49 protein-coding genes, 1 tRNA gene and 1 pseudogene (1 of these 51 running past the window's edge) are annotated in these 57,671 nt (G+C 41.6%); 8 read left to right on the top strand and 43 right to left on the bottom strand.

Going from position 1 to position 57,671, the window contains the following annotated elements; translation table 11 throughout:
- The 13 genes from E7303_RS07885 to E7303_RS07825 form a co-directional block, all read right to left on the bottom strand.
- Window positions 1–539 carry the 5' portion of a flagellar hook-basal body protein gene (locus E7303_RS07885; protein WP_022775427.1) on the bottom strand. 286 nt of this gene lie to the left of the window's left edge, so only the first 539 of its 825 coding nucleotides appear in the window; it begins with the start codon at window positions 537–539; the stop codon falls past the left edge of the window.
- Between the two features lie 117 nt (window positions 540–656).
- On the bottom strand, window positions 657–1,487 hold the full coding sequence (locus E7303_RS07880) for a flagellar hook-basal body protein (RefSeq protein ID WP_103869548.1): 831 nt from the start codon (window positions 1,485–1,487) through the stop codon (window positions 657–659).
- 62 nt (window positions 1,488–1,549) lie between these two features.
- Window positions 1,550–2,542 (bottom strand): rod shape-determining protein, encoded by a 993-nt coding sequence (locus tag E7303_RS07875; RefSeq protein WP_022775430.1) that lies wholly within the window; start codon window positions 2,540–2,542, stop codon window positions 1,550–1,552.
- Window positions 2,543–2,781: 239 nt separating this feature from the next.
- Complete coding sequence (uvrA, locus tag E7303_RS07870) at window positions 2,782–5,658, bottom strand: excinuclease ABC subunit UvrA (RefSeq protein ID WP_292144657.1); 2,877 nt, start codon at window positions 5,656–5,658, stop codon at window positions 2,782–2,784.
- A 47-nt stretch (window positions 5,659–5,705) separates the two neighbouring features.
- Entirely contained in the window at window positions 5,706–7,700 is a 1,995-nt protein-coding gene (uvrB, locus tag E7303_RS07865; protein WP_292144643.1) for an excinuclease ABC subunit UvrB, read from the bottom strand.
- A 96-nt stretch (window positions 7,701–7,796) separates the two neighbouring features.
- Window positions 7,797–8,039 carry a hypothetical protein gene (locus E7303_RS07860; RefSeq protein ID WP_292144641.1) on the bottom strand — a complete coding sequence of 81 codons (243 nt, stop codon included), beginning with the start codon at window positions 8,037–8,039 and terminating at the stop codon, window positions 7,797–7,799.
- On the bottom strand, window positions 8,036–9,046 hold the full coding sequence (locus E7303_RS07855) for a serine/threonine protein kinase (RefSeq protein ID WP_292144640.1): 1,011 nt from the start codon (window positions 9,044–9,046) through the stop codon (window positions 8,036–8,038). Before E7303_RS07855 ends, E7303_RS07860 begins: the two co-directional genes overlap by 4 nt.
- A 2-nt stretch (window positions 9,047–9,048) precedes the next feature.
- Entirely contained in the window at window positions 9,049–9,831 is a 783-nt protein-coding gene (locus tag E7303_RS07850) for a PP2C family protein-serine/threonine phosphatase (RefSeq protein WP_292144639.1), read from the bottom strand.
- A gap of 136 nt (window positions 9,832–9,967) precedes the next feature.
- Entirely contained in the window at window positions 9,968–11,236 is a 1,269-nt protein-coding gene (locus tag E7303_RS07845) for a S41 family peptidase (protein WP_292144638.1), read from the bottom strand.
- Window positions 11,237–11,260: 24 nt separating this feature from the next.
- The gene (locus E7303_RS07840; RefSeq protein WP_292144636.1) at window positions 11,261–12,484 is read right to left on the bottom strand and encodes a murein hydrolase activator EnvC family protein; all 1,224 of its coding nucleotides are present in this window, start codon (window positions 12,482–12,484) and stop codon (window positions 11,261–11,263) included.
- Between the two features lie 23 nt (window positions 12,485–12,507).
- Window positions 12,508–13,404, bottom strand: a complete 897-nt coding sequence (gene ftsX / locus E7303_RS07835) for a permease-like cell division protein FtsX (RefSeq protein ID WP_103869541.1) — start codon at window positions 13,402–13,404, stop codon at window positions 12,508–12,510.
- Window positions 13,394–14,134 (bottom strand): cell division ATP-binding protein FtsE, encoded by a 741-nt coding sequence (gene ftsE / locus E7303_RS07830; protein WP_022775443.1) that lies wholly within the window; start codon window positions 14,132–14,134, stop codon window positions 13,394–13,396. The genes ftsX and ftsE overlap by 11 nt, the downstream gene beginning before the upstream one ends.
- 49 nt (window positions 14,135–14,183) lie before the next feature.
- Entirely contained in the window at window positions 14,184–15,266 is a 1,083-nt protein-coding gene (locus tag E7303_RS07825) for a PucR family transcriptional regulator (protein ID WP_292144634.1), read from the bottom strand.
- Window positions 15,267–15,519: 253 nt separating this feature from the next.
- Between E7303_RS07825 and E7303_RS07820 the strand changes: the two genes are divergently transcribed.
- Window positions 15,520–15,708 (top strand): YjfB family protein, encoded by a 189-nt coding sequence (locus tag E7303_RS07820; RefSeq protein ID WP_022775446.1) that lies wholly within the window; start codon window positions 15,520–15,522, stop codon window positions 15,706–15,708.
- Between the two features lie 72 nt (window positions 15,709–15,780).
- On the opposite strand, the gene E7303_RS07815 is transcribed toward E7303_RS07820, so the two are convergent.
- The 13 genes from E7303_RS07815 to mtaB all read right to left on the bottom strand — a co-directional run bounded on the left by E7303_RS07815 (window position 15,781) and on the right by mtaB (window position 27,444).
- Entirely contained in the window at window positions 15,781–16,698 is a 918-nt protein-coding gene (locus tag E7303_RS07815; protein ID WP_292144633.1) for a CPBP family intramembrane glutamic endopeptidase, read from the bottom strand.
- A 12-nt stretch (window positions 16,699–16,710) separates the two neighbouring features.
- Window positions 16,711–17,544: a CvfB family protein gene (locus E7303_RS07810; protein ID WP_292144632.1), complete on the bottom strand. Its 834-nt coding sequence runs from the start codon at window positions 17,542–17,544 to the stop codon at window positions 16,711–16,713.
- A 23-nt stretch (window positions 17,545–17,567) separates the two neighbouring features.
- Window positions 17,568–18,296, bottom strand: a complete 729-nt coding sequence (locus E7303_RS07805; RefSeq protein ID WP_292144630.1) for an acyl-[acyl-carrier-protein] thioesterase — start codon at window positions 18,294–18,296, stop codon at window positions 17,568–17,570.
- 87 nt (window positions 18,297–18,383) lie between these two features.
- A tRNA-Gln gene (locus E7303_RS07800) sits at window positions 18,384–18,456 on the bottom strand.
- A 163-nt stretch (window positions 18,457–18,619) separates the two neighbouring features.
- On the bottom strand, window positions 18,620–20,731 hold the full coding sequence (locus E7303_RS07795) for a glutamine synthetase III family protein (protein WP_292144629.1): 2,112 nt from the start codon (window positions 20,729–20,731) through the stop codon (window positions 18,620–18,622).
- Window positions 20,732–20,861: 130 nt separating this feature from the next.
- A complete protein-coding gene (locus tag E7303_RS07790) occupies window positions 20,862–22,088 on the bottom strand; it encodes a peptidase U32 family protein (protein ID WP_292144628.1) in 1,227 nt (408 codons plus the stop codon).
- A gap of 45 nt (window positions 22,089–22,133) precedes the next feature.
- On the bottom strand, window positions 22,134–22,775 hold the full coding sequence (locus E7303_RS07785; protein ID WP_022775454.1) for an O-methyltransferase: 642 nt from the start codon (window positions 22,773–22,775) through the stop codon (window positions 22,134–22,136).
- The gene (locus tag E7303_RS07780; protein WP_292144626.1) at window positions 22,768–23,232 is read right to left on the bottom strand and encodes an endolytic transglycosylase MltG; all 465 of its coding nucleotides are present in this window, start codon (window positions 23,230–23,232) and stop codon (window positions 22,768–22,770) included. The genes E7303_RS07785 and E7303_RS07780 overlap by 8 nt, the downstream gene beginning before the upstream one ends.
- A 25-nt stretch (window positions 23,233–23,257) precedes the next feature.
- Window positions 23,258–24,889 (bottom strand): ribonuclease J, encoded by a 1,632-nt coding sequence (locus E7303_RS07775; protein ID WP_442861647.1) that lies wholly within the window; start codon window positions 24,887–24,889, stop codon window positions 23,258–23,260.
- A 107-nt stretch (window positions 24,890–24,996) separates the two neighbouring features.
- A complete protein-coding gene (locus tag E7303_RS07770) occupies window positions 24,997–25,260 on the bottom strand; it encodes a DUF1292 domain-containing protein (protein WP_022775458.1) in 264 nt (87 codons plus the stop codon).
- A 2-nt stretch (window positions 25,261–25,262) separates the two neighbouring features.
- Window positions 25,263–25,694: a Holliday junction resolvase RuvX gene (gene ruvX, locus E7303_RS07765; RefSeq protein WP_292144624.1), complete on the bottom strand. Its 432-nt coding sequence runs from the start codon at window positions 25,692–25,694 to the stop codon at window positions 25,263–25,265.
- A 19-nt stretch (window positions 25,695–25,713) separates the two neighbouring features.
- Window positions 25,714–25,989, bottom strand: coding sequence for an IreB family regulatory phosphoprotein (locus E7303_RS07760; protein ID WP_022775461.1), 276 nt, complete (start codon window positions 25,987–25,989; stop codon window positions 25,714–25,716).
- Window positions 25,990–26,091: 102 nt separating this feature from the next.
- Window positions 26,092–27,444, bottom strand: a complete 1,353-nt coding sequence (mtaB, locus tag E7303_RS07755) for a tRNA (N(6)-L-threonylcarbamoyladenosine(37)-C(2))-methylthiotransferase MtaB (RefSeq protein ID WP_292144621.1) — start codon at window positions 27,442–27,444, stop codon at window positions 26,092–26,094.
- Between the two features lie 92 nt (window positions 27,445–27,536).
- Here mtaB and E7303_RS07750 point away from each other — a divergent pair, with 92 nt between their 5' ends.
- Window positions 27,537–27,767, top strand: a complete 231-nt coding sequence (locus E7303_RS07750; protein WP_022775464.1) for an HPr family phosphocarrier protein — start codon at window positions 27,537–27,539, stop codon at window positions 27,765–27,767.
- A 162-nt stretch (window positions 27,768–27,929) separates the two neighbouring features.
- Here E7303_RS07750 and thiI read toward each other — a convergent pair whose 3' ends face one another.
- The 10 genes from thiI to E7303_RS07700 form a co-directional block, all read right to left on the bottom strand.
- Entirely contained in the window at window positions 27,930–29,132 is a 1,203-nt protein-coding gene (gene thiI / locus E7303_RS07745) for a tRNA uracil 4-sulfurtransferase ThiI (RefSeq protein WP_292144620.1), read from the bottom strand.
- Between the two features lie 15 nt (window positions 29,133–29,147).
- On the bottom strand, window positions 29,148–30,305 hold the full coding sequence (locus tag E7303_RS07740) for a cysteine desulfurase family protein (RefSeq protein WP_292144619.1): 1,158 nt from the start codon (window positions 30,303–30,305) through the stop codon (window positions 29,148–29,150).
- Window positions 30,306–30,318: 13 nt separating this feature from the next.
- Window positions 30,319–31,071, bottom strand: coding sequence for an RsmE family RNA methyltransferase (locus E7303_RS07735; RefSeq protein WP_292144618.1), 753 nt, complete (start codon window positions 31,069–31,071; stop codon window positions 30,319–30,321).
- Window positions 31,071–32,108 (bottom strand): 50S ribosomal protein L11 methyltransferase, encoded by a 1,038-nt coding sequence (gene prmA / locus E7303_RS07730; protein ID WP_292144616.1) that lies wholly within the window; start codon window positions 32,106–32,108, stop codon window positions 31,071–31,073. Before prmA ends, E7303_RS07735 begins: the two co-directional genes overlap by 1 nt.
- A 103-nt stretch (window positions 32,109–32,211) precedes the next feature.
- Window positions 32,212–33,393: a molecular chaperone DnaJ gene (gene dnaJ, locus E7303_RS07725; RefSeq protein ID WP_292144615.1), complete on the bottom strand. Its 1,182-nt coding sequence runs from the start codon at window positions 33,391–33,393 to the stop codon at window positions 32,212–32,214.
- Between the two features lie 87 nt (window positions 33,394–33,480).
- Window positions 33,481–35,364: a molecular chaperone DnaK gene (gene dnaK / locus E7303_RS07720; protein WP_292144614.1), complete on the bottom strand. Its 1,884-nt coding sequence runs from the start codon at window positions 35,362–35,364 to the stop codon at window positions 33,481–33,483.
- Window positions 35,365–35,441: 77 nt separating this feature from the next.
- Complete coding sequence (grpE, locus tag E7303_RS07715) at window positions 35,442–36,005, bottom strand: nucleotide exchange factor GrpE (protein WP_442861646.1); 564 nt, start codon at window positions 36,003–36,005, stop codon at window positions 35,442–35,444.
- Window positions 36,006–36,098: 93 nt separating this feature from the next.
- Window positions 36,099–37,130 (bottom strand): heat-inducible transcriptional repressor HrcA, encoded by a 1,032-nt coding sequence (gene hrcA / locus E7303_RS07710; RefSeq protein ID WP_292144612.1) that lies wholly within the window; start codon window positions 37,128–37,130, stop codon window positions 36,099–36,101.
- Window positions 37,131–37,328: 198 nt separating this feature from the next.
- Window positions 37,329–37,865, bottom strand: coding sequence for a DUF6465 family protein (locus E7303_RS07705; RefSeq protein WP_292144611.1), 537 nt, complete (start codon window positions 37,863–37,865; stop codon window positions 37,329–37,331).
- A gap of 137 nt (window positions 37,866–38,002) precedes the next feature.
- Window positions 38,003–39,193, bottom strand: a complete 1,191-nt coding sequence (locus E7303_RS07700) for a pyridoxal phosphate-dependent aminotransferase (protein ID WP_292144610.1) — start codon at window positions 39,191–39,193, stop codon at window positions 38,003–38,005.
- A gap of 150 nt (window positions 39,194–39,343) precedes the next feature.
- On the opposite strand from E7303_RS07700, the gene E7303_RS07695 reads away from it, so the two are divergent.
- Window positions 39,344–41,077, top strand: coding sequence for an ABC transporter ATP-binding protein (locus E7303_RS07695; protein ID WP_292144609.1), 1,734 nt, complete (start codon window positions 39,344–39,346; stop codon window positions 41,075–41,077).
- 464 nt (window positions 41,078–41,541) lie between these two features.
- On the top strand, window positions 41,542–42,426 hold the full coding sequence (locus E7303_RS07690) for a hypothetical protein (RefSeq protein WP_330601643.1): 885 nt from the start codon (window positions 41,542–41,544) through the stop codon (window positions 42,424–42,426).
- A gap of 1,501 nt (window positions 42,427–43,927) precedes the next feature.
- On the opposite strand, the gene mfd is transcribed toward E7303_RS07690, so the two are convergent.
- The 5 genes from mfd to E7303_RS07665 all read right to left on the bottom strand — a co-directional run bounded on the left by mfd (window position 43,928) and on the right by E7303_RS07665 (window position 50,956).
- Window positions 43,928–47,494 (bottom strand): transcription-repair coupling factor, encoded by a 3,567-nt coding sequence (gene mfd, locus E7303_RS07685; protein WP_292144607.1) that lies wholly within the window; start codon window positions 47,492–47,494, stop codon window positions 43,928–43,930.
- Complete coding sequence (gene pth / locus E7303_RS07680) at window positions 47,495–48,115, bottom strand: aminoacyl-tRNA hydrolase (protein ID WP_330601642.1); 621 nt, start codon at window positions 48,113–48,115, stop codon at window positions 47,495–47,497.
- 122 nt (window positions 48,116–48,237) lie between these two features.
- Complete coding sequence (spoVG, locus tag E7303_RS07675) at window positions 48,238–48,525, bottom strand: septation regulator SpoVG (RefSeq protein WP_022775219.1); 288 nt, start codon at window positions 48,523–48,525, stop codon at window positions 48,238–48,240.
- Window positions 48,526–48,567: 42 nt separating this feature from the next.
- Window positions 48,568–49,686 carry a glucose-1-phosphate adenylyltransferase subunit GlgD gene (glgD, locus tag E7303_RS07670; protein WP_074888405.1) on the bottom strand — a complete coding sequence of 373 codons (1,119 nt, stop codon included), beginning with the start codon at window positions 49,684–49,686 and terminating at the stop codon, window positions 48,568–48,570.
- Window position 49,687: 1 nt separating this feature from the next.
- Entirely contained in the window at window positions 49,688–50,956 is a 1,269-nt protein-coding gene (locus tag E7303_RS07665; protein ID WP_292144606.1) for a glucose-1-phosphate adenylyltransferase, read from the bottom strand.
- A 260-nt stretch (window positions 50,957–51,216) separates the two neighbouring features.
- Between E7303_RS07665 and murC the strand changes: the two genes are divergently transcribed.
- From murC to E7303_RS07645, 4 genes are all read left to right on the top strand, one after another.
- A complete protein-coding gene (gene murC, locus E7303_RS07660; RefSeq protein WP_292144605.1) occupies window positions 51,217–52,611 on the top strand; it encodes a UDP-N-acetylmuramate--L-alanine ligase in 1,395 nt (464 codons plus the stop codon).
- Between the two features lie 308 nt (window positions 52,612–52,919).
- The gene (locus tag E7303_RS07655) at window positions 52,920–54,047 is read left to right on the top strand and encodes a DnaD domain protein (protein WP_292144604.1); all 1,128 of its coding nucleotides are present in this window, start codon (window positions 52,920–52,922) and stop codon (window positions 54,045–54,047) included.
- 173 nt (window positions 54,048–54,220) lie between these two features.
- Entirely contained in the window at window positions 54,221–55,204 is a 984-nt protein-coding gene (locus tag E7303_RS07650; protein WP_022775226.1) for an ATP-binding protein, read from the top strand.
- Window positions 55,204–56,418, top strand: coding sequence for a ribose-phosphate pyrophosphokinase (locus E7303_RS07645; protein WP_022775227.1), 1,215 nt, complete (start codon window positions 55,204–55,206; stop codon window positions 56,416–56,418). The genes E7303_RS07650 and E7303_RS07645 overlap by 1 nt, the downstream gene beginning before the upstream one ends.
- Before the next feature lie 465 nt (window positions 56,419–56,883).
- Here the strand turns inward: E7303_RS07645 and E7303_RS07640 are convergent, their stop codons facing one another.
- Together E7303_RS07640 and E7303_RS18080 are read right to left on the bottom strand one after the other, a co-directional pair.
- Complete coding sequence (locus tag E7303_RS07640; RefSeq protein ID WP_292144603.1) at window positions 56,884–57,546, bottom strand: HAD family hydrolase; 663 nt, start codon at window positions 57,544–57,546, stop codon at window positions 56,884–56,886.
- Window positions 57,547–57,595: 49 nt separating this feature from the next.
- Window positions 57,596–57,671 (bottom strand): annotated as a pseudogene (locus E7303_RS18080) (lactate utilization protein); the annotation flags it as partial.

Below are 57,671 nucleotides of genomic sequence, written 5' to 3'. Positions count from 1 at the left end.
ATATCTGTAGGAACTCCCTGATCATCTGGGTAATAGATCTTGCCATCGCTGCTTATGGTGATCCTGCTTGCAATAGCTCCATCAAGAGTAATTGCGGCGCCGTCTATATCAAGAACAGGATTTCCTTCTGCTGTTGTGAGTTCAAGAGTAGTTCCGCCTTCTTCAGCAAGAGCCCATACGAAATTTCCGTTTCTTGTATAGTTGATGGTTTCGCCATCAGCTGCCATATATCCAAAGAAACCATCGCCACTTATTGCAAGTGCCGCTGGATTGTCACTGCTTTGAAATGAACCCTGGGAAAAGAACTGATTAATTGTTGAAGTACGCACACCAAGTCCCACCTGTGAATTGGTAGGTTTTGGATTGCCGTTTGAAGTGGTTGTAACAGTCTGTAATTCCTGGTACAAAAGAGATTTAAACTGCGCTCCCTGAGCCTTATAGCCAACTGTATTAACGTTCGCAAGATTGTTAGATATGGTATCTACGTTTGTCTGCTGAGCGTTCATTCCAGTTGCTGCTGACCATAGACTTCTTACCATAAGCCACCTCCGATTTAGATAAATGCAAACATCACCGTCATCCGTGACTGGTAATATCATCTTCTATACTCTTATCGGCTCATTACCAAAAATTATTTATAAAAATAATATTAATTTTTATGATAGACGTCCAAGCTGGTTAGCTGCAATATCAAGAGTGCCGTCAATAGTGGTTATCATTCGCTGATTAGTATCATAGTTCCTCTGAACAGCGATCATGTTAACCATTTCATCTACTACAGATACATTGGACTGCTCCAAAAAGCCGGCGTATATCGATGCTGTAGATGTAACCTGAGTTGCATCGTCTGTAGGAATATACATATTTTCACCGTAATGTTCCAATGTGTTGTAGGTAATTCTTCCATCAGGATAGGTCACCTTTTCAAAATCAAATCTTCCTACTGTGGCAACAACTTCACCATCCTGAATAATCTCGCCCAATGTATTTATCTCCACAGGAAGTGCCGGATCAATCTCAATATGACCTCCATCCTGTGACAAAACAAAGTCTCCATCCTGTGTTACCAGGACGCCTTCATTTGTAAGTGTAAAGTTTCCGTCCCTTGTGTACATGATATCGGTCTGACCTGCTATTTCTCTTTCGATGTTTACAGCTTTGTTGGTATACTCAATTCCAAAAAAGCCATAGCCGCCAAGAGCCAGATCAAAGGTGTTGCCTGTCTCTTTCATAGGTCCTTCCGACCAGTCCACGTACCCTTCGCCAATCTTTACACCGGGATTAATAATGCCCAGTCCACGGGCAGTGAACGGGGCATCAGTGTAGTCTTTAATTTTGAGCGCAAGCTGATCAGAAAAAGCCTGTGCAGTAGCGCCTTCTTTTTTATAACCGTTTGTATTGGCATTAGCAAGATTGTTGGTGAGCACGTCCATTCTGTGCTGCTCGTTGATCATTCCTGTGTAAGCAGTGTAAAGACCTTTTACCATACAATATTCCTCATGCCATCCTGGCTTTACTACTGTTCAGTCCATGAACAGTGCGCTGGACCTTAGTCCTGACGATAACCTGCAAGGAACTCTACATATCTTCCTGTTCCGATAGCAACTGCAGTCATAGGATCCTCAGCTGTCATAGTGTTGATACCAGTCTTAGAATAGATGAGATCTTCAAGTCCGCGAAGAAGTGCTCCGCCACCTGTAAGGACAATTCCTCTGTCTGCGATATCTGCAGCAAGTTCAGGAGGAGTGTTCTCCAGAACGCTGTGAATAGCCTCAATGATCTGTGATGTAGGTTCACGAAGAGCCTCTTCTGTTTCCTCAGAAGATACTCTTACAGTCTTAGGAAGACCTGTTACGAGGTTTCTTCCTCTTACATCAAGATAGTCGTTCTCAGCTCTTGGATATGCTGAACCGATCTTGATCTTGATATCTTCAGCTGTTCTGTCACCGATAAGAAGATTGTGTTTCTTTCTCATGTAACGAACAAGTGCTTCATCGAAGTCATCTCCGGCAACCTTAACAGATGTGCTTACAACTGTTCCGCCAAGTGAGATAACTGCTATATCTGATGTACCACCGCCTATATCAACGATCATGTTTCCACATGGTTTTGTAATGTCGATACCAGCTCCAATAGCTGCAGCGATAGGCTCTTCAATAGTCTTAACATCTCTTGCTCCGCAAAGTCTTGTTGCATCCTCTACGGCCTTTTTCTCAACTTCTGTAGCTCCACTTGGAACGCATACTGCGATGAATGGTTTTCTGTGGATTCTACGTCCAATAGCCTTCTTGATGAAATATCTCATCATCTGCTCAGTGATCTTATAGTTAGAGATAACTCCCTGACGAAGAGGACGAACAGCTACGATGTTACCAGGAGTACGACCAAGCATAAGTCTTGCATCCTCACCAATAGCCTTAATCTCCTCTGTATCTCTGTCATAAGCTACAACTGAAGGCTCTTTCAAAACAACGCCCTTTCCTCTGATATAAACAAGGACTGACGCTGTACCTAAATCAATTCCAATATCTGCATACTGCATATTACAATGCCCCTTTCAAAAACAACCAGCATATATCTAAGCGCATAAAAGCGGATAATACATTAGCCTATAATATCATTACGATTATAAACCAAATAAAAAATATTGAAAAGGGGCTATCCATCTTTTATATATATCGGATATCCCCTTCCAAATCTTTACCAAAATCTCAAACAAAATATTAACGTCGCTAATAGGAGCTCCCACTTAGGGACGCCTGCGCACAGATAGCCATTTGCCTATTTAAGCATTTTTTTGATGTAAGCTCCGGTGTAGGATTTCTTGCACTTGGCGACTTCTTCAGGGGTTCCTTTGGCAACGACTGTTCCGCCTTTTGAACCGCCTTCAGGTCCCATGTCGATGATGTAATCGCCGGTCTTGATAACATCAAGGTTGTGTTCGATAACTACAACTGTATTTCCCTGCTCAACAAGCTCATGCATGATCTTGACGAGCTTTTGAACATCTGCGAAGTGAAGACCGGTTGTTGGCTCGTCGAGGATGTAAACAGTCTTACCTGTTCCGACTTTGCTGAGCTCTGTGGCAAGCTTTATTCTCTGGGCCTCACCACCTGAAAGCTCGGTACTTGGCTGACCAAGTTTTACATAGCCAAGTCCTACATCATAGAGAGTCTGGATCTTTCTCTTTATGGTCTTTACATTTTCAAAGAATACAAGGGCCTCTTCTACAGTCATGTTAAGGACGTCATAGATGCTCTTTCCTTTGTACTTAACTTCAAGAGTCTCGTGATTGTATCTCTTACCGCCGCAGACTTCGCAAGGTACATAAACATCAGGGAGAAAGTGCATCTCGATCTTGATGATTCCATCACCGCCACAGGCTTCGCAGCGTCCGCCCTTGACATTGAATGAGAATCTGCCTTTCTGATAGCCCCTTGCCTTAGCATCAGGAGTTCCGGCAAAAAGATCTCTGATCATATCAAACACGCCTGTGTAGGTTGCAGGGTTAGACCTTGGAGTTCTTCCGATTGGAGACTGATCAATGGCAATGACCTTATCCACCTGCTCAAGTCCCTCAATGCCTTTGTGCTTACCTGGGATGACTCTTGCTCTGTTTAAGTCTCTTGCCAGATGTTTGTACAGTATCTCATTGACAAAAGAGCTCTTGCCTGAACCTGACACACCTGTAACTATTGTAAGTACCCCAAGTGGTACATCTATATCGATGTTCCTTAAGTTATTTTCCTGGGCTCCCAACACCTTAAGCCAGCCCTTAGGCTCTCTTCTGGTCTTTGGAACTTCTATCTTAAGTTTTCCTGACAGGTACTGTCCTGTAATAGATTCCTTGACCTGCATGATCTCCTCTGCAGTTCCGCAGGCAACTATTTTTCCACCTTTTGAGCCGGCTCCCGGTCCTACATCCACAATATAGTCCGCAGCTCTCATGGTATCTTCATCATGCTCTACAACAATAAGTGTGTTGCCAAGGTCTCGCAGGTTCTTAAGTGTATTAAGAAGCTTGTCATTATCCCTCTGGTGAAGTCCGATACTTGGCTCATCAAGGATATAGCAAACTCCGCAAAGTCCTGATCCAATCTGTGTTGCAAGCCTTATACGCTGTGCCTCACCACCGGAGAGTGTTCCTGTAGCTCTGGATAGTGACAGATAATCAAGTCCTACATCCACAAGGAATCCTACTCTGGCCCTGATCTCTTTAAGGAGCTGTGCTCCAACCATTTCCTGATAGCTGGAAAGCTTAAGCTGCTCAAGGTATTTTTGCAGTTCATCTATGGACATTGAAGTTATCTCATAGATATTTTTATCATCGATTGTTACTGCAAGAGACTCTTTTTTAAGTCTCTGTCCACCGCAGAGCTGACATGGGGTGATCCTCATAAACTCCTCATACTCAGCCTTTGCTGATTCTGAGAAAGTCTCTCTATATCTCTGCTCAACGTTCTTTATAAGGCCGTCAAAAAGAATAGGATAATCTCCCTCTCCTCTTGATCCCTTGTAATGGACATTTACAGTTTTATCTGCTCCGTAAACCAGCATATGTCTTACTTTCTCAGGAAGATCCTGGAAAGGAGTATCCATGCTGAACTTATAAGCCTTTGCAAGAGCCTTCAGTGTGGCATTGGAGAAGCTTCCCTCTTTATTGGATGACTGCCATCCCATTACGACGATACATCCATCATTCAAAGAAAGAGACTTATCAGGGATCATAAGATCCTCGTCAAACTCCATCTTATAACCAAGGCCTGCGCAATCAGGGCATGCGCCGAAAGGATTGTTGAAAGAAAAGCTTCTGGGCTCGATCTCAGATATGCTGATTCCACAGTCAGGACATGCAAAGTTCTGGCTAAAGCTCAGTTCCTCTCCGTCAATTACATCAACAAGTAGAAGTCCGTCAGCAAGTCCCAAAGCATTTTCAACAGAGTCCGTAAGTCGTCTTCTAAGGTTCTCATTGTCATCTCTTACTACGATTCTGTCCACAATGATCTCAATGTTATGCTTGATATTTTTATCAAGCTTTATCTCTTCTTCTGCGATCTCGTACTGGCTTCCGTCAATCCTTGCACGGACATAACCTGCACGAACCGCTCTCTCCAAGGTCTTGGCATGCTCACCCTTTTTACCTCTTACAACAGGAGCAAGGATCTGAAGCTTGGTCCCATCTCCAAGAGCCATGATCTGATTGCAGATCTCATCAACAGTCTGCCTTCTGATCTCACGTCCGCAGTTAGGGCAGTGAGGGATACCAATTCTTGCGTAAAGCATTCTGAAATAGTCGTAGATCTCTGTAACTGTTCCAACAGTTGACCTTGGGTTTTTATTGGTTGATTTCTGGTCAATGGAAATAGTGGGAGAAAGACCTTCTATTCTCTCAACGTTGGGCTTGTCCATCTGACCAAGGAACATTCTGGCATAGGATGATAAGGACTCCATGTACCTGCGCTGTCCCTCTGCAAAAATAGTGTCAAATGCAAGAGAAGACTTTCCTGAACCTGAAAGGCCCGTGAACACTGTAAGAGTATCTCTTGGAATCTTGACATTAACATGTTTAAGATTGTGTTCTGCTGCCCCTCTCACTCTGATGTAATCATGAATATCAGTGGGAAGGATTCTCTTGGTTGTAGTATTCTTTTTTGTCATTCTGTTTTCAGACATATATACATCTCCACTAAAACAAATCTCACCAGTTATTTACCTTCGGTAAGATCATTAAGAACTTTCTTAAGTTCTATCATCTTGTCACGCAGCATAGCGGCATTCTCGAAATCCAATTCCGCAGCAGCTTTTTTCATCTTCTTCTGAACCTGTCCAATGAGCTTTTCCAGTTCTTCCTGGTTCATTGACTCCGGCTCTTTTTCAAACTTAACTTCTTCCTTGGCAATAGCCTTAGTAACAGCGATAAGGTCTCTTACTGCCTTCTTGATGGTCTGAGGGGTTATGCCGTGCTCCTCATTGTATTTCTCCTGGATGGCACGTCTTCTCTTAGTCTCTTCTATAGCCTTCTTCATGGAATCTGTCATGTTATCAGCATACATGATAACGTGTCCCTCAGCGTTTCGGGCCGCTCTACCAATAGTCTGAATGAGCGAAGTCTCCGAACGAAGGAAGCCCTCTTTATCAGCATCGATGATAGCAACAAGAGAGATCTCCGGGATATCAAGTCCCTCTCTTAAGAGGTTGATACCTACAAGAACATCGAAAACATCAAGTCTCATATCTCTGATGATCTCTGCTCTCTCCAAAGTATCGATATCAGAGTGAAGGTATTTAACCCTGATGCCTGCCTCAGCAAGATATTCTGTAAGGTCCTCTGCCATGCGCTTTGTAAGGGTTGTAACAAGAACCTTATTCTTTTTATCTATTTCTTTTCTGATCTCAGAAATAAGATCATCAATCTGTCCCTCAACAGGCCTTACTGAAATCTCAGGATCAAGAAGCCCTGTGGGTCTTATTACCTGCTCTGTTCTGAGAAGTTCATGTTCCTCTTCATATTTACCCGGTGTTGCTGAGCAGAAAAGCATCTGGTCAATATGAGATTCAAACTCCTCAAAGTTAAGAGGTCTGTTATCAAGAGCAGATGGCAGTCTAAAGCCATAATCCACAAGGGTCAGTTTTCTGCTCCTATCACCATGATACATGGCTCCAACCTGCGGGATAGTCATATGGGACTCATCCACTATTATCAGAAAATCTCTGTCAAAGAAGTCAAGAAGTGTCAGTGGCGGCTCTCCCGGTGCCATGAAGTTGAGATGCCTTGAATAGTTCTCAATTCCGGAACAGAAGCCTGTTTCTCTCATCATCTCCACATCAAAGTTGGTACGTTCTGAAATTCTCTGAGCCTCAATAAGCCTGTCCTCTCCCTTGAAAAACTTCACCTGTTCCTCAAGCTCTTTTTCAATGTTGTCACAGGCCTTATTTATCTTCTCCTGAGGGACAACATAGTGAGAAGCCGGGTATATCATCACATGGGTGAGCTCGCTTCTAACCTTGGCAGTCACAGGTTCAACCTCTGTGATCCTGTCTATCTCATCTCCAAAGAACTCAACTCTTATAAGATAGTCATCGGCATTGGCAGGGAATATCTCAACTGTATCTCCCCTGACTCTGAAATTACACCTACCAAGTTCCATGTCATTTCTGGTGTACTGAATAGCCACCAGGTCTTTTATGATGTCGTCTCTGTCCTTCTGCATTCCGGGGCGAAGGGATATAGACATGCCCTTGAACTCTTCAGGGCTACCCAGGCCATAGATACAGGACACACTGGCAACTACTATTACATCCTTGCGCTCTGCAAGAGAGGCTGTTGCTGAGAGTCTTAGCTTATCTATCTCATCATTGATGGCTGAGTCCTTGGCTATGTAAGTATCTGTCTGTGGAACATATGCCTCGGGCTGATAATAGTCGTAATAAGAAACAAAGTACTCTACTGCATTCTCTGGAAAGAATTCCTTCATCTCGCCATAGAGCTGGCCTGCCAGAGTCTTGTTGTGACTGATGATAAGAGTTGGCTTATTTAAAGCCGCAATAACATTAGCCATGGTAAAAGTCTTACCAGAGCCTGTTACTCCAAGAAGTGTCTCGAACTGGTTGCCTTGTTTAAAGCCATCCACTAAAGCCTTAATAGCCTGTGGCTGATCACCTGTGGGCTCGTAGGGAGCCACTAACTTAAAATCGCCCATATTTTTCTCCAAAACAATTAAAGCGATACATCTGCTACTTCATGTATTGGAAGTATAGCACAAGCAACCAGCTAATGCAAACATTTGTTCTTCAGCTTAGAGATTAAAGGAATCGTAGGTATATACCATGTCCTGCTCGATTACAAAATCGTCCATTGTATTCCTTGAAAAGTCACCGCTGACCTCCAAAAGGTTGGTGGTACACATTGCCGCCGTGGCCTCTCCCTCGATCTCGCGATCCATATTCCTCTCGCCAAGGCCTGTCAATATCCCGCCTACGCCCAAAATTACAACAAGTGCCCCAAGCACCACAAAAAATGTATATAAAAAAATGATCATATATCTTCCTCTTTCATCAAAGTATCCGCAAGATCAGCTATTCTCTGCCTTGCAATGGACAATCTGTATCTGATTGCCGGAATCCTCACTTCCATATCATCTTTGATCACCTGAACAGCTCTTTCTTCATGCATGGCCCCAAAGGTAATCGCAGCCGAGGTCAAAAGAGCTACCACAACAATTAAAGCTGCTCTTAAAAACCTTATGACAATTATTTTTCCGGGTACCATCTTTATGCCTTTTTCTACTTCCTTTAAGCTTTTAAAACGGTTATCCCTGTCAGCTTTTATGCATCTTTCTATAACAGCCATCATCTGTGGAGATACATTTTTCAAGGCTCCGCTCCTTGCCATACTCAGCGCATCGGAGTCCTTGGCATTTATTCCTGTCAAAAGAGAAAGGATAGTCATTCCAAAGCAGTATATATCCGTCTGCTCATCACTCTGCCCAAGGTTTCCATACTGCTCAGGTGCCGCATAGCCTATGGTCCCCAGATTTATTGTATCATCTGTCTTTCTCTCCTTCTGATAGAATCTTGCTGCGCCAAAGTCAATAAGACATGCCTTTCCATCGCTGTTTACTATGATGTTTGCAGGCTTTAAATCTCTATAAACAATAGGAGTATCGCTTTCATGGAGCGTCCTTAATATGGTCAAAAGATCTTTCGCGATCCCTATCACCTGTTTCTCCTTAAGTTTTCTTTTCTTCTTGAGAATTTCCAGAAGGTTCTCTCCCGGCACATAAGTGACTGCAATATAGTCTCTTCCCAAGGCCACTAGGCAGGGAATTCTTCCTGCCTTTACAAGCTCTTTGTAATTTCTTTTATCAAATTCCTGTAGGATCGCCGCTTCCCCAACAAAAGGACCCGACTCGCCGTTGCCCACAGAAGCAGGTACCTTCGTTGCAAACTTTAAAGTCACAAGGTTTCCGCGCTTTTTGTCCCTTGCAAGAAAAGCCTCGCTGTTTCCGCCCTGCCCAAGCTTTTTTAGTATCTTGAATCTCTCCATTTTCAGTACTCCAGGCACATGGCGGCCACAGTGATATTATCCTGTTCCTTGCGGTCTATTGCTGTCATGGTCAGTTTTTTACATTCCTCCAGCATATCCTCAGAAGTTACGCACATCTGAGGACACAGGGCTCTAAACAGTTCTTTTTCCGATATGGTCTTCCAAAGACCATCACTGCAGGCGACAACTGTGGTGCTCATCCGTATGTCTCCTCTTATTATCTGAGGCTGCGGAACGCTCCCATGTCCAAGACACTGCAAGAGAACATTTCTTTCCTGGCTGTTTTGCACTTCATCTTCCAGCATGACCCCGCTGTCAATCTTACTCTGGACAAGGCTCTGGTCATGGGTTATCTTTTGCACGTCTTTTCTGCTCACCAGATATATTCTCGAGTCCCCTACATTCATGAGCATGTATTTTCTTCCAATCTGCAAAAGAGCTGTCAAAGTGGTCCCAAGCTTGATCCCCCTGTGTTTGCCGTAACGTCTTATATCCCTGTTTATGTCTGCAAGAAGCCTTCTCCAGGATATTTCAATAACGTCCCATATTTTATCTTCGTCGATTCCAAGCATCAAAGACAATTCTTCATGGAACCAGTTTTCAAGTGTTCTTATGGCTTTACAGCTGGCCACTTCTCCTTTTGAGAGTCCTCCCATGCCGTCGCAGACAGCAACAAAAGATATTCTTCCCATTTTCCCTGCACTGGCTACCTTGATAAGAGACGAGTCCTGATTAACAGCGCGTTTCTTACCGGCATCAGTGTAAATGCACGCTTTTACTTTCATGATATTCCTTTCAAAAAACACAACAAACTAACTTTCTAATATTGGAAAAAGCGCTCGAATGAGCAATTAAACCAAAAAGAAAAACTGTGCTAAGACGTAGCACAGTTTTGCATAATACTATTATTTTCTTTTATTGTCAACCTGCTTTTTCTTCCAGGTCCTCGATAGCTTCTTTTAAAACTTCAACAGCCTTATCAAGCTGATTGTCTGTCTTGTCCTCTGCATAAGCATCAGCATCAAACTCAATCTCTACATCAGGATCAATTCCAACTCCGTGGATATCGTTGCCATTTGGTGTGTAGTAATTGCTGACTGTAAGCTTAATAGCTGTGCCATCCTTGAGATCAAAAATTCTCTGAACAATTCCTTTGCCGTAAGTAGTTGTTCCAACAAGGGTTCCGATGCCGTAATCCTTGATAGCGCCTGAAAGAATTTCTGAAGCGCTGGCTGAATACTTGTTAACAAGTACTACTACAGGAATGTCGATCTCATGGGTTCCGTCGCAGGTGTAATCCTCTCTGTTTCCATCCCTGTCAACAGTATAAACAATAGTTCCCTCAGGTAAGAGCTGCCTTGCTATGTCGCATACTGCTGTGAGGCTTCCGCCGGGATTACTTCTAAGGTCAATAATAAGTCCTTTTATATCATTTGCTCTAAGTTCTGCCATGCCCTCAGTAAACTGGTCAGGAGTAACTTCATCAAACTCTGTGATCTGAAGGTATCCAACGCCGTCATCCATAACCTTTGTCTTTACTGTAGGAACTGAAACCTGAGCACGCATAACATCAACTTCTATCTCCTCAAGATCTGATCCTCTAAGGAGTGTCAGATGAACTGTGGTGCCCTCTTCACCTTTAATAAGAGATACCACTTCGCTCAGTTCAAGTCCCTGTGTGCTCTGCTTATCTACTTCATAGATAATATCATCTGTCTGGAGCCCTGCTTCCTCAGCAGGTGTTCCCTCGATAACTCCTGAAATGCGAGGAAGTGCTGTTGTCTGATCCATGCTCACATAGGCGCCTATGCCATAGTAGATACCTGCTGTATCATTCATAAGCTCTGTGAGTTCTTCCTCTGTGTAGTAAACAGAATAAGGATCGTCAAGGGATTCCATAAGCCCTTTATAGAGTCCGTTGGCCTTTGCTTCGCTAGAAACATCAGTTTTATAAAAGTTTGAATCAATAACAGACTCTATTTTATTAATCTTGGTAAGTGTCTCATCGTTTAAAACTGATTCTCCGCTGCCTGTCTGTACAGTTGCCGGATTTAATGTGAACAAATATGCCATTCCAACAGCTGCGCTTATAAACAGTGCAACAAAGCATCCTACTAATATACCGCTGATAAATCTTCTGTTTAATTTTCCTTGATACTGCTTTTCATCGAACTCTGTCTGATAATCCATCTTTCTCCTATCCCCGGGAGACTTTTATTTCAGGTAATTCCAAGGACTGACGTAAGCTCCATTTAATCGAACACCAAAATGCAAATGATTACCTGTTGATCTTCCGGTGGATCCTACTGCTGCAATTTTGGTTCCCGCAGTAACATCCGTACCTTTCGAGACATACAACTTCGAACAATGCATATAAATGGTATATAGGCCGCCACCATGGTTTATCATGATGTAATTACCCATGGAGGAATTGTAATCAGCAGCTACTACTGTTCCGTTGTAAGCAGCAAGTATTGCTGATCCTGCCGGTGCAGCAAGGTCTATACCGTTGTGCATTTTTTCTACCCCAAGAGTCGGGTGCATTCTCATACCAAAATTATCAGAAATTCTGGTATAGCTTGGACATGGCCATGTAAATACACCACCGTCATACATATATCTGCTGTAAAGAGCTGCTTTATCAGCAGCAACTTCTTTTTCCAGAGCTGCAATTGTTGCGTTCTCAGCCTTGATCTCGGCCTCATATTCAGCAATCGCTGCTTCTTTATTGGAAATATCAGCCTTAACTGCGGAAAGCTCACTACTCTTTGTCTGAAGAAGGGACTGGAGATTTGCTTCCTCCTGCTCTTTTTCCTCCATTGCAAGATCGAGAGTAGCCTTTTCTTCTTCAAGGGCCTGTTTTGTGACAGTAATAAGCTGAGTTGTAGCAATATACTCGTTTAATTTTTTCCTGTCATAGGATGAAAGCATCTCAATGTACTCAGCCTTATTGAGCATATCTCCAAAGCTTCCGGATTCAACCAGAAGCTCCATGTACATAGTGTCTCCACGCTCGTACATGAACTTGATACGCTTTTTCATAGCCTCATACTGCTCCTGCTGAATCCTTTCGGCTTCCTCAAGCTCTCTCGTGGTCTCTTCTATCTCAGCTTCCTTCTCAGTGATCTGATCAGTAAGCGCATCAATCTTGGTCTGAATATCAGTTAGTGACGCATCAAGTTCAGTAATATAGGCATTAAGATCGGATTTGCTCTTTTCCAGCTCTTTTTTTATCTTCTCAAGATTGGTCTTGGCTGTACTAAGTGAATCGCGTTCTTTTTTGGCGTCGCTGATCTGAGCTTCCTTGGCCTTGATACTCTCCTCAGTTACTTCTGCATACGAAGATATGCAGCTACCTGCAAATATAGCAATTGCTGTAGCTGCACATATTAACCCTTTAACTATTCTGTTTTTGTAAACTTTATTCAATAAACTCAATGTAAAAGGATGTCCTTCTTGTATTATACATGTAGGTGTTTTCTAACAGTTGTGAAACTACCAAAGAAACCAATACCAATTCCGATGGCCAGTGCGATTGGTACAAGCTTGTTGTATACCACCTGCACAGGAAGGAAGTTAAGCAATGTTGAAAGCATAGTAAATCTTGATGCTATGTATGTGATAGCATTGGTATAAACAAAATATATAATAACAAGTGGAATTATTGAACCAATGATTCCGATGATGATGCCTTCTACCACGAATGGTGCTCTTACGAAGAAGTCTGTTGCACCAATGTACTTCATGATATTGATCTCATCTTTTCTAACTGCGATACCCATGGTAACTGTATTGCTGATAAGGAATATTGATACCAAAAGCAGAATGATGATGATACCTGCTGAAATATATGCGATCAGCACGTTCAAACCGCTTAAGGTATTGGCTGTAACTTCAGAGCGGTTAACCTCTCTTACTACGTCGATAGACTCAATATAAGTTACAAGCGCTCCCTGCAAAGATACATCATTAAGGTATATCTGAAGGTTTGCTGAATCTGCCAGAGGATTCTCTGTAAATCCGTCTGCGTATTCGCCAAGGTAGTCCTCTTTAAACTCTTCCCAGGCATCATCTGCAGATACATAAACAATCTCCCTAACTTCAGGTCTCTTTTCAAGATCAGTCTTTACTGCAAGAATCTGTTCCTCTGTTGTTCCCTCGTTAAAGAAAACAGTTACAGAAACGCCTTCCTCGGCTGTCTTTACTACGTTTTCAAAGTTAGTGATTATAGAATAAAAAAGTCCGAACAAAAACAGGCAGGCACTGATGGTCGCAATAGAAGCAAGCGTATACCACTTGTTTCTGCCTAAATTTTTAAAACCCTGTCCGATGGTGTAAAAGAAACTACTAATCCTCATCGATGTACATACCCTCTTCCTCGTCTTCTATAATGACGCCTTTTTTCATGGTTATAACTCGCTTTTTCATGGCGTTGACGATTTCTCTGTTATGTGTAACCACGATAACTGTTGTGCCATTTTCATTGATCTGTTCCATGAGTTTCATTATTTCCCATGAATTGTTAGGATCAAGGTTTCCGGTAGGCTCATCTGCCAAAAGAATCGTAGGCTTATTTACAAGAGCTCTTGCAAGCGCAACTCTCTGCTGCTCACCACCTGACAGCTGATTTATTTTATTTTTGTATTTTCCTGCAAGGTTAACAGTTGCAAGAATTGATGGAACATTTCTTTTGATCTCTCGTGTAGGTGTCTGAACAATTCTCTGAGCAAAAGCAACGTTCTCGTATACGTTTCTGTCTTTTAAAAGTCTGAAATCCTGGAATACAATACCAAGATTACGTCTGAACTTAGGAATCTTGCTGTGCTTGATCTTCCTTAGATTATAGCCAAGAACTGTTATCTCACCGTCTGTTGGTACCAGCTCTCTTAAAAGGAGCTTGATAAGTGTAGACTTACCTGAACCGCTGTCTCCAACGATGAATACAAACTCTCCCTTTTTGATGTGAAGTGTGACGCCATTTAAAGCAGGTGCGCCTGTGGAATATGACTTGGTAACATTCTCAAGAGTTATTACCTCATCATCGGGTATCTGCCTGGTGCCCCTTTTTCTTCTATATCCTTTTTCCATAAATTTCTCCTGAAACAAAACTTTTTAGATCAAAAATTCACCTTTAGGATCAAGTGAACTTTTCCATGTACTTCATGTATCTTACAACCATAAGTGCAATTTTAAAAGTGATAGCATCGTCAAAAACTCGCAAATCTAATCCTGTACTCTTCTGAAGCTTATCCAGTCTGTACACAAGAGTATTTCTGTGGATAAAGAGCTGTCTTGATGTCTCGGAAACATTAAGGCTGTTCTCAAAGAATTTATCAATTGTTGTAAGTGTCTCCTGATCGAAATCGTCAGGGTTCTTGCCACCAAAGATCTCCTTAATGAACATCTTGCAAAGAGGAATAGGAAGCTGATAGATAAGTCTTCCAATACCAAGTTCGCTGTAGCAGATAACCTTTCTCTCATCAAAGAAGATCTTGCCTACATCAAGGGCCATCTTGGCTTCCTTATAGGATCTGCTGACTTCCTTGATCTCGCCAACTACTGTACCGTAAGCGATCCTTACGCCTGAAAGGCCTTCTTTTTCAAGACCTGCCTGCATCTCTTCTGCTGCCTTTGCAATCTCTCCCGGCTTATTGATATCTGTAACATCCTTAACGATTATGATATTGTCCTCATCAACCTCTGTTACAAAGTCAGTACCTGTACCAAAGTGAGTCCTTGCGATCTCAAGGGCATTATTGTCCCTGCCATTGATTGATTCGATGATCATGGCAACTCTCTTGGCATCAGTCTGGATATGAAGCTTTTTGGCTCTGCTGTAAATATCAACCAAAAGAAGGTTATCAAGAAGAAGGTTCTTGATAAAGTTATCCTTGTCGAATCTTTCCTTGTAAGCCACAAGAAGTGTCTGGATCTGATATGCGATCATCTTGCCAAGCATATAGATATTCTCACCGCTTCCTGTGCAGATAAGAATATACTCAAGACTCTGCTCATCGTATATTTTAAAGAACTGATATCCCTGAATTTCCTGAGAATCAGCCGGAGATTCCACAAAGTCCCTTGCAGCAGCTGAAACATTGACAACGTCACTGCTTGTGGAAGCAACCTCCTTGCCATCAATATCAAGCACAAAAAGATCTACATGTGCTATGTTTTTTAGTCCATCAATGGTATTCTGAAGAATTTGATTAGAAATCATTTCACACTCTTTCTGAAGAGCTTTTATGCTCTACTGAATTATATACATTAGCATTTTAATATAAATGTACAAAAAAATCCACCGATTAATAGTCCTTTTTTGTATATATTTTTAATTTCATAGTCAAAACTTACAAAAACGCCCCAGGGTTTTTGGTATTAACATTTTACGTTAAAGTGCCGATACAAACGATAGGATAAAGTATATTGCGCCTTCGGAGTACTTTCGGAGCGCAGTCGCACAGGAGGTGCCTATGGATATTCCTGCTTTATCGATGGCCCTTTCTCAGAACAAGATTCTGACAGATGTGGGAGTCGCCATGCTTTCAAAAAGCCTTGATGTCATGGAGGACACAGGCAGCTCTTTGGTCGCAGGCATTGATGCTGTATCAGAGTTGTCAGTAAATCCTGATATTGGCGGAAACATCGACATCCGCATCTGACAGCGAGCCATCAAAAAACGCCCTTGGCCATTCAAACAGCCAAGGGTGTTTCATTTTCTTTTACCTTATTGATCACAAAAAGGCCGCAACAAATATCATCCACGCTACTGCAATTACCATAGCAATGATAAGTGGTACAGTTATAAGCCTATAGCCTTGTCTTGGATACATGTGTATGCTATCCACAAAATCTTTTCTGTTTTCCATATCAGCGATCTTATAGACAACGCACAGAGCTATGGCAGTGAATATTACAGCGAGAACAAAGTAAATGCCTATCATCAGGTAGGTGCTCTCATTACCAATTCCGTAATCCGCAAGCACTTCGTCCGCCTCACTCACCACGTCAGGTACGGCATACATGTAGATAACTTCAATGGAATTAAACAAGGCATGGGCAAAAAATGATGACCAAATGCTGCCTGTTGCCTCAACAAGAAGGCAGAACATTATTCCCATTACAGTGCCATAGGCAAACTGGTTAAAATTCAAGTGCATCATTCCAAAAAGGATAGATGACAGAACGATAGAACCGATTATACGGCCTGTTCTCTGATAGCTCTGAAGAATATAACCTCTAAAGACAAATTCTTCCACAAAGGGACCCACAATACCGATTGACAAAAGCATTGACCACATCGGCATAGCAAGGACTTCATCGCTGATAGAGCTCACCATGTTTTCCACAAAAAGCATTGACACTGAATTTACAAAAGACACCAGTGGAAACAGTGTAATAACATAAATTGCTATCATAAACAGTGTCGATATCTTTATTTTCTTAAAAGGTATAACCTCTGTTATCTTTTCTCCACTATAGAGAATGGCTGCGATAGCCGGGATCAGCACCACCAGCTCTGAAAGAGCATTATTGGTAAATATTGAAAGGCTGCTTCCTGTAAGTATGATCCAATAGCTCATAAGCAGTGTAAACGCCAGTGTCGCCAGTATCATATACAGGAAAGACCTGTTGGCTCTCTTATAATTCACTTCCGTATCTCCTTACCTGATAACTATTGAATCTTCCTTTATAGTTATTTTTTCTTCCTTCAAAAGGCGTCCTACAGCTCTTTTGAACTCATTCTTACTCATATTTGTCTTTTCACGGATAAGTTCAGGTGAAGCCTTGTCAGTAAAAGGAATCCTTCCGCCTGCTGCCTCTATCATGGCATAAATCTTCTCTGCGTCTGTATCCATCTGAAGATATGCCTTTTCTCTAAGGCTTAAGTTAAGCCTTCCGTCTTCCTTTACGGAAGTAACTCGTGCAGATACGCTGTCTCCGATCTTTACATTTCCATAGAGCTCTTTTTTAGGGATCAGAGCTGAATATATGTCATCAACAGCTACAAAAGCTCCAAAGTTATCGCTGAGCTCGTATACAGTGCCCTGAACCTTGTCGTCCTTGCCGTATGGGCTCTCATTTAAAAGATATCTGTAAACATTCATGGTAACGCAGAGTCTTGAGCTCTTATCGATATAAAGAGCACAGAGCACGTCGTCGCCTTTTTTAACCTTGGCTGTCTGTTCCTTAAATGGTAAAAGAACATCCTTTTCAAGGCCCCAATCCATAAATGCTCCGATTCTGCCTGTATCTTTTACCTTGAGCCTCCTGACATCGCCAAGCATTATCTTGGGCTCATTGGTAGTTGCTATTGGTCTGTCATCAGAATCCTTGTAGATGAATACCTCGATCTTAGAACCGATATCTGTTCCTGCAGGTACCTGTTTTCCGGGCAAAAGAACTTTCTCTTCGCTTCCCATTTCTTCTGCAAGATAAACTCCAAAGTCTACCTTCTTGATAACTACAAGTGTCTGTTTTTCTCCTAATCTTAACATGTGTCCTCCGTCCTATCGTATGATTACTTAACAATTAGTTCCACTACACATACTGCCTGGCCGTCTGTATTATTCAGACTAACAGTATATATACTATTATCACTGGTTTTATTTTCTATGACAACAGGTTTTAAAATATCACCCAGATGGGCCTGCCTTTTGTATTCAGCCCTCATGGAAGTGATCTTCCCTGCTTTGTCCTTAACAAGGTCCATGGCCATCCTTACATATTGGCCATTATTTACATGGTTATTTGTATCGAGGTTGTGCTTTCTTACAACAATATCCTCGCAGGAGTGGACCTGGCCTGTTTCAGGCACTTTTATCTTCCTGTCTCCATAATTCATATCAAGCTTATCACTAAGTGGATATGCCTCGATTATAATAGGCGTTACCCTTGCCGGTAAATTCTTCTCAAAGTTAAAAAGAGTCCATACAGAGTTTGCTACAGCAAGTCTCTCACCCTCTTTTGTATCCATAAAGAAATTTCTAAGTCCAAGAGCCCCCTTTAGCTCATAGGGGATCGTCCCTATAACAACTTCCTCACAGAGTTTTGGGTATCTTTTTATTTCAATCTGCCAGGAGTTAAGAACCCATGCAAGGTTAAGGCTCCTAAGGTATTCCATTGTAGCCGGCCCATCCTGAGTCTGAAAAGTTGAGCAATCCTGAAAATAGTCAATGAGAGATTCCAGTGTAAGAATTCCTTCACTATCAACTTCACTGTATCTGATCCTGGAATTAAAGGTATACATGAGACACCTCCGCAAAAGCAATAAAGAAAAGTTTTCCTATGATGCAAAAAAAGCGAGATTGTTGCCAATCTCGCTTCACTATGTAAACTGGGCTAGTAGGATTCGAACCTACGTAATGACGGAGTCAGAGTCCGTTGCCTTACCGCTTGGCGATAGCCCATCGACAAGAAATGATTATACGTGAGGTTCCATAAAAAAGCAAGTACTTTTTTAAAAAAATTTATATTTTTTTCTTGGAACCTCACAATCACTTATTTTATCTAGGTTTCACGAGACCTAAATCATTTTCTCACGCAGCGCTGACTACTTTATAGCGACCTGAATCATCCCTCAAAGAGGAGATCTGCGTATGTTGGGAATGGCCAGTCGTTTTTATCAACAAGCATTTCAAGGGCATCTGCAGGTGCTCTAAGTGCATCCATGATAGGTCTGACCTCATCCTTATAGAAGAATGCAAGTTCTCTCTGATCTGAAATTGCAGCAGCTTTTCCTTCATAAGTCTTGAGCTTATCAAGAGCTTTCTTCATCTTTGAAAGATTATCCTGGATCTCTTTGAGCTCATCCATCTGAGGCTTTGCATCTACTCCTGCATTTTTGATCTCATTGACATCTCTTGCAAGTCTTCCTGCGTACTTCATAACTGCAGGAATGATCTGCTTTGAAGCCATATCGATCATAGTAAGGGCCTCGATATTGATTGTCTTTGCATAAGTCTCAAAGATGATCTCTTTTCTTGACTCAAGCTCTGTCTTTGTGTAAACACCGAACTTCTCAAAGAGTTCAATAGCTTTCTTTGTAGTAAGTGTATCAGCAGCTTCAATAGTAGAGGCAATGTTAGGAAGTCCTCTTCTCTTAGCTTCTTTTACCCATGCATCTGAGTATCCGTCGCCATTGAAGATAATGCACTGATGCTCTGTAAGGTACTCTTTAATAATGTCATGAACTTCTGTGTCGAAGTTCTTAGCTTTTTCAAGTCTGTCTGCTGCTTCGCAGAAAGCTTCAGCAACAATTGTATTAAGTGTAGTATTTGAGCTGGCCATTGAATCTGATGAGCCAACCATTCTGAACTCGAATTTATTTCCTGTAAATGCAAATGGTGATGTACGGTTTCTGTCTGTAGCATCTTTCTCAAACTGAGGAAGTGTGGAAACACCTGTCTTAAGCTTTCCACCGCGCTTACTGGACTTAGCTTCACCAGTCTCGATAAGCTGTCTTACAACGTCCTCAAGCTGCTCACCAAGGAATACTGAAATAATAGCTGGCGGAGCCTCATTGGCACCAAGTCTGTGGTCGTTACCAACGTCTGATGCACTCTGTCTCAAAAGATCAGAATGCTTGTCAACAGCCTTAAGAACGCAGGCTAAAACAAAGAGGAACTGAATGTTTTTATTTGGTGTATCGCCCGGATCAAGAAGGTTAATTCCATCATCAGTGCAAAGTGACCAGTTGTCGTGCTTACCTGATCCATTTACTCCTGCAAATGGCTTCTCGTGTAAAAGACATCTCATATGGTGATGCTCTGCTACACGCTTCATTGTCTCCATGATGATCTGGTTGTGGTCTACTGCGATATTTGCAGTCTCATAGATAGGTGCAAGTTCATGCTGACCAGGTGCAACCTCGTTGTGCTGTGTCTTATCAGGCACACCGAGTTTCCAGAGTTCTTCGTTGAGGTCTTTCATGTACTCACCAACTCTTTCTCTGATAACACCAAAGTAATGGTCTTCCATTTCCTGTCCCTTTGGTGGCTGAGCTCCAAAGAGAGTTCTTCCTGTAAAGATAAGGTCTTCACGTTTCATTGACTTATCCCAGTCAACAAGGAAGTATTCCTGTTCCGGTCCAACTGAAACATTGACCTTAGTAGCTGTATCATTTCCGAATAATTTTACGATTCTGAGGGCCTGCTTGTTAATAGCCTCCATTGATCTAAGGAGCGGAGTCTTTTTATCAAGTGCCTCACCTGTATATGAGCAGAATGCAGTAGGTATGCAAAGAGTAACGCCTGCACCTGACTCCTTTAAGAATGCGGGAGAAGTGATATCCCATGTTGTATATCCTCTTGCCTCAAAAGTAGCACGAAGACCGCCAGATGGGAATGAAGAAGCGTCAGGCTCTCCTTTAATAAGTTCCTTGCCGGAGAATGATGTGATCATCCTTCCATCTTTATCAGCGCTTCCTACAAAAGAATCGTGCTTCTCAGCAGTTATTCCTGTAAGAGGCTGGAACCAGTGTGTGTAATGAGTTGCGCCATTTTCCATAGCCCACTCTTTCATTGCATTTGCAACAACATCAGCAGATTCCTTGGAAAGCTCACCGCCGTGCTCTGTCACACTAACAACTTCCTTGTAAACATTCTTTGGAAGTCTCTCTCTCATTTTAGCGAGAGTAAAGACGTTCTGACCAAAGATTTCTTCAACATTTACCCTATCACTCATCAATGCATCCCCTTTGGTTAAATTTTTTCTGCCCTATATCTTACAACATGCTTTCCTTTTTTGCTACAAAAAAATATACTTTCCTGCGAGTGGCATTAAATCCATAGGTGCCACTCGCAGGAAAGTATAATTAGTTGTTAGCAATTCTAAGAATATCGTACTTGGATGGAATCTCAGAAAGCTCAAGGTCAATTATCTGCTGAGGATGTGGACATGAGTCGACACTTTCTCCATCTTCTGTGTACATAGCCTTTACAGTGGCCTTTACATCAGTTCCATCCGGTTTCATTATCTCGATCTCATCACCGACAGAGAACTTGTTTCTCTGCTCGATGCGGGCAAGTCCCTTATCATTGACATCGTTAACAATTCCAAGATAGATATACTCGTTAACATAAGTATTGCTGTCGTAAATCTGAGCTTCATCACTTGGCTTTCCAAAATAGAAGCCTGTAGTGAACTGTCTGTAAGTACATCTTGAGATCTGATCAAGGTACCATGGCATGTTAGCTCTGTATTTTTCTTCTGACTCAAAATAGTCATCAATAGCTTTTCTATAGGTTCTGGCAACAGTAGCAACATAGAGGGCTGTCTTCATACGGCCTTCAATCTTGCAGCTGTCAACTCTTGCGTCAACCAGCTCAGGAATATGCTCGATCATGCACAGATCCTTTGAGTTAAAGATATATGTACCTCGCTCATTTTCATAGACAGGAAGGTACTCGCCGGGTCTTTTTTCCTCGACAACTGCGTATTTCCATCTGCATGGGTGAGTGCATGCACCCTTGTTGGCATCTCTTCCTGTGAAATAGTTAGACAAAAGACATCTGCCTGAATAGGAAATGCACATAGCGCCGTGGATAAAGCACTCCATCTCAAGATCTTCAGGAATCTTTTCTGTTATCTCTTTTATCTCTCTAAGTGAAAGCTCTCTTGCAGCAACTACTCTCTTTGCTCCAAGATCATGCCAGAAATTATAAGTCTCATAGTTTGTGTTATTTGCCTGTGTAGATACATGGATATCTATTTCAGGGCAGATCTTTCTGGCCTTCATGAAAATTCCGGGATCAGCAATGATAAGAGCATCAGGTCCTATTTCTTTTAACTCGTGAAGGTACTTGTCCACACCGTCAAGGTCATAGTTGTGTGCAAGGATATTAACTGTTACGTGAACCTTTACACCGTGGGCATGGGCAAATTCAATTCCCTCTTTCATCTCTTCTGGGCTGAAATTTTTAGCCTTTGCTCTAAGGCCAAAGGCGTCTCCTCCGATGTATACAGCATCTGCGCCAAACATAACAGCTGTTTTTAATACTTCAAGGCTACTTGCCGGAATAAGCAGTTCTGGTTTCTTCATAATTCTTTCTCCTAAACTAACTTGGGGTTTACAGTTGGCTCTTTATCAGAGCTTAACAGAAAGTGTCATTCCATCTCCAACTGTAAGTATAACTGTGTTTAACATATCATTGTGTTTTAGTTCATAAAGGTACTCACGCATTCGTGCATGAATGGTTCTGTCCCTTCTTGTCACTGCAAATCTGGACTCTATCACATCTCCGTCCTGAAGGCAGTTATCTGACACCAAGAGGCCTCCCTTATTAAGGATTCTCAGGCAGTCCGGTAAAAAGTTTATATACTGGCCTTTTGCCGCATCCATAAAAATAAAATCATACCCTGGTTGGAGAGCTTTTAATATTTCTGTCGCATCACCTTCCAAAAGTGTGATTTTATTATCTCTGTCGTACTTTATAAAGTTTTCTCTGGCAACAGGTATTCTCTTTTCGTATTTCTCAATTGTTGTTATCTTCGTCTCAGGGCTACTGTACTCAGCCATCAAAAGAGCTGAGAAACCGGTAGCAGCTCCCACTTCCAAAATATTTAAGGGCTTTGACTGAACCATTAAAAATTTCAGAAGGGCCTGTGTATCTTTTCGAATGATAGGTACATCCTGCTGCTTGGCAATTATTTCAAGTTCATCAAGATAGGGCTCATTTCCCCTGTCCAAAGAATTGATAAATGCTTTAATCCTGTCCTGTTCAACCACCGTTTACATCCTCTGAATTCTCTTCTGTTGCCTCTGAAGTCTCTTCCTCAGATGTCTCTCCAGATGTTTCTTCTGTTGAAGTTTCACCGCTCTTTTCTCCGCCGGACATTACAGCCAGCATCTCTTCGGGAGTCATGGTAGTGCTAAGCTCATAGGTACCTGCTTTTTCCATACCATGATACTCAGAAAACATTTCCTGAAGTTTGAAAAGTGTCTTATCTGTTATAAGGCCTACTCCAAAAAGTTTCTCACCTATTTCTTTTGCTGTATCACCATCTTTAATGGTAACTGAAACAGTTCTTCCTGTTCCGGATGAAACCGCTGTCTGGTTAAAAATGTGATATCCGTAGTCATATGCAACCTTTGCATATTTTATAATGAGCATTGCGACAAATATTATGAAAACGACTTTCACAACAGTGTCGAGCAGCCCTAAAAACATCTTTTTAGCATTCATAAAAAGCATTCCCCTTTAAAAGGCATCAGTCATTTGTAGACATGATAATTGGCAATATCATAGGTCTTCTCTTTGTCTTCTTCCAAATATAATCACTTAAAACGTCTTTGACAATATTTTTAAGTTTATTCCAATCATAAATGCCTTTATCAAGTGCACTTATAAGCTCGTCATATACAAGGTCTGTAGCATCATCAATGAGCTTATCTGACTCTCTGACGTAAACAAAACCTCTTGATACAATGCTTGGTCCTGATGTGAGCTGACCGCTTTCCTGATCGATTCCAAATACAACGACGACAATACCGTCTTCTGCAAGATGCTGTCTGTCTCTAAGAACTACATTTCCAACGTCTCCAACTCCGAGTCCGTCAACAAGAATAGCTCCAACAGGAACTTTTCCTTTTACCTTAGCGCTGTTCTCATCAAGTTCAAGCACATCTCCGGAAGTTAAGATAAATACGTTTTCCTTTGGAATTCCAAGGTCCTTGGCAATGTTGCTCTGGGCAATGAGATGTCTGTACTCACCATGAACAGGAATAGCATATTTAGGCTTAACAAGTGTGTAAATAAGCTTAATGTCTTCCTGGCAGGCGTGTCCTGAAACATGAACATCCTGGAAGATAACATCCGCGCCCTTCATCTGAAGTTCGTTGATAATGTTGGTAACTGCCTTCTCATTACCAGGAATCGGGTGAGATGAGAAAATAACTGTATCGCCCTTGCCAATTGTTATCTTGCGGTGCTGGTTGCTGGCCATTCTGCTAAGCGCAGCCATACTTTCACCCTGGCTACCTGTAGTAATGATAACAGTCTTGTTTTCAGGATAGTTTTTAAGCTGATCAATATCAATAAGAGTATTCTCAGGAATCTTGATGCACTCAAGCTTCTGGGCAATATCAATTATGCTGACCATGCTTCGGCCTTCAACCACAACTTTTCTGCCGCATTTATGGGCTGTATTTATGATCTGCTGAACTCTGTCAACATTGGAAGCAAAAGTAGCTACTATAATTCTGGAATTCTCATGCTCCTCAAAGAGAGAATCAAGAGCTCTTCCTACAGTCTTTTCTGATGCAGTAAAGCCTGGTCTCTCAGCGTTTGTTGAATCGCACATAAGTGCCAAAACGCCTTTTTTACCAATCTCTGCAAATCTCTGAAGATCGATAGGATCTCCAAACACTGGTGTATAGTCTACCTTGAAGTCTCCTGTATGAACCACGGTTCCTGCAGGTGAATAGATTGCAAGAGCAGCTGCATCAACGATAGAATGGTTAGTTCTTATAAATTCAACTCTGAACTGTCCAAGATTTATGGACTGTCCAAATTTGACAACTTTTCTTCTGGTCTTTTTAAGGAGACCGTGTTCCTCAAGCTTATGCTCAATGATGCCCATTGTAAGGCGTGTTGCATAGATTGGAACATTAAGCTCATGTAAAACATAAGGAAGCGCACCAATGTGGTCCTCATGTCCGTGAGTTATCACAAATCCTTTTACCTTGTCGATATTTTCCTGCAAATATGTAATATCAGGTATTACAAGGTCGATTCCGAGCATGTCATCATCAGGAAAAGACAAACCGCAATCCACTACAATAATACTGTCTTCATACCTGAAGGCAGTGATGTTCATTCCAATCTGCTCGAGACCACCCATAGGGATGATCTGCAGCTTGGACGCATTTTCAATTTTCTTTTTACTCAAATTAAATCCTCCATTTATATTGGCGGACAAATAGAACCTGCTATCAACTATGCTCCCCGTTAGATATCAAGATCTATTCCATCCTCAGAAAGCAGCTTACGAAAAACACCTGCAACTGCATCCAGCTCCAGATCGTCGTCCACTATTACATAAACCGCTTCTTCATCTTTAATATCGGAGTCGTCGCGTAAAATAAGCGCCTCTCCGTCACCATCTTCTTCATCTGTTACAAGCAGGTAGGTCTTTCCACCAAGGCTTGTCTGTTCAAGGCAGTAGAACTCTACTGCTTCTTCCCCATCGGGACTAAAAATTATTTTTTCCAATATTATTCACCATTTGTTTTGCTGTTATCCAGATAATCCTGAAGGATTACCTGAGCTGCTATCATATCTACGTACTCTTTGCGCTCACGGCCTTTTATCCCGGCTTCATCCATTATTTCATCAGCCTCAACAGTCGTAAGTCTCTCATCCCACATAATAACAGGGATTCCGCATCTTCTCTCTATTTTGTCTTTGAATTCAAGACATAACTCAGAGCGCACAGAGGGAGTCTGATCCATGTTAACCGGAAGTCCAAGGACTATTTTCTCCACCTTAAACTCCTCAATAAGCTCCTCAATGCGCGCTAGCGTTCTTCTTAATTTGTTTTCTTCTTTTCTACGGATGATCTCCTTGGCACCTGCAGTCAATAAAAGCTCATCGCTGAGCGCTACACCAACAGTCTTGGAACCGTAGTCAAGACCCATAATTCGCATATGTTACTTCCAATAAAAATTATTTGCTTGCCCAGTTATTACTCTTGATATACTCAGTAAGCATCTCTTCAACAAGCTCATCACGCTCAACCTTCATGATGAGACTTCTTGCCCCCTTATGGCTGGTAATGTAGGTAGGATCACCAGACATAATGTATCCTACAATCTGGTTAACCGGATTGTATCCCTTTTCGAGGAGAGCATCATAAACAACAGAAAGAACTTTCTTAACCCCTGTTTCAGGCTCAACTTCTACTTTAAAAAATTGGGTGTTTCCTAAATCCTGATCTGCCATAAACTTTCTCCGTTCCTGGAATAATAGGATATTCCTCATATTTGCAAAGGTCTTAAAAGAATAATAAGACACTTATACAGTATTAATATTACACTAACAAAATCAAATAAGCAATGTATCCGCATTTATAAAGGCTGAAGGAGAAACTGTAGTTATCTCCCCTGAATGTGCTCCGTACTTATCTATCTGATTTTCCGGAACCGCAACGCGCACATATCTGTCGGTATGACCTATCATGTAACGCTTTCCCTTTATCTCTTCTTCATCTTCCCAAAGAACACGAAGTTTTTCTCCGATAAAGAGGTTACGATAACATTCTGCCTGCTTTCTTGTCAAGTGAAGAAGGACTTCGCTTCTTGCAGTCTTTTCTTTATCTGTGAGCTGATCCTTCATTCCGGCAGCAACTGTGCCTTTTCTTGGAGAATACTTAAATACGTGCATCTCATAGAAGTCTATATCCGTCACAAACTTTCTGCACTCTTCAAACTCTTCCTCAGTTTCGCCAGGGAATCCAACGATAACATCAGTTGTAATAGCTGGTCTGTCAAAAACCTCCCTGAGTATCCTTACACTTTCTTTAAAGTCTGCAGCAGTATAATGTCTGTTCATGCGCTTAAGCACTGAATCACATCCACTCTGAAGTGAAAGGTGGAAATGCGGACAAAGCTTAGGAATAGCTGCAAGTCTCTTGGCATTTTCTTCGGTGATGATCCTTGGCTCAAGGGAGCTCAAACGGATTCTTTCTATGCCTGCAATATCAGCAATCTGCTCTACAAGATCTATAAGCTGAGGCTGGCCAAAATCCACGCCGTATGAACTAGTGTGGATACCTGTAAGAACCACCTCCTTACAGCCTGCTGCCACAAGTCCCTTGATCTCAGCAAGAATATCCTTCATCTCACGACTTCTTACTCTTCCTCTTGCATAAGGAATAACGCAATATGAACAGAACTGATTACATCCATCCTGAATCTTGATATAAGCTCTTGTATGCTCAGGCATCTGTGTAAGAGTCATGTTTTCATATTCATTAGTATGATTAATATCAATGACAGAATGACCGTTTAATGTCTTGTCATATACATCATTCTTTGCTTCAAGGAATTCGTTAAGAATATCCACGATCTCTGATTTTTTGTTATTTCCAATTGCCAGGTCGATGCACTCATCTTTTTTAACGCCATCAATTCCTGTCTCAACATAGCAGCCGACAGCAACAACAGTAGCCTCAGGATTTTCTTTTTTGGCTCTGTGAAGCATCTGCCTTGACTTTCTGTCTGCAATATTAGTAACCGTGCAGGTGTTGATGATATAGACATCTGCCTTCTCATCAAAAGGCACGATCTCAGCGCCATTTTCCTTGAGTTTCTGGCTCATTACGTCCATTTCATAGCTATTTACTTTACATCCAAGATTGTGAAGTGCAATCTTTAATCCGTTTACGTTATTTTGCATATTAAAATTTCTTTCTAATTTTGTTTTTGTCAAGTCATTGACTTTTGCCGTTACTGCGTTTACTATAAAGAAAAGAAGGAGGTATTTGCGCAATGAAGACCGTAAAAATTTCTTTAAATTCTATCGATAAGGTAAAATCTTTCGTAAACGATATTACGAAGTTCGATTATGACTTCGACCTCGTTTCAGGAAGATACGTTATCGATGCAAAGTCTATTATGGGTATTTTCTCACTCGATCTTTCAAAGCCTATCGATCTTAATATCCATGCAGAAGACGGCGCAGATGAGGTTCTCGAAGTATTGAAGCCTTACATGATCTAATCTTTCCGGATTAGATCTCTTAAAAAAAGTTTATTCAAGACCATCTTAAACTTCGGTTTAAGATGGTCTTTTTGCTGTGAGAATTTAGCGAGGTATTTTCGAGCTTAATTCGAACGCGTTCTGTCGAAGCGAAGCGGAGAACAGAACTTCCTTGAACAAAGATCACTTACTTACCACAATAACTTCATCAGTCTCAAGTGCTACTTTTACAAGTTCATCTATCTTTTCATTCAAAAGCTCTTCATGTCTTCTGATGATATCAGCTCTTGGCTTTGTTACAGGGTGCTTGGCAACAAAGATAGTACAGCAGTCCTCATAAGGAAGGATAGAAGTCTCATATGCATCAATCTTATAAGAGATATCCACAATATCCTGTTTGTCAAATGCGATAAGTGGTCTGTAAACAGGAATATCTGTTACAACTTCGCCAGTGCAGATAAGGCTCTGCATTGTCTGTGAAGCTACCTGGCCAATACTCTCACCTGTTATAAGTCCCATACATCCAGACTCACCTGCAAGCATATCAGCAATTCTCATCATGTATCTGCGCATGATGATAGTGAGCTCTTCGTGAGGGCATTTCTCATAAATATACATCTGAATATCTGTAAAGTTGATAACATGAAGCTTAACCTTGCCTGTGTACTTGGCAATAACTCCTGCAAGATCAACAACCTTCTGTTTAGCCTTCTCACTTGTATATGGAGGCGCATTGAAGTAAACTGCCTCAATTTCAACACCTCTTTTAGCAACCATGTAACCTGCAACCGGTGAATCAATTCCGCCGGACAAAAGAAGCATTGCTTTTCCTGCAGTTCCAATAGGCATTCCACCAGGTCCCGGTATTACCTCTGAATAAATGTTGAGCTTTTCTCTGAGCTCTACATTTATAAGGATCTCAGGATCATGAACATCTACCTTCATCTCATCATAGGCATCAAGAATTCTGGCTCCAAGCTCTGCAGCCATAGCCATTGAATCCATAGGATAGCTCTTATCAACTCTTCTAACCTTTACCTTGAAGGTCTTGTTTTTGTCAGGGTAAACTCCGTCGATGAAGTCAATAACTGCCTTGGCAACGCCATCAACATCAGGAAGACGATTCTCGCTGTCTCTCGCAATAGATACAGCAGGGCAGATTCCTGTAATACCAAAAACAGTCTTCAAGCTGTCAACTGTTTCATTAAAGTCAAAATCCTGAGCGTCGATGTACATTCTTCCTGCAACACGGGTAACATTAAATTTTCCGTCGCATTTTGAAAGAACTCTTCTTATCTGTTTAACTAAAGCTTCCTCGAAAACGTATCTGTTCTTACCTTTAACACCAATTTCCGCGTACTTGATCACAAAAGCATGATACTGCATAAATACCTCTTTCTTTTAATGCCTGTAAAACTTTCTCATGTTAGAAACCTGAGAACAAAGTGTATCCAAAAAATAATCCATTTCTTCTTTGGTAGTCATAAATGACATACTAATACGAATTGTTGATTCAAGCAAATCTTTTTCAAGACCTATTGCCTGGAGCGTGTCTGACACATGTGGATTGTTAGATGTGCAGGCGCTTCCCGCAGATACATAAATATTTTTACTGCTGAGCATGTTAAGCACTGTCTCTGCTGCAAGTCCCCTTATAGAAACACTGATAATGTGCGGTGCACCTTCATTTACTTTTTGGCCGTTTATCTTAATATCAGGAATGCGCTCAAGAAGTGAATCAACTGTGTACTGCTTCAGGTCATAGAGCTTCTTTATCTTTGCATCAAAATCCTCGTAACATTTCTTAGCTGCAAGAGCAAGGCCTGCAATTCCCGGAACATTCTCAGTTCCTGATCTCATTCCCTTTTGCTGTCCGCCGCCATAGCATATAGGAACGATCTTTGTTCCTTTTTTGATATATAAAAAACCAACTCCCTTTGGTCCGTGAATCTTGTGTCCGCTTACAGACAAAAGATCTATATTCATAGTTCTAGGTCTGATCAGGACTTTACCATAGGCCTGAACCGCATCCACGTGGAAGTATGTATCCTTATTAACGCTCTTTATGAGCTCTCCGGCTTTCTGGATCGGCATAAGTGTTCCAATCTCATTATTAACAAACATGATTGAAACAAGTATTGTCTCTTTTCTGATGGCGTTTTTCAACTCATCAAGATCAATAGTTCCTGTCTCGTCTACAGAAAGGTAGGTTATCTCAAAGCCTTCTTTTTCAAGAAAAGCCATTGTCTCGAGTATGGCAGGATGCTCAATCTTAGTTGTAATGATGTGATTACCGCGCCATTTATTGGCCCTTGCCACACCTATAAGAGCCAGGTTATCAGACTCTGTTCCACCGGAAGTAAAAACAATTTCCTGCGGATCAACCTTAAGACTTGCGGCAATTGTCTCTCTTGCCTGTGAAAGTCTCTCGCCGGAAACCATTCCCATGTGATGAACACTGGAGGGGTTTCCAAATTCTTCTTTCATTATCTTTGCAACCAGATCTGCCACTTCATCGTAAGCTCTTGTGGTTGCGGAATTATCTAAATATGCTTCCATTTTTTATGTCCTATTATCCTTCAAGATGATACATTAACCAGGATATGATAGTAAATCCTGCTGTTTCTGTTCTGAGAATTCTTTTTCCCAAAGTAATTGGCTTTATATCGCTCGCCTTGCAAAACTCGATCTCTTCCTCGGAAAAGCCGCCTTCAGGTCCGATAAATACAGCAACGCTCTCTCCCGGCTTTATTCCTTCTATGAGCTTTTTAGTCTCGTCCATATGCTCAGCATTCTCATATGGAATAAGCTTAACATCCATATCTTTTGCGTACTGAACTGCCTCTTTCATGGTCATTGGCATGTGAACATTTGGAATGATGGCTCTTTTGCTCTGTTTAGCAGCAGCTTCCGCTATAGCCTGCCATCTCTTTATCTTGGACTGAGATTTCTTTTCATCAAGCTTTACTACACATCTCTTTGTGGCCATCGGAACTATCTCAAAAGCGCCAAGTTCAACAGCTTTCTGAATTATAAGCTCCATCTTATCGACTTTTGGAAGTCCCTGAAAAAGATATATCTTTGAAGGAAGTTCCTGTGAACCCTCTTCTATAAAGCACAGTTTTCCAATAACGCTGCTGGAGTTTATGCTCTCAATCTCGTAAAAGATTTCTTTTCCGTCCTCATCACCGCGAATGCTGACAGAGAACTGCTCGCCAACCTTCATTCTGAGAACGTTAGCTATATGGTTAAAATCATTTCCGGTGATCTCAACGTTTTTATAATCAGGAGTAATCTGATTACTCTCCACAAAAAAATGATACATCAGTTTTTCCTCGAAGTAATTGAAACCCAGTCTCCCTGATGATGGATCTCAAGTATCTCAAGTCCCGCATCAAGATGTGCCTTCTTTACCTCTTCTTCCTTGGTATTGATAATACCTGAAGTAATATATATTCCGCCCTTCTTTAACTGACCAAGTATTACAGGAGTAAGCGGAACAAGCACGTTGGCTAAAATGTTTGCAACAACTATATCGTATTTATCATAACCAACAGCATCCTGAACTGACTTGTCATCAATGATATTTCCGATCATCATCTCGAACTTGTCATCAGCGATGCCATTATTTTCCATATTCTCTTTAACTGCCGGAACTGCGCACTTATCGAGATCCGTGCCAACGGCATGTTTTGCTCCGAACATAAGGGCAAGAATGGACAGTACTCCGCTTCCTGTTCCTACATCTAAAAGTTCTGTATCTTTAGTAACATACTTTCTGAGCATGCGGATACACAGCTGAGTTGTCTCGTGCATACCGGTACCAAAAGCTGTGCCAGGATCTATATGAAGCACCATGCTGGCCTTCTTGTCATCTTCTGTAGTCTCTTTTTCCCAGGATGGAATAACTAAAACGTCATCGATATAAAACTTATGGAAATACTGCTTCCAGTTATTGATCCAGTCAATATCCTCTGTAACTGATATGGAAATTGTTCCATCTCCAATATCAGAGAAAGTTCTAAGTTCATCGAGCTGCTCCCTGATCTGGCTCTCGATCTCTTCAGGTGTCTTCTTAACTTTGACGTATTCACCGTTTTCATCCTGAAGTTCAACAGTGAGCATATTGTCATCATCTATTTCCAAAAAGAAATTAAGATAAGCTGCACCTGCTTCAATTCCGTTATCTTTCTCATCAGGTTCAAGCTCAGGAGCATCAATAAACATCTGCTCCTTATCTGCAGCTGAAAGTGGAGCATTATCTTCTATCTGTGCCCCTTCAAGTCCAATATCCTCTAAGTAGCTTATAATTATATCTTCTGATTCTTCATTAGTACGAACTCTAAAGCGCATCCACTTCATAGAAAAACCTCCACAAAAAAAACAAAATACAGTAAAAAACGTGAAGCAGATTTTTACTTCCGCTTCACGCGTATAATAACACAAAATATTTAAAATGCCAAAATTACTTAAAGAAACCTTTTTTCTTCTTGCCACCTGAGCCGTCACCACTTGGGTCTTTATCTCCTGCTCCCATCATACGTTCAGCAGCAGTTAAAGAATCTCCGGTCTTCTCATCGAATTTCTTAAGAAGATCCTTAGCTTCCTTTGAAAGCTTCTCAGGTACCTGAACAACCAGTGTTACATAGTGGTCGCCTCTTGTATCTCTGTCCCTAAGTGAAGGAACACCCTTTGAACGAAGTCTTACTCTTGTATCAGTCTGTGTTCCGGGCTTAACATCGTAAGCAACCTTTCCATCAACTGTATCAATAAGAACTGTTCCACCAAGAGCTGCAACCGCAAATGAAACAGGAACCATAGAATAGATATCATATCCTTCTCTCTGGAAAATAGGATGATCAGATACGATAACCTCTACTAAAAGATCTCCTCTAGGTCCGCCGTTAACTCCCGGCTCACCTTTTTCACGGATCCTTACACTCTGACCATTGTCGATACCTGCTGGTATTGTGACTTTGATCTTCTTTCTGCTGGCAATATATCCTGTTCCATGGCAGTCTGTACACTTATCCTTGATAACCTTACCTGTTCCGCCACATTCAGGACATGTCTGAACGTTACGAACAGTTCCAAAGAATGACTGCTGTGTATATACTATCTGGCCTTTACCTCCGCACTTGGAACATGTCTGAGCTGATGTTCCAGGCTTAGCACCTGTTCCATGACAGGTTGGGCAGGAATCTTTAATTGTAAGTTCAAGCTCTTTCTCACATCCAAATACTGCCTCAAGGAATGTGATCCTTACACTTGCTCTTAAGTTAGCACCCTTTGAAGGGCCTGTTCTTGCTCCCTGACGTGACCTTCCGCCGCCAAAGAAATCGCCAAATATATCACCGAATATATCACCAAAGTCAGCACCGTTAAAGTCGAAGCCGCCGTATCCACCGGCACCTCCGTCAAACGCAGCATGTCCAAACTGATCGTACTGGCGCTTCTTTTCAGGGTCACTAAGAACAGCATATGCTTCAGATGCCTCTTTGAATTTTTCAGCTGCCGAAGCATCACCTGGGTTCATATCCGGATGATACTTCTTGGCAAGTACTCTGTATGCTTTTTTTATTTCTTCCTCAGAGGCGTTCTTACTAACGCCAAGGACTTCATAATAGTCGCGCTTTTGCTCTGCCATATATATTCCTCAAATCTTTTTGGTATTCATGGTCATAGGCTGCAATGTGCAAGCACAGCAGCCTAAGACTATGTATCCCTATATCAATTAAACTTCTCTGTAATCTCCATCAACTACGTTGTCATCTGCTGATGAAGCGTTATTTGAAGCACCACTCATATCAGGGCCTGCGCCTGCTCCCATGTTAGGACCTGCGCCTGCTGCTCCCTGTGCATTCTCATACATCTTAGCAAAGAGTGCCTGAGCATCGTTCATAAGCTTTTCTTTCTGGCTCTTAAGAGAATCGATCTCGCTGTCAGAAAGTTCCTTATCCTTTGTCTGCTCAAGTGTTTCCTTGAGAGCCTTGATATCGTCTTCTACAAGCTGCTTCTGAGAAGCGTCGATCTTGTCGCCAACATCCTGAAGAGCTTTCTCTGTCTGGAATACGAATGAATCAGCATCGTTACGAGCATCGATTCCTTCTTTACGCTTCTTATCCTGAGCTTCATATTCCTGAGCTTCCTTAACAGCCTTATCGATATCTTCATCAGACATGTTAGAACCAGCTGTGATTGTGATATGCTGCTCTTTACCTGTTCCAAGGTCCTTAGCAGATACGTTAACGATACCGTTAGCATCAATATCAAATGTAACTTCGATCTGTGGAACACCTCTCATTGCTGGTGGGATTCCATCAAGTCTGAACTGTCCAAGTGACTTGTTGTCCTTCGCGAACTGTCTCTCACCCTGAAGAACGTTGATATCTACTGCTGTCTGGTTATCTGCAGCTGTTGAGAATACCTGGCTCTTCTTTGTAGGGATTGTTGTGTTACGCTCGATAAGTCTTGTAGCAACACCACCCATTGTCTCGATAGAAAGTGAAAGTGGAGTAACATCAAGAAGAAGGATGTCACCAGCACCTGCATCTCCGGCAAGCTTACCACCCTGGATAGAAGCACCGATTGCTACGCACTCATCAGGGTTAAGGTTCTTACTAGGTTCCTGACCTGTAAGCTGTTTAACTTTCTCTACTACGCAAGGAACACGAGTTGATCCACCAACAAGAAGTACCTTTCCGATATCTGCGTTAGTAAGACCTGCATCCTTCATAGCGTTCTGAACAGGAATAGCTGTTCTCTCAACAAGGTCGTGGATAAGTTCTTCGAATTTAGCTCTTGTAAGATCTACATCGAAGTGCTTAGGGCCATCAGCGCCTGCTGAAATGAAAGGAAGGTTGATGTTTGTTGTTGTTGAAGAAGAAAGTTCCTTCTTTGCCTTCTCTGCAGCTTCCTTAAGTCTCTGCATAGCCATCTTATCGCCTGAAAGGTCTACGCCTTCTTTATTCTTGAAATCCTGGATCATCCAGTTGATGATTGCCTGGTCAAAGTCATCACCACCGAGGTGTGTATCACCGTTTGTTGAAAGAACTTCGATAACGCCATCACCAATCTCAATGATAGATACATCGAATGTACCACCACCAAGGTCATAAACCATGATCTTCTGCTCTTTTTCATTGTCAAGACCATAAGCAAGAGCTGCTGCTGTAGGCTCGTTGATAATTCTCTTTACTTCAAGACCTGCAATCTTACCAGCATCCTTTGTTGCCTGACGCTGAGCATCATTGAAATATGCAGGAACTGTGATTACTGCTTCTGTAACTTTTTCGCCGAGATACTGTTCTGCATCAGCTTTCAGCTTCTGAAGGATCATGGCTGAAATCTGCTGTGGTGAATACTTTTTGCCATCAATTGTACGACCATTGTCTGTACCCATGTCTCTCTTAATTGATGAAATTGTGTTTTCAGCGTTTGTTACAGCCTGACGCTTTGCAGGTTCACCAACAATTCTCTCACCATTCTTTGTAAATGCAACGATTGAAGGAGTTGTTCTAGCACCTTCTGCATTTGCTATAACAGTTGGCTTTCCGCCTTCCATAACTGCTACGCAGCTATTAGTTGTACCAAGATCGATACCGATAATCTTACTCATTTCTTTGTCCTCCATAATTTAAATTCGATCATTTGCACGCTTAAAAAACGCTGTGCATTTGTAATCATCTATATAACTTATTTGCTAACACCAACCATGCTGTGTCTGAGCACGGTGTCGTGGAACTTATATCCCTTTTGAAGTTCCTGTGCTACAATACCTGATTCATACTCTTCACTTTCAACCTGCATTACAGCGTTGTGGAGATTTGGATCAAATTCCTTTCCCACGGCTTCAATAGGGGTTACTCCAAGATCTTCAAGCTGCTTGGTAAGCTGCTTATAAATCTTGTTCATACCATCTGCGAAGGCTCCGTCTTTTTCGTCTTCCGGAACTGCTGCAAGTCCTCGCTCGAAATTATCTACGATAGGGAGAAGCTTTTCTAATACACTGCCCTGTCCCTGTTCAAACATCTGAGCTTTTTCTCTGTCAGTTCTTTTTCTGAAATTATCAAACTCAGCAACCTGTCTTATAAGTCTGTCATTGAGTTCATCAAGCTTCTCTTTTAAAGGATCTTTCTTCTCTTTTTTGGAAGGCTCTTTTTCTTCAGATTTCTCAGCTTCTTCCTTTACTTCTTCTGAAGCTGATTCCTTATTTTCAGCAGCCTCTTTTTCTTTGGCTTCTTTTTCAAGGTCTTCCATGATATTTTCAAGAACTTCTTTTTCCTGTTCGCTTACATGCTTCTTTTTATTGCTCAATTCATTGCCTCCTAACACTTGTCTATATTAGCTGCGCTAATCCTTTTTATACAGATCATCAAGCGCATGTCTCATATTCTTTAATGTTGAAATAACTTTATCGTAATCCATTCTCTTGGGACCTATGATACCAACAGTTCCCTTCATTCCATCCCCAAGCTCATAGGTTGCTGTTACAACACTGCAATCCTTCATAGCCTGAACCGGTGTCTCATTACCTATATATACCTGAATACCTGTCTCATCAGAATCGGAGGAAAGTGTATCCTCTACGATACTTGAAAGATCCTTGGTATCCTCAAAGGTACTGATAAGTTCACTGGCCTTGGTGGAATCTGTAAGTTCCGGGTACTTGAAGATGTTCATGGTACCACTTGTATATATCTGAAGGTCCTCATCAGCTGTAATAGATTCGGCAGCCGCATCAATAACGTTGCCTATTATCTCGCTGTGGATTCCAGCTTCCTGCTTAACTGCAGCTATAAGGCCAAGATTTATATCCTCTACAGCAAGTCCGTCAAGCCTTGTGTTCATAAGGATGTTCAGCTTAAGCATTGTTGCATCGTCTAAGACTTCTTCAACCGGAATGATCTTATTTTTGATGACATTTCCTTCTATAACTATTGTCGCCAGAAGATGTCCTTCATCAACCTTACTTATCTGTATGAACTTAAGTTTATTTTTTCTGATCTGCGGAGCAGATATCATTGTTGCATAATTGGTATCTACCGCCAGTGTCTTGGCAACCTGCTTAAGCAGATTCTCAAGCTTCTCCTCTTTGTCGAGGAGCATTTCCTTCATGTTCTCAACTTCCTGTTCCTTGTCACGGAGCATCTCATCAACATATACTCGATAACCCTGATCAGAAGGAATACGGCCTGCTGATGTATGAGGCTGTAAGATAAGTCCCATCTCTTCAAGGTCAGCCATTTCATTTCTGATTGTTGCAGAGCTAAGATTAAGATCCGTGTACTTGGAAATAGTACGGCTACCAACTGGTTCTCCTGTTTCAAGGTAGTTCTTAACTATTGCATGAAGTATTTTTCTTTTTCTCTCATCTAATTCCATATTGCCCTTCCTATGCATTCACCGGTTAAATTCATCGGAATGGTTTAGATGTTAGCACTCACTCGATTCGAGTGCTAATATCTTCTGTAACTTAAAATAGCACTATGAGAGTGTAATGTCAACAGCGCTTTTTATAAAATAAATATTAAGAAAAAAACGCTCCCTACTTTCGTAGAGAGCGTTATATACGCGCCAGAATTATAAGCCGATTCTTCCCTGAACCTTATCATTTACTACATAATAAGCAGCGTCTTCATCAGGCTTTACATAAATGCTGAGTTTCTTGATCTCATCAACATTTCCACCCATTTCATACTGGAAGTTATTCTTGGAGTTCTGAATAAGATCTTCATATGGAATATGCTTGTATGAATACTGAAGCTCGATGCTAACCTTGATCTCTTCTGCCTTTGCAGGAGCAGCTTTCTTAGTAGCAGCTTTCTTTACAGGAGCAGCCTTCTTTGCAGTTGTAGCTTTCTTTGCTACAGGCTTCTTCTCAGCCTTTGCTTCTGCTTTCTTAGGCTCAGCTTTCTTTGCAGGAGCAGCTTTCTTTTCAGCTGGCTTTTTAGCAGCGGCCTTCTTTGCAGCAGGCTTCTTAGCAGCTTCTTTTTTAGCTTCTTCCTTGATGATAGCTTCAGTAAGTTCTTTAACTTCAGATTTTTTTACTTCTGTTACAGGAGCTTTTGTTGCTGTCGCTGGCTTAACAGAAGAAGTTGTCTTCTTTACTTCAGGCATTTTTGTCCCCTCCTCAAAATCACACTTGATTTATGTAACTCTTTAAAACAGTGAAGTCATTTACGAAATAGAGTTTACTCTGTTTAAACCGCATTGTCAACGCATTTATGAAATAAAAATTATCACCTATGCCCATATTATGCGGAGTAATTGTCTTTGACAAACTCGCGAAGGCGTACCATGGCTCTTTCAACCTTCTCAGTATCAATACAGTAAGCCATTCTGAAGAATCCCGGAGCACCAAAGCCGTCAGCAGGCACAAATATCAAATCATAGTCCATGGCCTTCTTGCAAAAGCTGATGGAATCTTCTTCTAAAGCCTTTGGCATGATATAAAATGTTCCGTCAGGCTTGACCACAGTAAATCCAAGTTCTTTAAGTGTCTTGTAGATTATGTTCATATTGGTCTCGTACACGGAAAGATCTGCTGTAAGTGAGCATACTTTTGCAACTGCCTGCTGGATTATTGATGGAGGGCAGTTGTGGCCTGTGCCTCTTGATATCTGTCCGCACATTGGAACGATATACTCTGCGCCCTCGCAGGCTGGATTTACTGCAACATATCCGATTCTTTCTCCCGGAAGAGAAAGAGACTTTGAAAATGAATAGCAGCTAAGTGTGTTGTCATAGAACTTTGAAACATATGGAGTATCAGCGCCTTCAAAAACTATCTCTCTGTATGGTTCATCAGAAATAAGGAAGATAGTGTGTCCGTACTGAGCTGATTTCTTCTTTAATATATCTGCAAGTTTGGTAAGTGTTGCAGTACCATAGGCAACGCCTGAAGGGTTGTTCGGAGTATTGATAAGAACCGCCATAACTTTATCGCCAAGCAGTTCCTCAAACTTGTCAAAGTTGATCTGGAATGTGTCTGTATCTGCAGGAACAACTTTAAGCTCTACACCTGCGCCCTTAATATATGGAAAATACTCAGGAAAAAATGGAGCAAATGTGATCATCTCATCCCCGGGCTCAGTGACAGCTCTTACAGCATGAGCTATTGCGCCTGCAGCTCCGGTAGTAGGGAAAATGTGCTCCGGACCATAATTCATTCCAAAGCGCTCATTTAAAGACTCAGCTATCTTTTCCTTATAAAGAGGGTTTCCAAGACTTGGAGTATATCCGTGGAGAGTCATTGTATCCTCATTCTGCAAAAGACGTATCATTTCCTCTGTAAACTCTTTTGGAACTTCTACACTTGGATTTCCCAGGCTGAAATCAAAAACATTCTCATATCCGATTTCTTTTCCCCTGGCTGTTGCATATTCTGAAAGCTCTCTGATAACAGATTTAGCCCCAAGCATTTCTTTGTACTGCTGATTGATCATATCTGCCTCCTGACAAAATCATTTTAAACTGACTCACATTATACCACATAGTTTTAACCATTTACAGCGCTAAAGTTTACTATTCAAGTGCTTGATAATAAATAGCGCACAATGTAAAATTATCCATAACACTATTTTGAGGAGCATATTATGAAGCTTATTAAAAAATTTATCCCCTACTACAAACCATATATTGGCGTTTTTATATTTGATCTTGTATGCGCGTCGATTCTTTCTGTGATAGATCTGGCTTTTCCTCAGTTTTTGAGGATCTTAAGAAGCACTCTTTTCCTTGAAGAGCCAAAAGTCATCTTGAGTCGTTTGGGGCTTGTTGCGCTTGGCCTTGTCATCATGTACATAGTCAGATCACTTTGCAAATACTATGTTACTTATCAGGGTCACATGATGGGCGCCAGGATGGAATCAGGAATGAGGCATGATCTGTTTGAGAGATTTGAAGCATTTTCTTTTTCCTACTATGACACCCACAACACCGGCGAAATGATGAGTAAGCTCGTGTCCGACTTGTTCGATATTTCCGAACTTGCCCACCACGGCCCGGAGAACATCTTTATTTCAGTAGTAAAAATAGTTGGCTCTTTCATTCTTCTTATGAGAATAAATGTGCCTATGACTCTGTGCCTTGTGGCCGTTGTATTATGCATGGCTGTTTTCTCAGTTAGTCAGAACCGTAAAATGCGCGCGACTTTCTCTGACAACAGAAGAAAGATTGCAGGTATCAACTCATCTCTCCAGGACACATTAGGTGGAATAAGAGTCGTTAAATCTTTTACCGGTGAGGAAATTGAGGAAAAGAAATTTGATGAATCCAACATCGCATTCCTTGACTCCAAGCAGGCAAATTACCGTCAGATGGCCAAATTCCATTCCGGAAATAATCTGTTCGAAGGCCTTATGTTCGTGACAGTGCTTGTGGCAGGCGGCTTCTTTATAGCCAAGGGCCAGCTCACCGGCGAAGACCTTGCTATCTACGCTCTTTACATTAATATTTTCATCAATCCGGTAAATGTTCTTGTTGAATTTACGGAGCAGCTCCAGAAGGGGCTTGCCGGCTTTGAAAGATTCCGCGAGGTTATGGATACCATGCCTGAGATCGTGGACAAAGAAAATGCGGGAGAACTTAAGGACGTTAAGGGCGTTATCGATTATAAGAACGTAAGCTTTTCATATGAAGAAGATGAAGCAGTGTTAAAAGATATAAACTTACATGTGGAAGCTGGAAAATCAGTTGCCATAGTTGGGCCTTCAGGCGGCGGAAAGACAACGCTTTGCTCCCTTCTTCCAAGATTCTACGATGTCACAGAAGGCTCTGTCCTTATTGACGGTACTGACATTAGAGACGTGACTCAGAAGTCTCTTCGCTCCTTCATCGGAATCGTTCAGCAGGATGTATATCTTTTTAATGGAACGGTAAAAGAAAATATTGCATACGGTAAGCAGGATGCCACAATGGAAGAAATTGTGGATGCTGCAAAAAATGCTGATCTCTTAGATTTCATTGAAAGCCTTCCAAATGGCTTTGATACTGAGGTTGGAGAAAGAGGCGCAAGGCTCTCCGGAGGTCAGAAACAGCGTATCGCCATTGCAAGAGTGTTCCTTAAGAACCCGCCAATCCTGATCCTTGATGAGGCAACCAGCGCTCTCGACAACGAAAGCGAAAGATACATTCAGGAAAGTCTTGATAAACTCTCGGTTGGAAGGACCACCATTACAATTGCCCACAGGCTTTCAACAATCCTTGGCGCCGACGAGATCATCGTCCTTGACGAAGACGGCATCAAAGAGCGGGGCACTCACAAAGAGCTCATCAAAAAAGGTGGTCTCTACGAAAAGTACTACCGCATGCAGCTCGGAAAAGTCTGAATCAACACTTTCTTGCGAGTGGCATAAAATCCAGAAGTGCCCATACCTTCGGATAGATCTCGGAGTATTCACAAAGAGACAGTAAATTCACAATAATTCGCCTCATTTCCTTTCATGCTTATTCAAAACAGGAAATGAGGCTCTTATTATTTATTAACTGTCTCTATTGCTCATACTAAATCGCTCTATCCGAAGGTATGGGCACTTTTGGATTTATGCTTTACTACACATATAAAGAAAAATTTTTTTGCAAGAACAGCAGACGAACTGAAAGTGTTAGGCATAGTGATGTGAACGATTTTGAAAAATAGTGGTTCTATAGCAATATGTGATTGGCGGGGGCGACTGAAAATGGGTAAAGTTATGATATAAGTTTTTTCGCGAGGTGTATAGTTATGGGGAATGTTCGTTTTCACTTGCCGGGGCTGAGGTATAATTATCCGCTAAATATGTTTTGGATAAGTATGATGAAACAGTACCCGCATTATTTTAGAGAAGGTGTTGAGATTGCATCATTTTTTGGCTCTTTTCCATTTTCACTTTGGAATGGAGGAAGGCTGATAGCTGATGATCAGTGCGACAGAGCTTTTGTTCAGAATGTAATAAAGAGCATAAATGCCAATCACATACCTGTGCGATTCACATTTACTAATCCACTTATTACTGAGGAAGATTTAAGGGATCCATTCTGTAATTTCTGCATGGAAGCAGGAAACAATGGCATGAATGAAGTGTTGGTGTTCTCGCCGCTTCTTGAAGAGTTCATAAGGGCAAAATATCCTTCATATAAGATTGATTCTACAACCTGCAAGGAAATAAAAGATTTAGACAGCCTGAACGCAGAGCTTGATAAGGATTATAAATACGTAGTTCTTGATTACAACATGAACAACAAGTGGGATCTTATTGAGCAGATTCATCATAAAGAAAAACTTGAAGTGCTGGTAAACGCCCTTTGTGTTCCCGATTGCAAAAGAAGAGGCGATCACTACAAGAACATTGCGCTCAACCAGGAGATAGTAAAAGAAAACCGTCTTCTTCCGAAGGATAAACAAAAGCCGCTGATTCCCTGGAAATGTGAGTATGGTGACAAAAACTGCATCTATACAATTCAGGATTACTCTACATATGTTTCTCCTGAGCTTATATGGGAAAAATATGTACCAATGGGAATCAACAACTTCAAGATTGAGGGTAGAACCGCTAATCTCTTTTCTCTAATCGAGACGTACTGTCACTACATGATTAAGCCCGAGTACATCGGAGAGGCAAGGCTCCTTCTCATGAGAAATCTTGAAGCTTCCAAGATAATCCAGGTCAACAGGCCAAGACCTGCAGCATTTAAATAAAAAAGAATCAATTCTTTACAGTTCTTTTCTACACTGTATATTAAAGAGAGGATACTTGCCAACCAGATTGGTTGGACAAGTATCCTCTTTATTTGTATATACGTAAGTAATGGCTCCGTACGCCACCATTGACTGAACCTGAGGAAAACGCCTTTATCTGCGAGCCGACGGTGAGAATGATGGGAACAGTAGCTTCATTCATGCACCGTCGGATTCAGCATTGTAGCGTTTTCCTCAGACCCCGTCAATGGCAAGCACCTTGCGGTGTGGCTGCATTAAAGTGCCTCAGGCTCCAAATCCAGGAACAGTAGGGGCGGCTACTTTAAGGTGCCTCGGGCTCTGAATCCAGAAACATCAGAAGTGGCCACTTTCAAGAATGCGTAGTGCTATATGCTCGCGACTCCCCATGTAATGAGAGCGAAAATGCTGTTTTGGGTATATAGCTTGATTTTGAGATTACAGCATCACTCACCAAGATTTCTGACTTGTGATTTTGGGTATATACGGACTTTTTGAAGTTCACACACCCTTTTATAGGTGGTTGATCGTCTCATATCACTCATTCAATGGATGTGTAGTTCTATTTTTTCTCGTATATACCCATTTTCCCTTACCGAGAATTCTCCCGATGGATGTCGTAACTTAAAAAGTATAGCTATATACCCATTTCACTGTGACAATCCAGAGTTAGGAGAAGATTTTTGAGTGATGTATGAAAGATGTATGCGATGATGTGGGATAACTCCGATAGAATTTCATGTTTTATCCCACAGCTCTGGAAATCGGCTTGGATAGAGTGGAATAAGTATTACAAATCTTTTGCTGTTATCCTACATCGCAGCATGATCGCTATGACATAATAGGATAAACGTTACAGTTTTTTTGATCTTATCCCACATCTCAATTAATCCCACATTTATCCAATTTGAATCGCCAACCAATAGAAATTGCTTTGGGCATATAGCGCTTTGTAAAGCTTCCAGCCACCTACGATTCTTTACTATTTTGGGTATATAGCAGCTTTTTGCGAAGCCAGCCACCCCTCACGAACTTCAAATGGGCTTATAGGCCGATTTCAAGCTGCGGGCCACCCGTTAAAAGGGTGGCTGCGGACGGATAATTACCGTATATGCCCAATCGCCTGTGATAAAAGCCATGGTGAGGGGTGGCTGCAAGCCTGATATCCGGCTATGAGCCCAAAAACGGTTTTATTTTGGGTGGCCGAGCTATTAAAAACTAGCTATATGCCCATGATTCCTTGAAACTAGCCACTTCTACTGTTCTCGGATTCAGAGCCTGAGGCACCTTAAACCAGACACACCGCAAGGTGCTTGCCATTGACGGGTTCTGAGGAAAACGCTACAATGCTGGATCCGACGGTGCATGAATCTGACTACTGTTCCCATCATCCTCACCGTCGGCTCGCAGACAAAGGCGTTTTCCTCAGGTTCAGTCAATGGTGGCGTACGAAGCCACCATCTATACTTCAAAAATGAAAGTATTATTCCCTGACGAGTGCTCTCATCTTTTCCACAATCTCCTCGGCATCTTCGAGGAGTTTTTGTCCGGCTTTGGTTGGATTGCCGTCCTTTTGGTACTTGTAGACAAACACTGGTATTCCGGCGCTGTGGAAAGCCATATTTCCTTTGTAGGAAGCTATGAAGCCCGGTATCTTGCCGGCGTCAATCTTGGCGTTTGGATTGATCTTAAACTCTATGGTTCCGTTTCCACCTTTGATTTCCGGAATGTAGAGTGAATGGGCCTTGGAGCGCAAAAGAGATATCCTAAGAAGGTTATCTGCTGCCTGAGGCACTTCTCCGAATCTGTCTATGAGCTCATCTCTCATATCATCGCATTCCTGCTGGTTTTCCAGTGTTGCTATTCGCTTATATATTTCGAGCTTCTGCTCTTCGTTCATGATATATTCATTAGGAATGAAAGCATCCACATCAAGATCAATGCTGGTGTTGATAGCATTAAGAAGCTCATCGTCTGTGCTGTCGCCTTTCTTGATCCTGACTGCTTCTCCAAGCATCTTGCAATACAGGTCATATCCTACTGCCTGCATGTGGCCTGACTGCTTTCTTCCAAGAAGGCTTCCAGCTCCTCTGATCTCAAGGTCACGCATGGCAATCTTGAATCCGCTTCCAAGATCAGTGAACTCTCTGATGGCGGAAAGTCGCTTTTCAGCTACTTCTTTTAGCATCTTATCTCTCTTATACATAAGGAATGCATAAGCTGTCCTGTTGGAACGACCAACTCTTCCTCTTAACTGATAGAGCTGTGAAAGTCCCATCTTATCAGAGTCGTGGATTATCATTGTATTAACATTAGGGATATCAAGTCCCGTCTCAATGATAGTTGTTGAAACAAGCACATCGATGGTTCCATCAATGAAGTCGTACATGATTCTTTCAAGTTCAGACTCTTTCATCTGTCCATGGGCAAAAGCAACATTGGCCTCCGGTACAAGCTTTTGTATCTGAGCCGCCATATCAGCAATGGTATTTACTCTGTTGTAAACATAGTAAACCTGACCATTCCTTGAAAGCTCTCGGACAATGGCCTCTCTTACAAGCTCGTCATTGTACTCCATAACATAGGTCTGAATTGGCATTCTGTCATTTGGAGCTTCCTCAAGGACGCTCATCTCTCTGATACCCACAAGTGACATATGAAGGGTACGAGGAATAGGTGTCGCTGACAAAGTGAGAACATCAATATTCTCTTTTAGTGTCTTTAGCTTTTCTTTGTGGGTAACGCCAAAACGCTGCTCCTCATCCACAATAAGCAGTCCCAAATCCTTGTACTTCACATCTTTTGACAAAAGTCTGTGGGTTCCAATGACAATATCCACAAGTCCCTTTTGCAGGTCCTGAACGGTTTTCTTTTGCTCCGCTGCAGTCCTGAATCTGGACATAAGGTCCACTCTTACAGGGAAATCACGCATTCTTTCTGAAAATGTATTGTAATGCTGCTGCGCGAGAATAGTAGTAGGAACAAGGACTGCAACCTGTTTGCCGTCCTGAACCGCCTTAAAGGCAGCCCTTATGGCAATCTCTGTCTTTCCAAAGCCAACGTCTCCGCAGATAAGTCTGTCCATGGTCTTGGTGGACTCCATATCCCTCTTTGTATCCTCTATGGCCGTAAGCTGATCATCTGTCTCCTGATAAGGGAAAGCATCCTCAAACTCCTGCTGCCACACAGTGTCTTTTCCAAACTGATATCCAACAGCCTGCTGGCGCTTTGCATAAAGCTCAACAAGGTCCTGAGCCACTTCCTCAACTGCTGCCTTGACCTTCGCCTTAGTGTGGCTCCAGTCGCCGCTTCCAAGCTTATTGAGCTTGGGCTTATGGGTGTGCTCGCTGTCGTCGCCGCCGGAAGCATATTTCTGAATAACAGAAAGACCTGTCGCAAGAATATAGAGATTTCCACCATCTCCATATTCAACTTTAATGTAATCCTTTACCACATGGTCTGTCTCAATCTTCTCAATACCTCTGTAGATACCAAGTCCGTGGTCCTCATGAACCACGTAATCACCGATCTTAAGGTCTGCAAAGTCAGATATCTTCTCACCCTTATAGGTGCTCTTTTTCTTTTTTCTCTTCTTGGTATGCTCGGTAAAAATGTCTGACTCAGCAATTACTGCAAACTTAATATCAGGGTACTCAAAGCCCTTTAGTATCCTGCCGTAGTAAGTCATAATCTCGCCGGGCTTTAGTACTCTTCCTGGGTCTTCGCTATAAAATGCGCTGACAAGGTTATCCCTTAGGTCATCAACAATTCTTTTTGCCCTGGTTCTGGAACCTGAGAGAATAAGCACTCTGTAGCCCTGCTTCACGTAAGACTTCAGGTCTTTTACAAGAGACTCAAAACTGTTGTTGTAGGGCGCTACACTCCTTGCCTTTATATCCCAGCTCTTTTCCGGTGAAAAGATATTCTGGCTCTTGGGGATAGGTAACGAAGAAATGATAACTCTTCTGCCGTTCGCCATTCTGCTGACGCAGTTATCAGTCCCATACAAAAGATCCATCTGTCCCGGAAGAACATATCCCTTTTCTGCTCTGTGGGTCATGCTCTCTCTGAACTCAGCTTCAACTGCCATGGCGTGCTCTGCCACTCTTCCGGGCTCATCGATAAAGATACAGCTCTTTCCCTTAGGGAACATTTCCTGAATGGTTACCGTATCCTCATAGAAATATCTGATATAGCTCTCAAGGTTAACTGATGTCTTTAGTTCAAAGAGCTGCTCCCTAAGTTCTTCAGTCTGAGTTTTAAGCTGGTGTGCCTCTTTGGTCTTAAACTCCGAGCGCAGTACCTCGACGCATCTGTCAGTTTCTTCCTGGATCCTTTTCATTCCTTCCTGAAGCTTATCTTCATCAAGGATAATCTCAGATGCAGGATAAATCTCAATTGATTCCAGCTTTTCAAGGGATCTCTGAGAAAGAATGTCGAAGCTTCTGATAGACTGTATCTCATCCCCCCACAGTTCTATTCTGTAAGGGTTATCCTCAGTCAGGTCAAAGACATCCACAATATCACCACGAACAGAAAATTCGCCCGGGCCTTCAACCTGATAGTTCCTGATATAGCCCATGGCTACCAGCTTTTTGGTGATCTCTGTCTCATCAACAGGCTTATGTCTGTCGATTGAAAGGATGTTTTCCTTTATGATCTCAGGCTTTATCTGAGGCGCCATAAGGGCAGAGAAGGTGGTGACCACTGTTACAGGCCTTCCCTCGATAAGTCTTCTCATGCATCTTATTCTCTGTCTTACAATCTCATTGCTGTGAACATCAGCCTGGTAAAAGATAAGGTCTTTTGCCGGATACACAGTGACATTCTTGTCATAAAACTTGTAATCCTCATAGATCTCTTTTGCCCGAAGGTCAGAATAAGTCACGATGATCTTGTACTTAAAATCAGCCCCAAGACTGTCGATGAAATGGAGCTTTTGAGAATCCACGCAACCTGTAACTTCTGCGCAGGCAAAAGGCTTCTCAAGGTACTTATTAATTTCTTCAAATTCAGTTAACTCATGTAAAGGAGTTGTGATCGCTCTCATTTATTTTTTACCATTAAACTTGTTCATGGCGCTGTCGACGCCATTTTCCATTATCTCAACAACTGCAGATGCTGCTAAATCTATTCCTTCTTTTATAGATACCTGATCCTCGCCCTCAAAGTGGCCAAGTACCCAGTCAACCATATCGTATTCTTTAGGTTTTTTACCCACTCCCACACGGACACGGTTAAATTCACTGTGTCCAAGCTGGGCGATTATGTTCTTAAGTCCGTTATGTCCGCCGGCGCTGCCCTTTGGTCTTACTCTTATGTTTCCTGCATCCAGCTCCACGTCATCGGATATGACTATAAGTTCTTCTTTTGTATCCACTTTAAAATAATCGCAGATCGGTCTGATGGCTTCACCGCTAAGGTTCATATAGGTAAGAGGCTTTACGAGGATAACTCTCTCGTTACCAATTCTTCCTTTTCCAAAAGCTGCCTTGAACTTAGTCTCAGTAAGCTCTATTCCATATTTATCTGAAAGGGCATCTATTGTTGCAAAGCCCACGTTATGTCTTGTTCCAAAGTATTTCTTTTCAGGGTTTCCAAGTCCCGCTATTACAAACATTCTTCCTGTTTCCTCTTCTTTTTTACCAAATAATCTCTTAAAAATCCCCAACACGCTTATTTTCCCCTTTTATACACCGAAATAAATGGGGCTTAGTACATAATGTACCTTAAGCCCCATTTAATTGTTTCCACTATACCATTATTCTGTTAATTTAAGCAAGTAGATATGGATTATTCTGTAACTTCTCCATCTGCCGTTTCTTCTACTGCTGCCTTGTCGTAAGCATCAAGAATAGTATCCTGTAAGATCTTACGTGTGTCAGAATTGATTGGATGAGCGATATCACGATACTCGCCGTCAGTTGACTTCTTGCTTGGCATCGCGATGAACAGTCCTCTTTCTCCTTCAATTACCTTTATATCATGAACTACAAATTCATTGTCAAAAGTAACTGATACTACTGCACGCATTTTTCCCTGCTTTGTGACTTTTCTAACTCTTACGTCTGTGATTTTCATCATGTACCCCCTCTCGGTCATAACAGTTAATAATGTAAAAAATTACAATACGTATCTCTCATTATTCTCAACTACAATCTTTATGCCGTTTTCCTCTTTGTAGTAAGAATTTGCCTGAATTGTTCCATGACTTTCAACGATGCAGTTCTCAATATGAGAATTGTCGCCGATGTAAACGTCATTGAGGATGATCGAGTTCTTGATGTAACAGTTGTTTCCGACAAATGCCCCCTTGAAAATAACGGAATCTTCTATTGCACCATTGATGATACATCCACTGGATATAAGGCTGTTTTTAACGTTAACTCCCACGTTGTACTTTGCAGGTGGAAGATCAACTACCTTTGTGTAGATACCAGGATACTCACGGAAGAAGTACTGTCTTACCTCTGGTTTGAGGAAATCCATGTTTGTTCTGTAATAATCCTCTACAGAAGCGATGTTGTTCCAATACTCTTTTATCTTGTATCCATAGATTCGTTTCATATCCTTGTATCTTACAAGAATATCTCTAACGAAGTCGTATCTCTCTTCCTCTTCAGCTCTTTCAATAAGTTCGATGAGCTGGCGTCTTCTTATTACATAGATACCACATGAAATGGTATTGGACCTTGATACTACAGGCTTTTCCTCGAACTCTTCGATTCGGCTCTCCTCGTTCATTCTGATGGTTCCGAATCTCTCAGTATCAATGTCAGCAGGCATGTCCTTACATACTACTGTAATATCTGCCTGTTTCTGAATGTGGTATTCAAGAAGCTTTGCATAATCCATTTTATAAACGCAGTCACCGGAAGTGATGATAACGTATGGCTCGTGGCAGCCCCTTAAGAAGTCAAGGTTCTGCGCGATCGCATCAGCTGTTCCTCTGTACCAGAGGTTTCCTGATGCCTTAACAGCAGGAGTAAATACGTAAAGACCTCCCTGCTTACGTCCGAAATCCCACCACTTTGAAGAACTTAAGTGTGAATTAAGACTTCCTGCATTGTACTGCGTAAATACTGCAACTGTCTGAATATGAGAGTTTGTCATATTACTCAGTGCAAAATCGATACTTCTGTAAAATCCTGCTACAGGCATAGCGCAGACTGCTCTTTTCTTGGAGAGCTCCTGCATTCTGCTACTGCTACCACCTGCTAAAATAATGCCAATCGCTCTCATGTCAATCACCTGCCTTATCTAATGTTCTGCCGCTTTCAAGTATTCCGTTTGGATAATCTTCAGCAGTAGTAATACCGGAAATCATGATGTTCTTACCGATTGTCACATCGTTTGGAATAACAGATTTCTCGCCGACAGTGCAGAGACCTTCACAGTATATGCTTGGCTTTGTCTCATTCTCTTTTTCCTCGAAGGCTCCAATCTTGACGTTGTTACCAATCTTAACCTTCTCAGCAATGATTCCTTTTTCTATGTTGCAGCCTTCACCAATCTCTGTTTCATTCATAATAATAGAGTGGCTTACAACTGTATCTTTTCCAATTTTTACGCCGGGGCCTATAACTGAGTTATAAACCTTACCGTAAATTTCACAGCCCTCACCTACGATACTGCGCTCAATTGCGCTATCTGGTCCAAGGTACTGAGGCGGCTGAACGTCGCTGGCTGTGTAAATCTTCCAATATTCTTCATACAGGTTAAACTCAGGAACTATATCGATAAGCTCCATGTTAGCCTGCCAGTAAGATGTAAGTGTTCCTACATCCTTCCAATATCCATCAAACTCGTAAGCATAAAGAGCCTGGCCCTTTTCCTTACAATAAGGAATAATATGCTTACCAAAGTCAAGGCCTGCCTGATCCTTATTAGCTATAAGTGCCTCTTTTAAAGCTTTCCATGAGAAAATATAGATACCCATAGAAGCAAGATTGCTGCGTGGATGCTCAGGTTTCTCCTCGAAATCTACAATCTTTTTATTTTCATCGGTGATCATAATACCGAATCTGCTGGCCTCTTCCATAGGAACAGGCATAACTGCGATCGTAGCATCCGCATGACTTGCCTTGTGGAAATCAAGCATTGTTTCATAATCCATCTTATATATATGATCACCTGAAAGGATCAAAACATAATCCGGATTATAATTTTCCATATATTCAAGGTTTTGGTAAATAGCATTGGCTGTACCGGTATACCATTCACTATTAGAACTCTTCTCGTAAGGAGGGAGTACAGTTACTCCACCAAAATTACGGTCGAGGTCCCACGGGATACCTATACCAATGTGAGAATTAAGTCTTAGGGGACGATACTGTGTAAGAACTCCCACAGTGTCCACTCCAGAATTGATGCAGTTACTAAGTGGGAAATCGATGATTCTGTACTTTCCCCCAAATGAAACTGCAGGCTTTGCCATCTTGGCAGTTAACACTCCCAATCTGCTGCCCTGGCCCCCTGCCAGCAGCATGGCGATCATTTCTTTTTTTATCATGTTCCACCTCGTTGCATTTTGTAGTCACAAGAACGTGACTTTGATACACCAGACATGTCGATTGACATGCCACAGAAAACCGCTTTTTTCTATTAATGAGTATATCATAAAAAAAAACTAAAAACACACAATTAATCTCTTTTATTAAGATATGGTTTAACTTAAACGATTACGCCTCCCATTTTTGACTTTGATAAAATTAGTGCTAGAATATATTGCGTTATATGATGCGAAAAATAGATTCATGAATCGAGGATTTTATGTACAAAATTAATTTTGATAAACCGGCACATGTGTACTTCATGGGTATCGGTGGAATATCTATGAGTGGTCTTGCCCATATATTAATAGAAAGGGGCTTTAAGGTTTCTGGTTCAGATAACAAAAAATCTGAAATGACAGAAAAGCTCGAAAGCCAGGGCGCAAACATTGTATATGGTCAGAAGGCTGAGAACATCGCAAACAGCTCACCTATCGATGTAGTTGTTTACACAGCAGCTGTTCATCCTGACAACCCTGAATTTATGGCGGCAAAAGAGGCTGGCATCCCAATGCTCACAAGAGCTGAGCTTCTTGGCCAGATCATGACTCACTATGATCTCCCTGTTGCAGTTGCAGGAACCCACGGAAAAACGACTACAACATCAATGCTTTCCAAGATTCTTTTGGAGGCAGACACAGATCCTACTCTTTCAATCGGCGGTGTGTTTAAGGACATCGGCGGAAACATCCGTGTTGGTAAATCAGAATATTTTGTTACAGAGGCATGTGAATATACAAATAGCTTTTTAAGTTTCTTCCCTAAGATCAGTATCATTACTAATATAGATGCTGACCATTTGGACTTCTTCAAGGACCTTGATGATATCAGACATTCTTTCAAAAAGTTCGCTGAGCTTTTACCTGAAGACGGAACTCTTGTTATCAACGGCGATATTGATAATGTTTCGTATATCACTGATGGTCTTAAGTGCTCAATTGTTACCTACGGCTCCACAGATGCTTTTGATTATTATCCTACTGATATTACTTACGATGATCACGGCAATGCTTCTTTCAAAGCTCACTTAAAAGGAGGCTTAGTACTTGATATAAAGCTTGCGGTTCCTGGCGTTCACAACGTTTATAACGCCCTTGCTGCTATAGCTGTTTCTTCTATATTAAGTGTTGATCCTGCTCATGTTACTACAGCCCTTTCTCTCTTTGGCGGAACAAGCAGAAGATTCGAGTATAAAGGGGAAGTGCACGGCATCACAATCATTGATGATTATGCACATCACCCTACAGAGATCAAGGCAACTCTTACTGCTGCCCAGAACTATCCACATAAAAAGATATGGTGCGTATTCCAGCCGCATACATATACAAGAACAAAGGCTCTTTTAAATGAGTTTGCTGACGCTCTTTCCCTGGCAGACCACGTTGTTCTTGCTGATATTTACGCAGCAAGAGAGACCGATAACCTTGGAATAAGCTCACGAACACTGTGCGATAAGATAAAAGAACTTGGCCATGAATGTATGTATTTGCCAACTTTTGAAAACTTTAGTGAGATTGAAAAGTTCCTTTTGCAAAATTGCACTAAAGGAGATTTGTTGATAACCATGGGTGCCGGTGATGTTGTTAAAATAGGCGACGAACTACTTGGTAAATAATACTTATCCACATATCCACTTTTTTTATAAAAAAATAATAAACAATTTCTAGTGGAAAACAGCCACTCCATTCTTTACTGATGGATTGGCTGTTTTATATTTTTTTAATAAAATAATCCACATTATCCACATTGTCCACACAATTTATAAAATTTGGGAAAAGCGCGCCAATGCTGGATTTCTTCGTTACTTTTACCCATATCATTTCAGAAATTTGTGTGTTAAGATTTGAATTGTTCGAAAGAGAGCACCAAATTTTTAAGAATGCATCTTTGAACTTCGTAACTAAACTTGAGGTGAAATAGTATATGATGGGGCGAGTAACAATCAGTCATAATTTGGGGGAGGATTCAACGAATGTTTCCAATATTTTCATTGACGAATACATGCAAGACGCAAATGATGCGCAGATTAAGATCTACCTCTTTCTTCTGCGTATGATGAGTGCCAATCTGCCCACCAGCGTTTCGGCACTTGCAGATAAATTCAATCATACTGAAAAAGACGTAATTCGAGCACTTAAATACTGGGAAAAAAAAGGGCTTATCACACTTGAATATGACGGTGCAGGAAATCTTACCGGAATCCACATGGAGGATATTGTTTCTCCTGCAAACTTCGGAAGAAGAAAGAGTGACACTGTTCTAAGATCTGTTCCTCCTATCCATGAAGTAACTGCTGAGGAGCACGAGCACGTCGCCAAGGAAGTCAAAAAAGCTCCGGCAAAGCCTAAATACTCTGCCGCACAGCTTCGCGCTTTCAAAGAAGAAGAAGGCGCAGGAATCGTATTCCTTGCAGAACAGTATTTTGGAAGACCTCTCACTTCTACTGAAGCATTAACACTTTATTATATTCATGATGAGCTTAAATTCTCTGATGATCTGTTGGACTATCTGATGCAGTATTGCGTCGATAATCATAAAGCTGATTTCAGATACGTAGAAAAGGTGGCTATCAACTGGAATCAGGAAGGCATCAAAACGCCAAAACAGGCTCACGCGGAAATTTACAAACATGACCCTAATATTTTGGGAATCATGAAGGCCCTTGGTATGGAAAACAGTCCAACTGAGAAGGAAGGAAACTTCATCAGTTCTTGGCTTGGGGAGTTGGGATTTTCGATGGATATTATTATGGAAGCCTGTGACCGCACTGTTATGGCGACACAGAAGAATCGCTTGAAGTATTGCGACAGCATTCTTCGCAGCTGGCATGAAAAGAAGGCAAGTTCAAGGGAGGACATTGCCAGACTGGATGCAGACTTTACCGCTGATCTTAAGAAAAAGAGATCAAAGGCTTCCGTATCATCCATCACAAATAAAATCCGCTCTGACGAATCATATATTCGCCCTAGCGGCAGCCAGAACCGTTTTAATCAGTTTCAGCAGAATACATATGATTTTGCCGAACTTGAGAAACAGCTTCTGGACAACTAAGGTTACTTTTTAGAAATTCACTAAGCTGTAACCAACATAGCTCTTACTTGATTGGGGAATCAGATAAGAACTGCAGATAATATCAGCCCTGTACTTTTGGTTCGGCGGCGGCTTTTGCCTTCCCTGAAACACGTACAGGGCAATATTGTGCAAAGGTTACTGGAGGACAGACCATGGCATTAACTAATGCTCAGTACGATGAAATAATGCATGAATATGAAGAGAGACGCGCTCTTCACAGACAGGAACTGGAAGACAGACAGCGATATGTCTATGAGACAGTCGAAGGCTATAAAGAGCTTGAAGACGAAACAGCTTCTGCCAGCGTTTCTTTCGGCAAAAGACTTCTCTCAGGCGAGCGACTTGACCGCTCTGTTCTAAAACGCGAGCTCGAGGAACTTGCAAGGCAAAAACTAATTCTTTTAACTGAAGCAGGATTTTCTTCAGATTATCTTGATATGGGTTATACCTGTCAGGACTGTAAGGATACTGGTTACATTGGCAATGAAAAATGCCACTGTTTCAAACAGAAAATAATCGAAACACTCTATGATAAATCCAACTTGAGAATGCTGACAAAAAGCGCTAATTTCAGGCTTTTAACAGATAAATACTACCAGGGTGAGGACCTTAAAAAATTCCATGGCGCAGTAAAAGCTGCTGAAGAATTTATAAATAATTTTGGTTCTGACTACCAAAATCTATTTATTTATGGTACAGTGGGTACTGGCAAATCTTTCCTTTCGGTTTGTATTGCCAATGAACTTCTGAAAAAAGGCCATTCGGTGATATATTTCAGCTCAACGGGGTTATTTGAACTACTGGCTGAAAATTCATTTGACTACAAGAATAAGGGGGAACTTAGGGGGATCTATGAGGATTTGTACAATTGTGAGTTACTGATCATCGATGATCTGGGCACTGAACGTACAAATAGTTTTGTGGCTTCTGAGCTTTTCTCCTGTCTCAACGAACGCGACAACAGAAAAAAAGCGACGATCATTACCACAAATCTTTCTCTTGAACAATTGCAAAATACATACTCTGATAGAATCTTTTCGAGGATAACAAGTAATTTCAGACTCCTGAAACTTTCAGGTCAGGATATTAGAAAAATAAAGAAAATTGCAAGAAAAGAAAGCGAGGATTTTCAGTAATGCCAAAAAGAGAAGAGAAACGTAATCTGGAGACTATTCCTGTTGGATCTCTAGGAATTATTCCACTTAAGGGAGTTCAGTCCCTTGCAGAGAAAGTCGATTACTATCTCGTAAAATGGAGAGCAGAAAGGGAGAACGAACACAAGGGTAGCCTTGCATTTACAGGCTATGAGCGTCCTTCTTATATCTTGGAAGCCGAGGTACCAAGGTTTGGAACCGGTGAAGCAAAAGGTGTGATCAGGACTTCAGTTCGTGGAGATGACCTTTATCTTCTTGTAGATGTATGTAACTATTCACAGACCTATTCTCTTTTCGGACAAGAAAATCATATGTCTCCTGATGATCACTATCAGGATCTTAAAAGAATCATTGCAGCCGTTGGAGGCAAGGCAAGAAGAATCACTGTAATCATGCCATTCCTCTACGAGTCACGTCAGCACAAGAGAAGCTCAAGAGAATCTCTTGACTGCGCTATCGCTCTTCAAGAACTTGTGAACATGGGTGTTGATAATATCATTACCTTTGATGCACATGATCCAAGAGTTCAGAATGCTATTCCACTTAACGGTTTTGAGACCGTTCGTACAACATATCAGTTTATTAAGGCACTCCTTCGCAATGTCTGGGATCTTAAGATTGATTCAGATCACATGATGGTAATAAGCCCTGATGAAGGCGGAATGGGCAGAGCTATTTATCTTGCCAGCGTACTTGGCCTCGATGTAGGAATGTTCTACAAGAGACGTGACTACACACAGGTTGTAAACGGACGTAACCCTATCGTTTCACACGAGTTCCTCGGAACAAGCGTTGAGGGCAAGTCAGTTATCATCGTAGACGACATGATCTCATCAGGTGAGAGCATGCTCGATGTAGCAAGAGCTCTTAAAGAGCGTAAGGCTGCAAGAATCTACGCATTCTCAACATTTGGATTATTTACAAGTGGTTTGGAAATCTTCGACAAGGCTTATGAAGAAGGTATCATCGACAGAGTATTCACTACTAACCTTGTTTATCAGACACCTGAGCTTCTCTCTCGTGAATGGTACATCAGCTGCGATATGAGTAAATACATCGCATACCTTATTGATACACTTAACCACGATGCATCAATCAGTGATCTTCTTAACCCTGTAGAGCGTATCAACAACATCATTGAGCGCTACAATAGCGGAGAGCTTCGTGCATCCCTTGAAGCCGAGAAAAAGATCTAAGTTTTGTAAACAGACGCAGCCGAGCTGAAAGTGTAGGCATAGCTCTGTTCACTCTGATATTTTTCAATGTGATAAATTGGACATAAAACACCCACAAAAGACTTGTTTCATACTTATTCAGAACACAAGTCTTTTGTGGGTTTATTTATATCCATTTATCATCATTTCAAAATAAATCGTTCACATCACTATGCCTACACTTTCAGTTCGGCTGCTGTTTGTGAAAAAATATTAGTATTTATATGTGTCGTAAACCATAAATCCAGAAGTGCCCATAACTTCGGATAGAGCGATTTAGTATGAGCAATAGAGACAGTTAATATAAAATAAAAGCCTTGTTTTCTGTTTTGAATAATCATGAAAGAAAACAAGGCGCATTATTTTATATTTACTGTGTCTTTGCGAATACTCCGAGATCTATCCGAAGTTATGGGCACTTCTGGATTTTATGCCACTCGCAAGAAGTTATGCTTTAAGGAAAAGGTTCTTGATATCCAAGAGGTTGTCGAGACGTGCGTATAGTTTTCCACGGAGTTCTTCGTCGGGTTCTGTGAGGTCGGGGATCATGATGACGTTGCAGCCTGCGGAATATGCACTGTTTACGCCGTTTGGAGAGTCTTCTACTGCGAAGGTTTCCTCTGGCGAAAGGCCCAGTTCATTGCAGGCATAGGCGTAAATATCGGGAGCAGGTTTTCCAAGCTCAACCATGTTGGCGCAGATTATCTTGTCAAAGTAGTCAAACAGGTCGATTTTCTTAAGATATCGCTCTGCTCTTGGATATTCATTGGCTGTGGCAAGGGCTGTCAGGATTCCATGTTCGCGGAGCCATGACAGGATTTCCTTGGCGCCGGGCTTTAGAGGAATCCCCTGCTCTTTTATGAGTTCTTCAACTAGGCCTTTTCTATACTCTCTTACCTTTGCATAATCAAAGTCTTCTCCAAATACTTCCTTAAACCGCTTTGGAGCAAAAGGTCTTCCGAGAGACCTGAGTTCAAGGGCAAAATCCTTTGGGGCTTCATATCCAAAATGTGCAAAAGCTTTTGGCCATGCTATCTGATAATACTTCTCGGTATCAGTAAGCGTACCATCCAAATCAAATATCACGGCTTTTATATCTTTATCTGGCATATCCACAATTCCTTACTTTTTTATCTGGCTTTTCCACAATTTATAGTTTTCAGAATCCCAAGTTGTCATTAACAAGGATCACATGGATACGGTCCTTGTGTCTTGAGAATCTTGTTATCAAAAAC

This window comes from Butyrivibrio sp., assembly GCF_015056685.1.
Classification (GTDB): Bacteria; Bacillota; Clostridia; order Lachnospirales; family Lachnospiraceae; genus Butyrivibrio.
This window is presented reverse-complemented; position numbering and strand designations above follow the sequence as displayed.

Excerpts from the sequence above, each read along its gene's own strand:
- E7303_RS07820 (WP_022775446.1), top strand. The coding sequence starts at position 15,520 with ATGGATATTCCTGCTTTATCGATGGCCCTTTCTCAGAACAAGATTCTG.
- uvrA (WP_292144657.1), bottom strand. The coding sequence starts at position 5,658 with ATGACAAAAAAGAATACTACAACCAAGAGAATCCTTCCCACTGATATT.
- E7303_RS07780 (WP_292144626.1), bottom strand. The coding sequence starts at position 23,232 with ATGAATGCTAAAAAGATGTTTTTAGGGCTGCTCGACACTGTTGTGAAA.
- uvrB (WP_292144643.1), bottom strand. The coding sequence starts at position 7,700 with ATGGGCGATTTTAAGTTAGTGGCTCCCTACGAGCCCACAGGTGATCAG.
- ftsE (WP_022775443.1), bottom strand. The coding sequence starts at position 14,134 with ATGGAAAAAGGATATAGAAGAAAAAGGGGCACCAGGCAGATACCCGAT.
- spoVG (WP_022775219.1), bottom strand. The coding sequence starts at position 48,525 with ATGAAAATCACAGACGTAAGAGTTAGAAAAGTCACAAAGCAGGGAAAA.
- E7303_RS07805 (WP_292144630.1), bottom strand. The coding sequence starts at position 18,296 with ATGTATACCTTTAATTCCAGGATCAGATACAGTGAAGTTGATAGTGAA.
- ftsX (WP_103869541.1), bottom strand. The coding sequence starts at position 13,404 with ATGAGGATTAGTAGTTTCTTTTACACCATCGGACAGGGTTTTAAAAAT.
- mfd (WP_292144607.1), bottom strand. The coding sequence starts at position 47,494 with ATGAGAGCGATCACAACTCCTTTACATGAGTTAACTGAATTTGAAGAA.
- glgD (WP_074888405.1), bottom strand. The coding sequence starts at position 49,686 with ATGAGAGCGATTGGCATTATTTTAGCAGGTGGTAGCAGTAGCAGAATG.
- E7303_RS07760 (WP_022775461.1), bottom strand. The coding sequence starts at position 25,989 with ATGGCAGATCAGGATTTAGGAAACACCCAATTTTTTAAAGTAGAAGTT.
- mtaB (WP_292144621.1), bottom strand. The coding sequence starts at position 27,444 with ATGCAAAATAACGTAAACGGATTAAAGATTGCACTTCACAATCTTGGA.
- E7303_RS07750 (WP_022775464.1), top strand. The coding sequence starts at position 27,537 with ATGAAGACCGTAAAAATTTCTTTAAATTCTATCGATAAGGTAAAATCT.
- E7303_RS07850 (WP_292144639.1), bottom strand. The coding sequence starts at position 9,831 with ATGAAAGTAAAAGCGTGCATTTACACTGATGCCGGTAAGAAACGCGCT.
- E7303_RS07845 (WP_292144638.1), bottom strand. The coding sequence starts at position 11,236 with ATGGATTATCAGACAGAGTTCGATGAAAAGCAGTATCAAGGAAAATTA.
- E7303_RS07645 (WP_022775227.1), top strand. The coding sequence starts at position 55,204 with ATGCCAAAAAGAGAAGAGAAACGTAATCTGGAGACTATTCCTGTTGGA.
- E7303_RS07665 (WP_292144606.1), bottom strand. The coding sequence starts at position 50,956 with ATGATAAAAAAAGAAATGATCGCCATGCTGCTGGCAGGGGGCCAGGGC.
- E7303_RS07640 (WP_292144603.1), bottom strand. The coding sequence starts at position 57,546 with ATGCCAGATAAAGATATAAAAGCCGTGATATTTGATTTGGATGGTACG.
- E7303_RS07810 (WP_292144632.1), bottom strand. The coding sequence starts at position 17,544 with ATGTTAAGATTAGGAGAAAAACAGACACTTGTAGTTATCAAGAAGGTA.
- E7303_RS07690 (WP_330601643.1), top strand. The coding sequence starts at position 41,542 with ATGATGAAACAGTACCCGCATTATTTTAGAGAAGGTGTTGAGATTGCA.
- murC (WP_292144605.1), top strand. The coding sequence starts at position 51,217 with ATGTACAAAATTAATTTTGATAAACCGGCACATGTGTACTTCATGGGT.
- E7303_RS07875 (WP_022775430.1), bottom strand. The coding sequence starts at position 2,542 with ATGCAGTATGCAGATATTGGAATTGATTTAGGTACAGCGTCAGTCCTT.
- thiI (WP_292144620.1), bottom strand. The coding sequence starts at position 29,132 with ATGCAGTATCATGCTTTTGTGATCAAGTACGCGGAAATTGGTGTTAAA.
- dnaJ (WP_292144615.1), bottom strand. The coding sequence starts at position 33,393 with ATGGCAGAGCAAAAGCGCGACTATTATGAAGTCCTTGGCGTTAGTAAG.
- E7303_RS07825 (WP_292144634.1), bottom strand. The coding sequence starts at position 15,266 with ATGATTTCTAATCAAATTCTTCAGAATACCATTGATGGACTAAAAAAC.
- E7303_RS07860 (WP_292144641.1), bottom strand. The coding sequence starts at position 8,039 with ATGATCATTTTTTTATATACATTTTTTGTGGTGCTTGGGGCACTTGTT.
- prmA (WP_292144616.1), bottom strand. The coding sequence starts at position 32,108 with ATGAAGTGGATGCGCTTTAGAGTTCGTACTAATGAAGAATCAGAAGAT.
- E7303_RS07775 (WP_442861647.1), bottom strand. The coding sequence starts at position 24,889 with ATGGGTGGTCTCGAGCAGATTGGAATGAACATCACTGCCTTCAGGTAT.
- E7303_RS07740 (WP_292144619.1), bottom strand. The coding sequence starts at position 30,305 with ATGGAAGCATATTTAGATAATTCCGCAACCACAAGAGCTTACGATGAA.
- E7303_RS07880 (WP_103869548.1), bottom strand. The coding sequence starts at position 1,487 with ATGGTAAAAGGTCTTTACACTGCTTACACAGGAATGATCAACGAGCAG.
- E7303_RS07705 (WP_292144611.1), bottom strand. The coding sequence starts at position 37,865 with ATGCCTGAAGTAAAGAAGACAACTTCTTCTGTTAAGCCAGCGACAGCA.
- grpE (WP_442861646.1), bottom strand. The coding sequence starts at position 36,005 with ATGGAAGACCTTGAAAAAGAAGCCAAAGAAAAAGAGGCTGCTGAAAAT.
- E7303_RS07650 (WP_022775226.1), top strand. The coding sequence starts at position 54,221 with ATGGCATTAACTAATGCTCAGTACGATGAAATAATGCATGAATATGAA.
- dnaK (WP_292144614.1), bottom strand. The coding sequence starts at position 35,364 with ATGAGTAAGATTATCGGTATCGATCTTGGTACAACTAATAGCTGCGTA.
- E7303_RS07700 (WP_292144610.1), bottom strand. The coding sequence starts at position 39,193 with ATGATCAATCAGCAGTACAAAGAAATGCTTGGGGCTAAATCTGTTATC.
- E7303_RS07790 (WP_292144628.1), bottom strand. The coding sequence starts at position 22,088 with ATGAAGAAACCAGAACTGCTTATTCCGGCAAGTAGCCTTGAAGTATTA.
- E7303_RS07695 (WP_292144609.1), top strand. The coding sequence starts at position 39,344 with ATGAAGCTTATTAAAAAATTTATCCCCTACTACAAACCATATATTGGC.
- E7303_RS07655 (WP_292144604.1), top strand. The coding sequence starts at position 52,920 with ATGATGGGGCGAGTAACAATCAGTCATAATTTGGGGGAGGATTCAACG.
- hrcA (WP_292144612.1), bottom strand. The coding sequence starts at position 37,130 with ATGGAATTAGATGAGAGAAAAAGAAAAATACTTCATGCAATAGTTAAG.
- ruvX (WP_292144624.1), bottom strand. The coding sequence starts at position 25,694 with ATGCGAATTATGGGTCTTGACTACGGTTCCAAGACTGTTGGTGTAGCG.
- E7303_RS07735 (WP_292144618.1), bottom strand. The coding sequence starts at position 31,071 with ATGTATCATTTTTTTGTGGAGAGTAATCAGATTACTCCTGATTATAAA.
- E7303_RS07795 (WP_292144629.1), bottom strand. The coding sequence starts at position 20,731 with ATGAGTGATAGGGTAAATGTTGAAGAAATCTTTGGTCAGAACGTCTTT.
- E7303_RS07855 (WP_292144640.1), bottom strand. The coding sequence starts at position 9,046 with ATGGAGAGATTCAAGATACTAAAAAAGCTTGGGCAGGGCGGAAACAGC.